The organism is Micromonospora sp. C31, assembly GCF_018070575.1.
Classification (GTDB): domain Bacteria; phylum Actinomycetota; class Actinomycetes; order Mycobacteriales; family Micromonosporaceae; genus Micromonospora.
In genome coordinates, this window is record NZ_JAGPXN010000011.1 from 171,655 (window position 1) to 227,150 (window position 55,496).

Genomic DNA, 55,496 nt, shown 5'->3' on the forward strand with positions numbered 1-55,496 from the left:
TGACCCTGCCCGGGCTCGCCAACGCCCACTCGCACGCGTTCCACCGGGCGTTGCGCGGGCGCACCCACGGCGGGGGCGGCGACTTCTGGAGCTGGCGCGACCGGATGTACGCGGTGGCCCAGCGGCTCGACCCGGACTCGTACCTGGCCCTGGCCCGGGCGGTCTACGCCGAGATGGCGCTGGCCGGCGTGACCTGCGTCGGCGAGTTCCACTACGTGCACCACAACCCGGACGGCACCCCGTACGCCGACCCGAACGCGATGGGCGAGGCGCTGGTCGAGGCCGCCGCGCACGCCGGGATCCGGATCACCCTGCTGGACACCTGCTACCTCACCGCCACCGTCGACGGGCAGCCGCTCGCCGGGCCGCAGCGGCGCTTCGGCGACGGCGACGCGCTGCGCTGGGCGGAGCGGGCCGACGCGTTCCGGCCGGCCGACGACCACGCCCGGGTGGGCGCCGCGATCCACTCGGTGCGGGCGGTGCCGGCCGGGCAGCTCGCCACCGTGGCCGGGTGGGCGGACCGGCGCGGGGCGCCCCTGCACGTGCACCTCTCCGAGCAGCCGGCCGAGAACGACGCCTGCCGGGCCGCGTACGGCTGCACCCCGGCCCGGCTGCTCGCCGACCGGGGGGCGCTCGGCCCGGCCACCACGGCCGTGCACGCCACCCACCTGACCGGCGCCGACCTCACCCTGCTCGGGGACGCCGGCACGGGCGTCTGCCTCTGCCCGACCACCGAGCGGGACCTGGCCGACGGGATCGGCCCGGCCCGGCGGATGGCCGACGTCGGCCTGCCGCTCAGCCTGGGCAGCGACAGCCACGCCGTGGTCGACCTCTTCGAGGAGGCCCGCGCCGTGGAACTGGACGAACGGCTGCGCACCCGCCGGCGCGGCCACTTCGGCCCCGCAGAGCTGCGCGACGCGGCCACCGTGGGCGGCCACGCCGCGCTCGGCTGGCGCGACGCCGGGCGGATCGCCGTCGGGGCGCGGGCCGACCTGGTGACCGTACGGCTGGACAGCCCACGCACGGCCGGCGTACCGCCGGTGGGGGTGTGGTTCGCGGCCGGCGCCGCGGACGTCTCGCAGGTCGTGGTGGACGGCCGGACGGTGGTACGCGACGGCCGGCACCTGAGTGTCGACGTGCCGGCCGAGTTGGCGTCGGCGATCGCGGAGGTGACCTCATGAGCAGTCTGCTGGTCGATGACATCGGCGAGCTGGTGACCAACGACGTCGGGGGCGAGGGCGGGCCGCTGGGCATCCGGCGCGACGCGGCCCTCCTCATCGAGGACGGGCAGGTGGCCTGGGTCGGGCCGTCCCGCGACGCGCCGGCCGCCGACCGACGCCTGGACGCCGGGGGCGCCGCCGTCCTCCCGGGCTTCGTGGACAGCCACGCCCACCTGGTCTTCGCCGGGGACCGGGCCGCCGAGTTCGCCGCCCGGATGGCCGGGCAGCCGTACACCGGCGGCGGCATCCGGACCACGGTCGGCGCCACCCGGGCCGCCGGCGACGACGAGTTGCGGACCATCGTGCGGCGGCTGCGCGGCGAGGCGCTGCGGCAGGGCACCACCACCATGGAGATCAAGAGCGGGTACGGCCTCACGATCGCCGACGAGGCCCGCTCGCTGCGGATCGCCGCCGAGGTCAGCGAGGAGACCACCTTCCTCGGCGCGCACGTGGTCCCCGCCGAGTACGCCGACCGTCCCGACGACTACGTGGGCCTGGTCTGCGGGCCGATGCTGGCCGCCGCCGCGCCGCACGCGCGCTGGATCGACGTCTTCTGCGAGCGGGGCGCGTTCGACGTCGACCACGCCCGCGCGATCCTCGCCTGCGGCCAGGCCGCCGGGCTGGGCGTGCGGGTGCACGCCAACCAGCTCGGCCCCGGGCCGGGCGTCCAGCTCGGCGTCGAGCTGGGCGCGGCGAGCGTCGACCACTGCACCCACCTGACCGACGCCGACGTCGACGCGCTGGCCTCCGCCCGCCACGACCGCAGGTGCGCCGACAGCCGGCACACCACCACCGTGGCCACCCTGCTGCCCGGCGCCGAGTTCTCCACCCGCTCGCCCTACCCGGACGCCCGCCGGCTGCTCGACGCCGGCGTCACCGTGGCGCTGGCGACCGACTGCAACCCCGGTTCGTCGTACACCTCGTCGATGCCGTTCTGCGTCGCGCTCGCCGTACGCGAGATGCGGATGACCCCGGCGGAGGCCGTCTGGGCCGCGACCGCCGGCGGCGCGCGGGCGCTGCGCCGCGACGACGTCGGGGTGCTGCGGCCCGGGGCCCGGGCCGACCTGATGCTCCTCGACGCCCCGTCCCACCTGCACCTGGCCTACCGGCCCGGTGTGCCACTGATCCGCCAGGTCCTGCGCAACGGAGTGCCCCAATGACCGTCACCATCCTGCCCACCGGGATCTCCCCCGCCGACGTGCTCGCCGTGGCGCGCGGCACCGCCAAGGTCGTCCTCGACCCGGCCACCGTGGACGTCATGACCACCAGCCGGTCCATCGTCGACGGCATCGAGGCCGCCGGCCGCCCGGTCTACGGCGTCTCCACCGGCTTCGGCGCGCTGGCGAACACCTTCGTCGCACCCGAGCGGCGGGCCGAACTCCAGCACGCGCTGATCCGCTCGCACGCCGCCGGCGTGGGGGCGCCGATGCCGCGCGAGGTGGTCCGGGCCATGATGCTGCTGCGGGTCCGCTCGCTGGCGCTCGGCCGCTCCGGGGTCCGGCCCCTGCTCGCCGAGGCGCTGGTCGACCTGCTCAACCACGACGTGACGCCGTGGGTGCCGGAGCACGGCTCGCTGGGCGCCTCCGGCGACCTGGCGCCGCTGGCGCACTGCGCGCTGGTGCTGCTCGGCGAGGGCTGGGTGCTCGGCCCGGGCGGCGAGCGGCTGCCCGCCGACGACGCGCTGCGCCGGGCCGGGCTCACGCCGGTCGAGCTGGCCGCCAAGGAGGGGCTGGCGCTGATCAACGGCACCGACGGCATGCTCGGCATGCTGCTGCTGGCGATCCACGACGCCGCGCACCTGTTCACGATGGCCGACGTCACCGCCGCCCTCGCCATCGAGGCGATGCTCGGCTCGGAGCGGCCGTTCCTGCCGGAGCTGCACGCCATCCGGCCGCATCCCGGGCAGTCGGCCTCGGCGGCGAACATCCACCGGCTGCTCCAGGACTCCCGGGTGATGGACTCGCACCGCGACGACCTGGCGCACGCGGTGCAGGACGCGTACTCGATGCGGTGCGCGCCGCAGGTCGCCGGGGCGGCCCGGGACACGCTGGACTTCGTCCGTACGGTGGCCGGCCGGGAGCTGGTCTCGGTGGTGGACAACCCGGTGGTGCTGCCCGACGGCCGCGTCGAGTCGACCGGGAACTTCCACGGCGCGCCGCTCGGTTTCGCCGCGGACTTCCTGGCCATCGCCGCCGCCGAGGTGGGCGCGATCGCCGAGCGCCGGGTGGACCGGCTGCTCGACGTCACCCGGTCCCGGGAGCTGCCGGCGTTCCTCTCCCCCGACGCCGGGGTCAACTCCGGGCTGATGATCGCCCAGTACACGGCGGCGGGAATCGTCGCGGAGAACCGCCGGCTCGCCGCGCCCGCGTCGGTGGACTCGCTGCCCACCAGCGGCATGCAGGAGGACCACGTCTCGATGGGCTGGGCGGCGGCCAAGAAGCTGCGTACGGTGCTGGACAACCTGGCCAGCCTGCTCGCCGTCGAACTGCTCGCCGGGGTACGCGGGCTCCAGCTGCGCGCCCCGCTCGACCCGTCGCCGGCCGGCCGGGCGGCCGTCGCGGCGCTCGGCGGGATCGTCGGGGAACCCGGGCCGGACGTCTTCCTGGCCCCGCTGATGGAGGCCGCCCGGTCCGTACTGGCCGGGCCCGACCTGCGCGCCGCCATCGAACGCGAGATCGGGCCCCTCGACTGACGGCCGCATCCGGGCCACCGCACGCCACGGTGGCCCGGGTGCCCACGCGGCCGACCCCGACGGGTGTCGGCACCCCTCCCACCGGGGCGGTCCGTCAGCTCGCGGGCGGCAGCACCTTGGCGACCAGCTTGGCCAGCTCGCGCAGCGCCTTGCCCCGGTGGCTGACCGCGTCCTTCTCCTGCGGCGTCAGCTCCGCGTTGGTGCGGTCCTGCCCGTCGCCGAGGAAGATCGGGTCGTAGCCGAACCCGCCGTCGCCGCGCGGCGTCCGGAGCAGCCGGCCGCTCTGCCGGCCGTCGACCAGGTGCTCCTTGCCGCCGGGCAGCACCAGCGCCACCGTGCAGACGAAGGACGCGCCCCGGTGCTCGTCGGGCAGGTCCGCGATCTGGTCCAGGACGAGCTGGAGGTTGGCCTGGTCGTTGCCGTGCCGGCCGGCCCAGCGGGCGCTGAACACCCCCGGCATGCCGTTGAGGGCCTCGACGGCGATCCCGGAGTCGTCGGCGATCGTCGGCAGGCCGGTACGCCGGCAGCCCTCCCGCGCCTTGATCAGCGCGTTCTCGCCGAAGGTCAGGCCGGTCTCGGGCAGCTCCGGGTACTCCTCGACGTCGTCCAGCCCGATCAGGGCGACGCGGTGCGCGCCGAGCGCGCCGTCGAGGATCCGCTGGAGCTCGACGAGCTTCTTGCGGTTACGGGTGGCGAGCAGCACCTTGTTCATCAGAATCCACCTTCGTTCGCGACTGCGGGGCTCGCAAGCTCACTCCTCGCGCTCACCAGAATCCACCTTCGTTCGCGACTGCGGGGCTCGCAAGCTCACTCCTCGCGCTCACGGGAGGGAGAGCGCCTTCCGCTGGGCTTCGGCCAGTTCCACGCAGCCGGCGACGGCCAGGTCGAGCAGGGCGTCGAGCTGCTCGCGGGCGAACACGCCCGCCTCGCCGGTGCCCTGCACCTCGACGAACTCACCGGTGCCGGTGCAGACCACGTTCATGTCGACCTCGGCGGCGACGTCCTCGGTGTAGTCGAGGTCCAGCCGGGGCTCGCCGTCGATGATCCCGACGCTGATCGCGGCCACCGAGCGGTGCATCACCTTCTCCGGCCTGCCGACCAGCGACTTGCGCCCGGCCAGCCAGGTCACCGCGTCGTGCAGCGCCACGTACGCGCCGGTGATCGCGGCGGTGCGGGTGCCGCCGTCGGCCTGGAGCACGTCGCAGTCGAGCACGATCGAGTTCTCGCCGAGCGCCTTCAGGTCGATGGCGGCCCGCAGGCTCCGGCCGATCAGCCGGGAGATCTCGTGCGTACGCCCGCCGACGCGGCCCTTGACGCTCTCCCGGTCGGAGCGGGTGTTGGTGGCCCGCGGCAGCATCGCGTACTCGGCGGTCACCCAGCCCAGCCCGGACCCCTTGCGCCAGCGGGGCACCCCCTCGGTGACGCTGGCGGTGCAGAGCACCCGGGTGCCGCCGAACTCCACGAGCACCGAGCCCTCCGGATGGGTGCTCCAGCCCCGGGTCAACGTCACAGGTCGGAGTTCGTCGGGTCGCCGCCCGTCAGGTCGCGCCATCCCTGCACCCTATGCGGTGCCCCGACCGGTGTGCCCCGGGGTGTCCCGCCCCGGCACCCGGGCGGGTCAGACCTCGTAGCTGGCGCCGGGCCGGACCACCTCGAGCGGCCCGTCGAAGGCCGTGCCGGCCGACTCGACGGTGTGCGCCTCGCTGCCCCAGGCGGCCACCAGATGGGTGAGCAGCAGCCGGCCCACCCCCGCCTTGGTCGCCGCCTCGCCGGCCTCCCGGCCCGTCAGGTGCAGGTCCGGCGGGTTCTCCACGCCGTCGAGGTAGCTCGCCTCGCAGAGGAACGTGTCGGCGTCCTGGGCCAGCCGGAGCAACGCGTCGCAGGGTGCCGTGTCCGAGGAGTAGCAGAGCACCCGGCCGCCGTGCTCCAGCCGGACGCCGTACGTCTCGACGGGGTGGTTGACCCGGTCGACGGTGACGGCGAAGGGGCCGATCGGGAAGGTGCCGGGTTGGAGGGCGTAGAACTGGTAGACGTCCTCGACCGTGCTGTCCTCCTGCCCGTAGACGGCCGCCAGCCGGTCCGGGGCACCCGACGGGGCGTAGACGGGCAGCGGCGGGCACGGACCGTCGGGCGCGTAGCGGCGGACCACCACGTACGAGGCGGCGTCGAGGATGTGGTCGCAGTGCAGGTGGGTGAGGACGATGGCGTCCGGGGCGTGCAGCCCGGCGTAGCGCTGGAGGTTGGACAGCGACCCCGAGCCGAAGTCGAGCAGCAGCCGGAAGCCGTCCGCCTCGACGAGGTAGGCCGAGCAGGGGGACTCGGGACCGGGGAAACTGCCCGCGCAGCCCAGTACGGTCAGCCGCATCGAGTCATCCCAATGTAACTGTGCGTAGTCTTCGCGCCGACGGTCCCACTGTGGATGATCTCTACCGACGCGTACGCCACGCAGGGCAGCCTACGCGCGCCCGCGCGGCCACAAGAGTCATCCACTGGAAGTTGTCATCAACGTGACACCCCGCCCGGGTCCCGCCGCGCCGCCCGCCCGGACGGCGTCACGACACGGCGCTCGCCGGTAGCGCTGGGTGAGTGGACGACGGGGGCCCGCCGGGTGGCCGGACCACCGACGTGGATCGGCGGCCCGACCACCCGACGTCAGGCCCAGAGCTGCCCCTCCAGGGCGTCCTCGGCGTCGGCCAGGGTGCCGACGTAGGCCCCCGTGGAGAGGTACTTCCAGCCGCCGTCGGCGACCACGAAGGCCACGTCGGCGCGTTGGCCGGCGCGGACGGCCTCGTGCGCCACCGCCAGTGCGGCGTGCAGGATCGCGCCCGTGGAGAACCCGGCGAAGATGCCCTCCACCTCGACGAGCTGCCGGGTCCGCAGCACCGCGTCGCGGGTGCCGACGGAGAAGCGCCGGGACAGCACCGACGCGTCGTAGAGCTCCGGGACGTAACCCTCGTCGATGTTGCGCAGCCCGTAGACCAGCTCGCCGTAGCGGGGCTCGGCCGCGACGACCTGGACGCCGTCGACCTTCTCCCGCAGGTAGCGCCCCGTGCCCATCAGCGTCCCGGTGGTGCCGAGACCCGCCACGAAGTGCGTGATCGTGGGCAGGTCGTGCAGCAGCTCCGGACCGGTGGTCTCGTAGTGGGCCCGCGCGTTGGCCTCGTTGCCGTACTGGAAGAGCATGACCCAGTCGGGGTGCTCGGCCGAGATCTGCTTGGCGGTGGCCACCGCCTGGTTGGAGCCACCCGCCGCCGGCGAGAAGATGATCTCCGCGCCGTACATCCGGAGCAGCTGCACCCGCTCGGTCGAGACGTTCTCCGGCATCACGCAGACCAGCCGGTAGCCGCGCAGCTTGGCCACCATGGCCAGCGAGATGCCGGTGTTGCCGCTGGTCGGTTCGAGGATGGTGTCGCCCGGCCGGAGCCGGCCCGCCTCCTCGGCCGCCCGCACCATGAACAGGGCCGCCCGGTCCTTGATGCTGCCGGTCGGGTTCCGGTCCTCCAGCTTCGCCCAGAGCCGCACCGGCGGCGCCCCGTCGGGCACCGTCGGGGAGAGCCGGGGCAGCCCGACCAGGGGCGTTCCCCCGCAGGCGTCGAGGAGGCTGTCGTACCTCGCCATGGCGACCGCCGCCGTCAGCGGGCGGCGGCGGCCGCGACGCCGTGCTGGGCGATCGCGGCGGCCGCGGCGAAGCCGAACGCGCCGCCGGCGACCGCCGGCAGGATGGTCACGCTGTCGCCGTCGTTGATCTTGGCGTCCAGCGCGCCGAGGAAGCGGACGTCCTCGTCGTTGACGTAGACGTTGACGAAGCGGTGCAGCGCACCGGCGTCGGTGACCAGCCGGGCCTTCAGGCCGGCGTGCCGGGAGTCCAGGTCGGCGAGCAGGTCGGCGAGCGTGTCGCCGGTGCCCTCGACGACCTTCGCGCCGCCGGTGTGGCTGCGCAGGATGGTGGGGATGCGAACCTCGATGGCCATGATGTCGTGCTCCTTGACGATGATCGGGCGTGCCGGAAGGTGACGGGACGTGGACGGGTGTGGCGGCGCTGGATCAGCGGCCGGAACACTCGTAGTCGACCGTCGCCGGGCTCTGCCCGAACATGTAGGACTGCACGGCGTGCGGGTCCACCCCCGCCTCCACGATCCGGACCGGCTCCTCGGTCACCACGCCGTCGACGATCCGGAAGGAGCGGATCTCCTCAGAGTCGGGGTCGCGGGTGGAGACCAGCAGGTAGTGTGCGCCGGGCTCACCGGCGAAGGAGATGTCCGTCCGGGACGGGTACGCCTCCGTGGCGGTGTGCGAGTGGTAGATGACGACGGGCTCCTCGTCCCGGTCGTCCATCTCGCGCCACACCCGCAACTGCTCCATCGAGTCGAACTCGTAGAACGTCATGGAACGGGCGGCGTTGTCCATCGGGATGTGCCGGGCGGGGGTGTCGCTGCCGGCAGGGCCGGCGACCACGCCACACGCCTCGTCGGGGTGGTCCCGACGAGCGTGGGCGACGATCGCTTCGACGATCGACCGGTCGATGCTCAGCACGTGTCCCAGCCTAACGCGTACCTGGCGCGACCTTAAGGTGGCGGCGGTCACGCCTAGTCGATCAAGGCGTTGAGCAGGGACTCCTGGAGATAGCCGAGGTACGCGTAGACCGACAGTTGGAACACCCGGCTGGAGGTCGGATCCTCGGCGACCGCGTCGTCGAGCTCCTCGCCGAGGTCGGTGCCGTCCTTGATCTCCAGCCGGACGCCCATCGCCAGCCGGGCGTCGTTGAGCGCCCGCAGCCATGCCTCGGCCGCCTCCGCGTCCAGGCGCACCTCGCCGCCGGCGGAGTCGGGCAGCGAGGCGAGGATCGCCCCGGCCTGGTCGATCTTGGCGGTCTTGAGGTCGCCCTCGGTGTAGCGGCGGAACTCGGCGGTGCCGGACGCGTCCTCCGGGTAGACCTCGGGGAAGAGCCGACCCACCACCGGGTCGGTGTGGTCGAAGCCGTCGGTGAGCAGCCCCACCACCTCGGCGGCCACCTTCCGCAGCACGCGCACCTCGTCGACGGCGAAGGTGGCGACGTAGCGGTCGCCCTGGCGACGGAACATGCTCACGACCGGTCCACCGTCGCCCACAGCCCGTACGCGTGCAGCTGCGACGCGTCGTGCTCCATCCGCTCCCGGGCGCCGCTGGAGACCACGGCGCGACCCTTGTGGTGCACGTCGAGCATGAGTTGTTCCGCCTTCTCCCGGCTGTAGCCGAAGAGCTTCTGAAAGACCCAGGTCACGTAGGGCATGAGGTTGACCGGGTCGTCCCACACGATCGTCACCCACGGCCGATCGGACGCCGGCACCTCGTCGGTGTCCGGCGTTTCGACAGGTGCAACCTGGGGAGCCGCCATGCCCCCCATCGTGCCACCGGATCCGGCGAATCGAGGAACCGGAAGGCCGGCCCGGCGCGGATCGCCGCGTCCGGCCTGGTCAGGGGCGTCGGCGACAGCGACTGGCGGCCTCGGCCCGGTGCCGATGCCGCCAGCGAGCGGGCCGCCCTCAGGCGAGCAGGATGCCGTGGTCGACAGCATCGGAGAGCACCCCGTCCAGCGAGAGGCGGACCACCTCGAACCGCCGGGACACCTCCCGGGACAGCTCCAGTTCGACCTCGCGCAGCGCGCGCTGCGTCCAGGCCCGGGCGGCATTGGGATCGTGGTTGCCGGGGCTGCGCCAGTGCTGCCAGCAGCCGCCCGAGAGGGCCACGGCCACCGGCGGGAGCACCTCCACGCGCTCCACGCCCGGGTAGCTCGCCAGGGCGTCGGTCGCCCCGGCGCCGGTCAGCCCGGCCACGCCGCCGGTGCTGGTGACCAGCAGCACCCGGTCCAGCTCGTGCTCGCCCCGGTGCTCCGCCAGGGCCCAGCGCACCGGGGTGCGCAGGCGTCGGCGTACGCCCGTAGGCAGCGGCGCGCCGAGGACCCGGCCGGCGGCCCCCTCGATGAGCCCGCGCACCGCCTCGTCGCACTGGGCGGTGGCCAGCAGCGACAGCGCCTCCATCTCCTGGTCGAGCAGCTGCGGCAGGCCGGCGCAGCCGACCCCGAAGACGATCTCCTGCACCACGCGGAGGTGGATGTTCGCCAACTCCAGGGAGAGGTGTTGGCGGATGCGCCGGGAGGAGGACCGGGCCTGCCGGTCGAGCTGCTCCGACCAGTCGCCCGGGTCGGCCACCACCGGCACCCGGCCGTGCGAGCCGGGCAGCACCGGCGGTTCGGCGCTCGCGCGCCGCAGCCCCTCGTCGGCGGCCCAGCCGACCAGGGCCCGGCGCAGGTCCGCCCCGTCACCCGACGCCCGCAACGGAAACCAGCGGGCGTCGGCGAGCCCGGGAACGGCGGCCAGCAGCGCCGCCCGGTGCGCCTCGACGGTGACCGCGACCGGATCCACCGGTGCGGGAGCCGACCCGACGGACGCCCCCGCGCCCTCCGGCACCGGCGCCCAGCCGCTCGCGCCCGGCGTCACCGCGAAGACGACCTGAACCCCGGCGCGGGCCAGGTCGGCGAGCAGGTGCAGCTCGACGGCGGTGAAGGCCTGGTCGGCGGCGATCACGAAGAGCGCCGCCCCGGACCGGACCGCCGCGTCGAACAGCAGCTGACCGCCGGCCACCCCGAGGGCGCCGGTGTCGGGCGTGTCGACGAGGCTGAAGTGCCGCAGCAGGGGCTCGGGCAGGCTCAGCTCGACCCGGCGCGGCGGGCGCGCGAGCGCCGGCCCGGCGGCCAGCCGGTCGGCGCCGTAGGAGTGCGGCTGGCGGTAGCCGGGCACGTAGGCGGCCCGCGTCGGCACCCGGGAGTGCCGCACCACGAGCCAGCTCCCGGCGGGCACCGCGAGCATGGCGGGATCGAGCCGCAGCAGACGGGCGAGCACCTCGGAGCGCCCCGCGCCGGCCGGGCCGAGGCCGATCACGGCGAGCGGCTCCTCCGGCCGGCGGCCGGCGTCCCCCAGTCCGACGGGCAGCCGCCCGCGGCGGGGCAGCTCCGCGGCCGGGGCGGCGTCGTCGTCGGGCAGGTCGACGGCGGGGAGAGGACCGGGCTTCATCGCAAGCGGCCTCCCGTGGCGGGCGACCGGCAGCAGCCGGCCGCGTGGAAACGTCCGGTGACGGCACCCGGATGCCGGAAGAGTACGGGCGAGCAGGTCCCCGAACCGAACACTTCAAATACTCAGGGGTAACTAGGAGACTACTCAACTTCGGTGCGTGACGATGTGCACGCGGACGGAATCCGATCGATATGCTGCCCCGATGAGTCGGTGGGGATTCGTCGGCCGAACGGATGAGCTCGACCGTCTGCTGTCGGCGGTGACCGGCGCGGAGGGGCGGGGCCTCTTCTTCTCCGGCGACGCGGGCATCGGCAAGAGCCGACTGCTGCGCGAAGGGGTGGCGGCCCTCCCTCGCGACGGGTACGCCGTCTGGTCGATCGCGGCCAGCGCCACCACCGCCGCACTCCCCTTCGGCGGTCTCGTCCAGGTGCTCCCGACCGAGCAGCCGCAGGGCCTCTCCCCCGCCGGCATCCTGCGCTGGGCGGTGGACGTGCTGCAACAGCAGGCCGCCGGTCGCCGGATCGTGCTCGCGGTCGACGACGCGCACCTGCTCGACCCACCGTCCGCGGCGCTGGTGCACCTGGTCGCGCGGGTCGACAACGCCACGGTCATCGGCACGTCACGCGACGGCGAGCAGCTCCCGCTGCCGATCCGGGCCCTGTGGACCGACGGCCTGGTCGACCACGTCGAGCTGAAGCCGCTGCCACCGGCCGAGACCACCCGGCTGCTCTCCGAGATCCTGCGGGGACCGGTCGACGCCACCTCCGCCGACCGGCTCGGCCGGCTCTCCGAGGGCAACCCGCTGCTGCTGCGCGAGCTGGTGTTCGCCGCCGACCGGGGGGAGCTGACCCGAACCTACGGCATCTGGAAGTGGACCGGCCGGCTGGAGCTGGCCCCCAATCTGACCGACCTGATCGACATCCGGATCGGCCAGCTCACCCCGGGCGTACGCGGGGTGGTGGAGCTGGTCGCCTTCGGCGAGCCGCTCGGCCTGCACCTGCTCAACCAGGCCGCCGACCCGGTGGACGTGGAGACCGCCGAGGAGCGCGGGCTGATCGCCGTGGAACACGACGACCGGCGGACCAACGTACGGCTCGCCCACCCGCTCTACGGCGAGGTGATGCGCCGCCGCTGCCCGGTCAGCCGGACGCGGAGGTTGCAGGCCCGCCTCGCCGAGCTGCTGGAGCTGGTCGGCAAGCGACGCCGCGACGACCTGCTCCGGGTGGCGGTCTGGCGGCTCGACTCGGGCACCGCACAGGATCCGGCCCTGCTGCTCGACGCGGCCGGGCAGGCGTTCGCCCGCTACGACGTACCGCTGGCGACCCGGCTGGCCCGCGCGGCGCTCGACGCGGGCGGCGGCTTCGACGCGGCGGAGCTGCTGGCCACCATCCTGATGTTCGCCGACCGCCCGGACGAGGCGATCGAGGTGCTCGACGCGGTCTCCGCCGACGTCGAGGACGACCGGCGGCTGAGCCGCTGGCTGACCGTGCGGGGCATGGTCAGCTACTGGGGGTTGAGCCAGGAGTCCACGGTGGAGGAGATCGCGGCCCGCCGGTCGGCCCTCGGCGACTCCGCCGACCAGGCGCGGGTGCTGGCCTTCGAGGGCATCATGCGGCTGCACCGGCTGGACACCGGCATCGCGTTGCGGCTCGGGCAGACGGTGCTGGACCGGCCGGCCGCGAGCGTCGCCGCCCGGGAACTCGCCCGCAGCACGATCGCCCACCTCCAGGCGGCGCAGGGGCAGCTGCACCGCAGCGCCACCGCGATCAACCGGGTGCAGGCCGAGGCCGGCCGGTGGCGGGCGGACATGCCCTACCTGCAACTGGCCCTGGAGCTGGCCCGGGGCACCCGGCTGGCGCTCGCCGGCGACCTCGCCGGCATCGACGCGATCGTGGCCGACGAGTTCGCCGACCTGGCCGGCGCCGGGGACTTCCGGCTCGGCACCGGCTACCTGGCCATCCTCCAGGCGTACGCGGCCCGGCTGCGCGGCCAGAGCGACGCGGCGCTGCGCACCAGCCTCGGCGCCTGCGCGGTGCTCGCCACCAGCCGGGTCTACGCGGGCCTCGCCCAGGCCGAACGGGCCCAGGCGGCGGCGCTGCGGGGTGACGCCGCGCAGGCGGCGGAGGCCATGGCGGAGGCGGACCGCACCCACGCGCCGGGCATGGTCGTGCTCTATCCGTGGCTGGAGCAGGCCCGCGGCGCCGTGCTCGCCGCCGGTGGCGACGTGTCCGGCGCCGGCAAGCACCTGAGCGGGCTGGCCGACCGGCTCCGCGCGGACGGCCTCGCCGGCCACGAGGTGCATGTGCTGCACGACCTGGTACGGCTGGGCCAGGCGGCCGCACCACTCGGGCCGACCTGCTCCGACGGCGGCCGGCGCACCGTCGCGCAGCGGCTCGCCGAGCTGTCCGAACGGGTCGACGGGGTGCTGCCGCCGCTGCTCGCCCGGCACGCCCGGGCCGCGGCGGGCGGTTCCGCCGACGAGCTGCTGGCGGTCGCCGACGGCTTCGACGCGCTGGACCTGGCCGTCTACGCGGCGGAGGCCACCGCCACCGCCCTGGACCGGCTGCGCCGGCAGCGGTCCCCGGCGGGCCCGGCCCGGGAGCGCCTCGCCGCCCTGCTCGGCCGCTGCGACCTGATCCGCACCCCGGCGTTGCAGGCCGGCTCCCCGGCGCTGAGCGAACGCGAGTGGCAGGTGGCCCGGCTCGCCGCCGACGGGGCGACCAGCCGGGCCATCGCCGAGCGGCTCTACCTCTCCGCCCGCACGGTGGAGAACCACCTCCAGCGGATCTACGGCAAGCTCGGTGTCGCCGGTCGCGCCGAGCTGCGGGCCGCCCTCCGGGCGATCCCGGGCCACGACGGCGCGGAGAGCGGGTGAACCCTAGGCTGGGGCGGTGAGCACCCTTCGTCCCGCGCTGCTGACCGACCACTACGAGCTGACCATGGTCAGTGCCGCCCTGCGCGACGGCACCGCCGACCGCCGCTGCGTCTTCGAGGTGTTCAGCCGCCGGCTGCCCGCGGGCCGCCGCTACGGCGTGGTCGCCGGCACCGGCCGGCTGATCGACCTGATCCGCGGCTTCCGCTTCGACGCCGACGAGGTGGACTTCCTGCGCCGTACCGGGGTGGTCGACGAGCAGGCCGCCGCCTGGCTGCGCGACTACCGCTTCACCGGCGACGTCGAGGGCTACGCCGAGGGCGAGCTGTTCTTTCCCAGCTCCCCGATCCTCACCGTCTCCGGCGGCTTCGCCGAGTGCGTGGTGCTGGAGACGCTCATCCTCTCCGTGCTCAACCACGACAGCGCCGTCGCCGCCGCCGCCGCGCGGATGGTCACCGCGGCCCGGGGGCGGACCCTGATCGAGATGGGCTCCCGGCGCGCGCACGAGGAGGCGGCGGTGGCCGCGGCCCGGGCCGCGTACCTGGCCGGGTTCCGGTTCACCTCGAACCTCGCCGCCGGGCAGCGCTACGGCATCCCGACCGCCGGCACGGCCGCGCACGCGTTCACGCTGCTGCACACCGACGAACGGGCCGCGTTCGCCTCGCAGGTCGCCACGCTGGGCAAGGACACCACGCTGCTGGTCGACACGTACGACATCAGCCAGGGCATCCGCAACGCGATCGCGGTGGCCGGGCCCGGCCTGCGGGCGGTACGGATCGACTCGGGCGACCTGGCGGTGATCGCCCAGCAGTCCCGCGAGCTGCTCGACTCGCTGGGCGCCACCGAAACCAAGATCATCGTCTCCGGCGACCTCGACGAGCACGCCATCGCCTCGCTCGCCGCCGAACCGGTCGACATGTACGGCGCGGGCACCGCCGTCGTCACCGGCTCCGGCGCCCCCACCGCCGGGCTGGTCTACAAGCTCGTCGAGGTCGAGGGCCGCCCGGTGGTCAAGCGCTCCGAGCACAAGGCCACCATCGGAGGCCGCAAGGTGGCCGTACGCCGGCACAAGCCGACCGGCACCGCCACCGAGGAGATCGTCGTGCCGCAGGGCGTGCCCGACCCCCGGCCCAACGACCGGCTGCTCCAGCACTCGTTCCTGGCCGGCGGCGAGCCGGTCGAGCGGCCGACGCTGGACGAGTCCCGGGAACACCTGCGCCAGTGCCTGATCTCCATCCCCTGGGAAGGGCTGAAGCTCTCCGCCGGCGACCCGGCCATCCCGGTCACGGTCGTCCCGGCCGACTGAAAGGAGCACCACGGTGAGCAACGCGCTGATCGTCGTGGACGTGCAGAACGACTTCTGCGAGGGCGGCTCGCTGGCCGTCGGCGGCGGGGCGGGCGTGGCGGCCGGGATCACCCGGCTGCTCGCCGCCGAGCCGGGCCGCTGGGACCACGTGGTCGCGACGAAGGACTACCACGTCGACCCGGGCGCCCACTTCGGCGACCCGCCGGACTTCGTGGACTCCTGGCCACGGCACTGCGTGGTCGGCACCCCCGGCTCGGAGTTCCACCCCGACCTGGCCACCGACCGGATCGAGGCGATCTTCCACAAGGGCGAGCACGCCGCCGCGTACTCCGGCTTCGAGGGGCACGCCGACGACGGCGAGTGCCTGGCCGACTGGCTGCGCCGGCACGGGGTGGACCGGGTCGACGTGGTGGGGATCGCCACGGACCACTGCGTACGGGCCACCGCGCTGGACGCCGCCCGCGAGGGCTTCGCCACCACCGTGCTGCTGGACCTGACCGCCGGGGTCGCCCCGGACACCACCGACGTGGCGCTGCGTGCCCTGGAGGGAGCCGGGGTCACCATGCGCGGTGAGCCTGTGATCAGGGCCGCATGAGGCGCTAATTCGCTGGCGGGTGTCGTGCCTCCGGCCGGAGGATGTCCGGCGGAGGTACGCACCGACATGAACATGAAGCCTTACCGGGAGGCGCTCGCCCTGCCCGGTCTCCGGTCGTTGCTGCTGGTGTCGGTGCTCGCCCGCGTCCCGCTCACCGCCACCGGGGTGACCCTGACGTTCTACGTCGTGCTCGACCTCGGACGCGGCTACGGGGCGGCCGGGCTCGTCGGCGCGGCGATCACCGTGGGCGCCGCCATCGGCGGCCCGCTGCTCGGCCGCCTGGTCGACCGGCGCGGCCTGCGGCCCGTCCTCGTGCTGACCGGGATCGCCGAGGCCGTCTTCTGGTCCACCGCGCCGGTGCTGCCGTACCCGGTGCTGCTGCCCGCCGCGTTCCTGGCCGGCTCGCTCGCCCTGCCGATCTTCTCGGTGGTCCGGCAGTCCATCGCCGCGATGGTGCCGCCGGAGCAGCGCCGCCCCGCGTACGCGCTGGACTCGATGTCGGTGGAGCTGTCGTTCATGGTCGGTCCCGCGCTGGCCGTGGCGGCGGTGACCGCGATCTCCGCGCGCACCACCCTCTACCTGGTCGGGGCCGGCATCGTCGCCGCCGGCGTCGCGTTCTGGGTGCTCGACCCGCGCACCCGCGGCGGCGGGGAGCCGACCGGGCCGCAGCCGCGGGTGCCCCGCCGGTCGTGGCTCACCCCGCGCCTGATCGCCGTGCTGGCGGTCAGCGCCGCCGGCACGCTCGTGCTCGGCGGCACCGACGTGGCCGTGGTCGCCGTGCTGCGGGAGAGCGGCGACGTCGGATGGACGGGCGCCGTCCTCGCCGTCTGGGCGGTCGCCTCGCTGGCCGGCGGCTTCGCGTACGGGGCGGTCACCCGGTCCTTCTCCCCGCTGGCCCTGATGGCCGCGCTCAGCCTCTGCACGATCCCGGTCGGGCTGGGCGGGGCGCACTGGTGGCTGCTCTGTCTGGCGCTGATCCCCGCCGGGGCGCTCTGCGCGCCCACCATCGCGGCGACCTCGGACGCGGTCAGTCGGCTGGTCCCCGCCTCCGTACGCGGTGAGGCGATGGGCCTGCACGGCTCGGCGGTCACGGTCGGCATCGCGGTCGGCGCGCCCCTCGCGGGAGCCGTCATCGACGCCTCCGCGCCGGCCTGGGGCTTCGCGGTCACCGGAGCCGTCGGTGCGCTGGTGGCGCTGGCCGTGCTCCCGACGGAGCTGCGCCGCCGCCGCACCGCCACCGCCTTCACGCCCACCCCCGAACTCGCCCCGGCCCCCGCCGCCTGAGCCCCGGCCGGTCCCTCCCCCCGTGCCGGGGCGGCCGGGAGGCTTGCAAGATCGGATGAACCTCAACCGGTGTCCACGCGCCGTTCGGCCCGGCAATCGATCAACCGATCATGAAGCCCCGCTCGGGCGCGGGGTCGGGCGCGCTGGGCAGGGGGGGCGCGCTGGGCAGGGGGGGTCGGCGGGGCCGGGCGCGCTGGGCAGGGGTCGGGCGCGGGTCGTCAGCGCCGTCGGCGCTGCTGTCGGGGCGCACCTCCCCGTGATGCCCGACGGGCGCCACCCCGGGTGGGGTGGCGCCCGTCGTACGTGGTGCGGAGCGTCAGCGCCGGTCGGCGTCGCTCGCGGTGTCCTCGCGGTAGCTGGCACCGCCGTCGGACTCGCTGGTCAGCGGCTTGGCACCGCCCTCCGGCGGGCCGGCCAGGCTCTGGCCGCCGGCCGCCAGCTCGGGGAACTTGAGGTCGAACGCCGGCCGCTCGGAGCGGATCCGCGGCATCCGGTCGAAGTTCCGCAGCGGGGGCGGGGAGCTGGTCGCCCACTCCAGCGAGTTGCCGTGGCCCCACGGGTCGTCGACCTCGACCACCGGGCCGGCCTTGTACGACTTCCAGCAGTTCCAGATGAACGGCAGGGTCGAGATGCCGGTGATGAACGCGCCGATGGTGGAGACCATGTTCAGCGTGGTGAAGCCGTCGCCGGGCAGGTAGTCGGCGTACCGGCGGGGCATGCCCTCGTTGCCCAGCCAGTGCTGCACCAGGAACGTGGTGTGGAAGCCGATCATGGTCAGCCAGAAGTGCACCTTGCCCAGCCGCTCGTCGAGCATCCGGCCGAACATCTTCGGGAACCAGAAGTAGATGCCGGCGAAGACGGCGAACACGATGGTGCCGAAGAGCACGTAGTGGAAGTGGGCCACCACGAAGTAGGAGTCGTGCAGGTGGAAGTCGAGCGGCGGGCTGGCCAGCAGCACACCGGTCAGGCCACCGAAGAGGAAGGTGACCAGGAAGCCGATCGAGAACAGCATCGGCGTCTCGAAGCTGATCTGGCCGCGCCACATCGTGCCGATCCAGTTGAAGAACTTCATCCCGGTCGGCACGGCGATCAGGTAGCTCAGGAAGCTGAAGAACGGCAGCAGCACCTGGCCGGTGGCGAACATGTGGTGCGCCCAGACGCTCATCGACAGGCCGGCGATGGCGATGGTCGCGGCGACCAGGCCCTTGTAGCCGAAGATCGGCTTGCGGGAGAAGACCGGGATGATCTCCGAGATGATGCCGAAGAACGGCAGCGCGATGATGTAGACCTCGGGGTGGCCGAAGAACCAGAAGAGGTGCTGGTAGAGCATCGGCCCGCCGGTCGCGGGGTCGTAGACGTGCGCACCCAGGAGCCGGTCGGCGGCGAGCGCCATCAGCGCGGCGGCCAGCAGCGGGAAGACCAGGATCACCAGCAGGGCGGTGACCAGCATGTTCCAGGTGAAGATCGGCATCCGGAACATCGTCATGCCGGGCGCGCGCAGGGTCAGGATCGTGGTGATCACGTTGACCGCGCCGAGGATCGAGCCCAGACCCGAGATGACCAGGCCGACGACCCACAGGTTCGCGCCCACGCCGGGCGAGTGCTCGACGGAGCTCAGCGGCGCGTAGGCGGTCCAGCCGAAGTCCGCCGCCCCGCCGGGGGTGAGGAAGCCGACCATCGTCATCGTGCCGCCGAAGAGGAACAGCCAGTACGCGAAGCTGTTCAGCCGGGGGAACGCCACGTCGGGCGCGCCGATCTGCAACGGCACCACGTAGTTCGCGAAGGCGAACACGATCGGCGTCGCGAAGAACAGCAGCATGATCGTGCCGTGCATGGTGAACAGCTGGTTGTACTGCTCGGGCGACAGGAACTGCAGCCCGGGTCGGGCCAGCTCGGCCCGCATGATCAGGGCCATCAGGCCACCGATCATGAAGAACACGAACGCGGTGACCATGTACATGATCCCGATCTGCTTCGCGTCCGTGGTACGCAGCAGCCGCGCGATGGCCGACCCCTTGACCGGCGCTCGGACCGGCCAGGGCCGGGTCACGACCGGCTTGGGTGCGACGGTGGTCACGAGTGGCCTCCGGTTCTGGGTTGTCCCGCTCGGCACGCGCTGGTTATCTGCGGGCCGTCATCCGCAAGGAGGATAGTCCCCGGCAGGTGGCTGCGCCGCGTGGGGTGGTCGGGTAGCCTGCCGCACCCCGGCGCGGAGGCCCCGGCGTCACAACGGGCCGAGCAGCAGCCGGTAGTGCTCGCCGAAGATCCGTCCGCCACGTCCGCGCAGCAACGGGTCGCGCAGGGCCGGCGGCACGTCCCGGGTCCGGTTGCGGTCCCGGGTCCGGTCCCGCACCCATCGCGTACGGGGGCGACGACGACTCTCGTACGCCGCCAGGGCCGCCTCCACGTCGTTCCCGGCCGCCCGGAGGGACTCGGCGAGCACCACGGCGTCCTCCAACGCCATCGCCGCGCCCTGGGACAGCGTCGGCGCGGTGGCGTGCGCGGCGTCCCCGACGAGCAGCACCCGCCCCCGGGACCAGCACCCCAGCTCCACCTCCTCGGTGACCCCGACGTGCACCCCGTCCAGCACCTCGAGCACGGCGGGCACCGGTCCGCCGTAGCCGCCGAAGAGCTCGCGCAGCCGGCCCGCCGGGTCGGCCGGCGCGGTGGTGCCGGCCTCGTCGGCGTAGCAGTGCAGCCGTCCGGCGCCGATCGGCACGACCAGGAAGCCGGCGCGCTGGCCCAGCAGGGCGGTCCACTCCGCGACCGGGGGTCCGTCGCGCACGACGGCGCGGTAGACGACCTGGCCGGCGGGTCGGGGCGGGCCCCCGAGCGCGGCCAGGGCCCGGATCGAGGAGCGCGGGCCGTCCGCGCCCACGACGAGGTCGTACTCGGCGGTGGTGCCGTCGACGAAGGTGACGCCGACGGAGCGTGGCAGCAGGTCGACGGTGCGTACCTCGGTGTCGTGCCGGACGGCGCCGCCCGCACCGGTGAGCAGCACCCGGTGCAGCTCCGTCCGGGGCAGCGCCCGGCACTCGCCGACGCCGGACCAGAGGGCGTCGAGGTCCACCTCGCACAGCGGCATCCCGGCCGCGTCGAGGAAACGCTGCCGGTGGACGACGTGCCCGAGCGGGCGCACGGGGCCGTCGAGGTCGAGCCGGCACAGCGCCCGGGCCGCGTTGCCGGGTAGGTAGAGGCCGGTCTCGGCGTGCTCGCCCGGGGGCAGTCTCTCGGTGACGTCGGGCCGGAAGCCCGCCATCCGCAGCGCCCGGGCCACGGCCAGGCCGGCGATGCCCGCGCCGACGACGAGGATGCGCAGGGGAGAGCCACCCATGGTGGTGTACGCCTCCGGGGGGGGGTCGGCACGCGTTGGAGGCAAGACACTACTCGGCGCAATCGGCACACACCAGAGTCAATCGTCCCAGAGGAAACGTTCCTCGGCGGTGGCCGCCGCTGCTTCGGAGGACCGCCTGCCGGCTGACCGGCCCGGGCGTGACAAACCTCACTTACCTCTCCAATACCCCGACCCCGTTGCGCTGCTGTTTCAGAGATGTAAATGTGTCGAAGACAATTGGGAGCGCTCCCGCGCCTCCGGCCGACTCCGTCCGGCCTCCCGCGCCGAAGCCGAAGGAGCATCATGAAACGTCCACTCCGGGCCCTCGCGGCAGCCGCGCTGCTCGCCACCGGCTCGATCGTCGCCGTGGCCCTCGGCGGCACCGCCAGCGCCGACACCCAGATCTGCGAGCAGTACGGCTCCACCACCATCCAGGGCCGCTACGTGGTGCAGAACAACCGCTGGGGCACCACCGCCCAGCAGTGCATCAACGTCACCGACAGCGGCTTCGAGATCACCACCCAGAACGGCAGCAGCCCGACCAACGGCGCGCCGACGGCGTACCCGTCGATCTTCCTCGGCTGCCACTACACCAACTGCTCCCCCGGCACCAACCTGCCGATCCAGGTCAGCCAGATCAGCAGCGCCACGAGCAACATCTCCTACCGGTACGTCAGCAACGCGATCTACAACGCCTCGTACGACATCTGGCTGGACCCGTCGCCGAAACGCGACGGGGTGAACCAGATGGAGATCATGATCTGGCTCAACCGGCAGGGCCCGATCCAGCCCATCGGCTCCCCGGTCGGCACCGCCACCATCGACGGTCGGAGCTGGGAGGTCTGGCGGGGCAACAACGGTGGCAACAACGTGATCTCGTACCTGGCGCCGTCGGCGATCAGCAGCGCGAACCTCAACCTGCTGGCGTTCGTCAACGACACCCGCAACCGGGGCGCGATCACCAGCTCCTGGTACCTGACCAGCATCCAGGCCGGCTTCGAGCCGTGGCAGGGCGGCGCCGGCCTCGCCGTGACGTCGTTCTCCGCCGCCGTCAACGGTGGTGGCAACCCGCCGCCCACGACCGCCCCGCCCACCACGCCCCCGCCGACCACCCCGCCGCCGGGCGGCTCGGGCTGCGCGGTGAAGTACACGCCGAACTCCTGGAACAACGGGTTCACCGCCGACGTGCAGATCACCAACACCGGGACGAGCACGATCAACGGCTGGACGCTGAACTACAACCTGCCCGCCGGGCAGCGGGTCACCAGCGCGTGGAACGCCACGGTGAGCCAGAGCGGCTCGGCGGTGACCGCGCGGAACATCAGCTGGAACGGCTCGCTCGCCCCGGGCGGCACGGCCAGCTTCGGCTACCAGGGAACGCTGAGCGGGGCGTACTCGTCCCCGACGAGCTTCTCCCTCAACGGGGTCACCTGCGCACGCGCCTGAGGACGACACGGTGCGGGGGGCGCAGCCTGCCGGCTGCGCCCCCCCCCCCACCACTTCGGGCACGGACGTACCCGGAGGGCCAGCTCACGTACGGCGGCTCCGGGGACGGAACCGCCGTACGCGACGAGCCGTCGGCCGGCTCAGACCCGGGTGAGCCGGACGGCGTCGGCGATGACCAGGCCGGCGGCGGAGCTCCACCGGCTGACCGCGACCCGGTTGGCGTCCCCGGCCGGCAACGTGAAGGTGCCGAGGCTGCGCCACTGCCCCCCGGTGACCCGCTGGTCGACGATGATCGTCCGGTTCCCGGTCGTGGTGGACACGATGTACGGCGTGGCGGAGTTGTAGCCGCTGACGGCCGGCCACCACGCGTCGACCCGGTAGTTCGCCGTCGCCGGGACGTTGAACTTGTACCAGGCGGCGTCGCTGGCGGCGACCGGGTTCGCGAAGCGGTAGTTGACCCCGTAGCGCTGGGCCGAATACGACGAGGTGCCCCAGTTGGCGCTGGCGGTGAAGCGGCCGGCCGTGGAGTTGTCCACCACGGAGCTCCAGGTGCTGCCGCCCGCCATCTTCGCGGCGACGTCCGAGCGCATCTTGTTCAGGTCGATGAAGGACGGGTCGATCTTGCCCGTGGTGCTGGTCTCCCGGTGGCCCCGGGCGTAGCTGGCGTCCTTGCCCAGCCGCTTGAGCACGGCGGCGGTGGCGGCGATCGACGCGTTGTACTGCGCCGCCGTCATCTCCTGGTTGACGCCGTTGTAGTCGATCTCCCAGCCGATCATCAGCGTGTTGCCGTCGCCGGAGGGGATCGGCCCGCTGCCCCGGCTGACGCCCGCGTGGTTGCAACGGCCGGCGGAGATGACGTGGAAGACGCCGTGGTAGTCGACGAGGGCCTGGCAGAGCGGACCGGGCAGGTCGGAGCGGCCGTTGATGCAGATGTTGAGCGCCGGGTGCGGGTTGCTGGCGCTGGACGTGGCGGCGGTGTGGTGCCAGAGCACGCCGATCGGGCTGAACGAACCGGGACGCATGCGGTTGACCCAGTCACCATGGGTGACGACCTGAACGCCCGCCCCCCGCAGGACGTCCACCAGCCAGGGAATCGTGGCCATCAGGACTCCCCGAGCAGATCGGCGAGGCACTCGGCCTTCGGCGCGGCGAGCGGCGCGGCGCTCGCCGCGGCCGGCTTGGCGGCTACGGCCACCGCGGTGGCCACCAGGGCCGACATGCCCAGCACGCCACGGCGTGGCAGACGGGCGGGTTCGGACGCGTTCATGGCGCTCCTTCAGACAAGGGCGGAGGGGTTCCGACTCATCGATGAACTGGTGACGGGCACCGTATATCGTCACGAGCATCTATGTCGATACCCTTCATCGCCCCTATTCAGGCTGAAGGAATTTGGCAACGGCGGTCCGGGTCCGGCGCCCCCGGGCCCGGTCACGATCCGGGGGGCCGGAAGGGGTTCGTCAGGGGTTGCCGAGAGCGTCGATGTCGCGCATCTCCTCGGCGGTCAGCGAGAAGTCGAAGACGTCGGCGTTGGCCCGGATCCGCTCCGGGGTCACCGACTTGGGGATGACCACGATCTCGTGGTCGATGTGCCAGCGGAGCACCACCTGGGCCGGGGAGACGTCGTGCGCGGCGGCGATACGGGTCAGCACCGGGTCGGCGAGGTCGCTGGTCTTGAACGGGCTGTACCCCTCCAGCACCACCCCACGGTCCCGGTGCTCCCGGTGCCGCTGCCGGTCGTACAACGAAGGGCTCCACCGGATCTGGTTGACGGCCGGGTTCTCCTCGGTCGCCTGGATCAGCTCGTCGATCTGCCCGGTGCCGTAGTTGCTCACCCCCACGGCGCGCGCGAGCCCCTCGTCCCGGGCGGCGAGCATCTCCCGCCAGACGGGGATGCTGTCCGCGGGGTTCGCCGGCGGCCAGTGGACCAGCCACAGGTCGACGTGGTCGATGCCGAGCGCGGCCAGGCTCGCCTCGATCGTCTCCCGCTCCCGCCCGACCCGGTCCGGCGGCAGCTTGGTGGTGACGAAGACGTCCTCGCGGCGCAGCCCGCTCTCGCGCACGGCCCGGCCGACCTCCTCCTCGTTGCCGTACATCGTGGCGGTGTCGATGTGCCGGTAGCCGGCGTCGAGCGCGGCGAGCACCGCGTCGTGGCCGGCCTCGCCGGTGGCCTGCCAGGTGCCGAAGCCCAGCAGGGGCATCCGCACCTCGCCGGGGAGCGTGACGGTGGGCTGGTCGTCGTGGTCCATGCCCCGGGTCTTACCCGTGCTGCACCACCCCATGCCCGCCGAACCGGACACGCGGGCGCCCGGCGGACCGGCGCGGATTGCCGGAGAATGCGGATGTGGCTGACCCGCTGGAGGAGTACCGGCGCAAACGGGACGCGGCACGCACCCCGGAGCCGGTGCCGCGGCGACCCCCGCGACGCGAGCGGCCCGCCGACGGCACGGCCCGGTTCGTCATCCAGCAGCACCACGCCCGGAGCCTGCACTGGGACCTGCGGCTGGAGCACGAGGGGGTGCTGGCCTCCTGGGCGGTGCCGCGCGGGTTGCCCCGCGACACCGGCCGCAACCACCTCGCGGTGCACACCGAGGACCACCCGATGGAATACCTCGACTTCCACGGCGAGATCCCGGCCGGCGAGTACGGCGGCGGACGGATGACCGTCCACGACCGGGGCACCTACCGCTGCGAGAAGTGGCGCGACGACGAGGTGGTCGTGGTGCTCGACGGCGAGCGCACCTCGGGGCGGTACGTCCTCTTCGCCACCGGCGGCAAGGGCGGCCGGGACTGGATGGTCCGCCGTACGGACCCGCCGCCGGAGGGCTGGACGGGCATGCCGGAGCTGCTCCGCCCGATGCACCCCACCCCGGCGGCGAAGCTGCCGGCGGACGAGGCGGAGTGGGGCTACGAGCTGCGCTGGGACGGGGTGCGCGCCGTCGCGTACGTCTCGGGCGGGCGGCTGCGGCTGCTCGCCGAGGACGACGAGGACGTCTCCGGGGCGTACCCCTGGCTGCGGGAGCTGGCCGAGGAGCTGGCGCCCACGGAGGTCGTGCTGGACGGCGTCCTGGTGCGCATCGACACCGCCCGGCGGGTACGGCCGGCGCGCGGCGGACGCCGCACCCCCGACGCCCAGTACCTGATCTTCGACCTGCTCTGGATGGAGGGTCTGACCAGCGTCGACCTGCCGTACGCGCAACGCCGCGAGCTGCTCGACGCGCTGGCGCTCGCCGGCGGTCACTGGCAGACTCCGCCCTGGTTCCCCGGCGCCGGCCGGGAGGCGCTGCGGACCGGGCGGGAGCAGGGGCTGCCCGGCGTGGTGGCGAAGCGCCTGGACTCGGCCTACGAGCCGGGCCGGCGCAGCCGGCGCTGGCTGAGCATCGACGCGAGCCGAGACCCGAGCTGAGACGGCGAGGAGCATCGTGTACCTGACGCACCTTGAGTGCCCGCGCTGCGGGCGGGAGCATGACGCCGGCCAGCCGACCAACCTCTGCGGCTGCGGGTCCCCGCTGCTGGCCCGCTACGACCTGGCGGCGGTGGCGGAGGTGCTCACCCCGGAACGGTTCCCGCTGCGCCCGGCCGACCTGTGGCGCTACCGCGAGCTGCTGCCGGTGGCCGACCCCCGGCACGAGACCACGCTGGGCGAGGGCTGGACGCCCCTGCTGCGCGCCCCGGCCTACGGCGCGGAGATCGGCATCGCGGACCTCATGGTCAAGGACGAGGGGTTGACCCCGACCGGCTCCTTCAAGGCGCGCGGCGCGGCGGTCGGCGTCAGTCGGGCCCGCGAGCTGGGCGTACGGCACATCGCGATGCCCACCAACGGCAACGCGGGCGCGGCCTGGGCCACCTACGCCGCGCGGGCCGGGCTGGGCGCGACCATCGTCATGCCGCTGGACGCCCCCGCCATCTGCCGCCGCGAGTGCGTGGCCGCCGGGGCCGACCTGCGCCTGGTCGACGGGCTGATCAGCGACGCGGGCCGGCTGGTCGCGGGGCTGGTCGCCGACTCCGGCGGCGCGATCTTCGACGCCGGCACGCTGCGGGAGCCGTACCGGCTCGAGGGCAAGAAGACGATGGGGTACGAGATCGTCGAGCAGCTCGGCTGGCAGGTGCCGGACGTGATCATCTATCCCACCGGCGGTGGGGTCGGCCTGATCGGCATCCAGAAGGCGCTGCACGAGCTGCGGGAGCTGGGCTGGATCGAGGACAGGCTGCCCCGCCTGGTCGCGGTGCAGTCGACGGGGTGCGCGCCGATCGTGCGTGCCTTCGCCGCCGGTGAGCAGCGGGCGCGGCCCTGGGCCGACGCGCACACCGTGGCGTTCGGCATCACCGTGCCGGCCCCGCTCGGCGACGAGCTGATCCTCGACGCGCTGCGCGACAGCGCCGGCACCGCGATCGCCGTGGACGACGCCGAGATCCTCGCCGACCTGCGGGACTTCGCCGCCCGCGAAGGGCTGCTGCTCTGCCCGGAGGGGGCCGCCTGCCTGACCGCCGCCCGGCACCTGCGCGCCGGCGGGTGGATCCGGGCCGGCGAACGCGTGGTGGTGCTCAACACCGGGGCGGGCGTGAAGTACCCCGAGACGGTGGACGTCGCCGACGTGCCGGTGCTGCCCGCCTGAGGTGTAAGGAAGGGCCCCTTCCTATACACATCGCGATAGTAGGGGGCCCTTCCTTACACCCGCCGTCACTCGGTGTCGGGGTCGGTCAGCCGCCAGGCGGCGCTCACCAGGCCGATGTGCGACAGCGCCTGCGGGGTGTTGCCGAGCTGCGCGCCGGTGCGCGGGTCGATCTGTTCGCTGAACAGGCCGACGTCGTTCGCGTGCCCGAGCAGCCGCTCGAAGAGCGCCTCGGCCCGTTGCCGCTCACCGGCCATCGCGAGGCACTCCACCAGCCAGAACGAGCAGGGCAGGAAGCCCGCCGGGTCGGTGTCCCAGCGGCGGAGGAGACCGTTGCCGGCGCCCAGTTCGCGCTCGACCGCCGCGATGGTGGCGCGGATCCGCGGATCGGTCGCCGGCAGGAACCCCACCAGCGGCAGCAGCAGCACGGAGGCGTCCAGGTCCGGCGAGCCGAACGCGCCGCCGAACGTGCCGGTCCGCTCGTGCCAGCCGTCGCGCAGCACCACGGCCCGCACCTCGTCGCGGATCGCCGCCCAACGCCGGGGGTCGGCCCGCTCGCCGAGCCGGGGCGCGAGCGTCACCGCCCGGTCCAGCGCCACCCAGCAGAGCACCTTCGACGTCAGGTAGTGCCGGTCGGCGTCCCGGGTCTCCCAGATGCCCCGGTCGGGCTGGTGCCAGGTGGCGGCCACCTGCTCGGTCAGGCCGAGCACCATCTCGCGCAGCTCCTCGTCGAACGCCTCCCCCAGGTGGTCGCGCAGTTGCCAGACCGCCGAGATCACCTCCCCCGGCACGTCGAGCTGGCGTTGCCGCCAGGCGTCGTTGCCGACCCGCACCGGCAGGCTGCCGGCGTAGCCGCGCAGGTGGGCCAACTCGTACTCGGAGACGTCGCGCTCCCCCTCCAGGCCGAAGAGCACCGGCACGGGCTCGGGGCCGACCCGGCCCATCGAGCGGGCCGCCCAGGCGAAGAGCCGGGACGCCTCGGCGGGGCAGGCCGCCACCCAGAGGGCACGCAGGGTCATCGCGAAGTCGCGCAACCAGGAGTAGCGGTAGTCGTAGTTGCGGTCGCCGCCGACGCGTTCCGGCAGCGACGTGGTCAGGGCCGCGGCCACCGCGCCGCTGCGGGCGTACGTGAGGCCGGTGAGCACGGTCGCGCTGCGCCGGACCTGCTCCGCGTAGCGGCCGTCGTAGTGGTGCGACTCCCGGTACGCCTGCCAGGCCTGCACCGTCTCGGCGAGCGCGACCGCCGGCTCCAGCCGGACCGGCGCCGGCCCGTACGCCTGCCCGTACGCGACGTCGAAGCCGATCACCTGCCCGGCGGCGACCTCGAACTCCTGCCGTACCCGGTCAAAGTCGACGTGCGGCGGGATCCCGCCGGTGCGCAGGGTCAGCACCACCGGGCCGGCCGCGGCCAGCACCCCGCCGTCGGGCTGCTCGTGCAGGTACGGGGTGAGCAGGCCGTACTCCGGGCGGGGGCGGAAGTCGAGCGACATCCGCACCCGCCCGGTCAGTCCCTCGACGACCCGCAGCAGCACGGCCGGGGAATTCATCCCCAGTTCGTGGCCGCGGGCGCCGAACTCGGCGGCGAGCGCGTCGGTGACCACGACGCTCCCCTCCGGCGTGTGGTGCACCGTGCGCAGCACCAGCGTGTCGGCCACGTACGCCCGCTCCACCCGGTGCCCGGGAAGCCCGGCGGCGGTCGGCGCCAGCCGCCAGTGGCCGGCGTCCGGGTCGAGGAGACGGCCGAAGACCGACGGGGAGTCGAACCGGTCCGGGCACCACCAGTCGATCGAGCCGTCCCGACCGACCAGGGCGCCCGACCGGCAGTCGGAGAGGAACCCGTAGTCGGAGATCGTCAGCTGCTCCACCCGCTGCGGGTACCCCGATCCGGCCACGTCAGGCGACACCGGCGCGGTCAGGAGGTGGGCGGCTCGTCCTCGCCGGCGGCCTCCGCCGCGTCGGCCTCCTCCCTGGTGCGGTGCACCGCCTGGTCGGCGTGCTCGGGCGGGCCGTAGACGGTGTAGAGCACCAGCGGGTTGGGGCCGGTGTTGACGAAGTTGTGCTTCGTGCCGGCCGGCACCACCACCAGGTCGCCCTGCACGACCTCGCGCTTCTCCCCCGCCACCCGGGCCTCTCCGGTGCCGCTGACGAAGGTCAGGATCTGGTCGATGCCCTCGTGGACCTCCTCGCCGATCTCACCACCCGGTGGAATCGTCATGATCACCAACTGGGTGTGCTCACCGGTCCACAGCACCCGCCGGAAGTCCGGGCTCTTCTCGGCGACGGTCGCGATCGTGAAATGCTCCATGCCGACGCACATACCCGCTGCGGCCCGATGCCACGCCGTGACTCGCAAATGGTGGAATCCGCCACCTGTCCGAGGTTTCGATCCCGGGTGGACGGGGATCGAGAGAGTAGCCGGCGCACGGTGGCCGGCCGAGCCAGGTCCCCGCTGGCGTACCGCCGTACGGCTGCGGTGGTGGGAGACGGCCAGAGCGCGGCGACGTTCCGATCCACGGGATCCGAACGGCGCCGCGCGCTCGTGTCCGGCCCGGACACGTCAGCCGGCACCGCCGGGTGGCGACGCCCGAGCGCCGGGCGGGCGTGGGAACGGTCAGTCGTCGTCCTCGGCCGACACCGGCTCCACACCCACGCAGCGCAGCTTCAGCTCGAACTCTCCGGAGGGGCCCACGAACGTCACCTCCACGTCGTCGTCCGGCCCCGGCTCCGCCTCCGTGACCCGGTAGCCCGGGACGGGCGTCCAGGAGACCAGCCGCACCCCGCCCGGCCCGCACTCGGCCACCGCGCTGCCACCCGTCGTGGTGAAGGCCCGCCGTGCTCCCGCCGGGGACGAGCCGCTCGCCGCCGGCGAAGACGGCCCGCCGGTCCCCGTCACCGCTGGCGAAGACGGCCCGCCAGGCGCCGGGGCGGTGGGCCCGGGGGAGGCCAGGGCGCGCTCGACCTGTTCCTGGCTGAGCACACCGCCCGGGGTGCCCGCGATGCTCTCTCCCACCCACCTGATCGCGGCCATCCCGATCAGCGTGGCGACGGCGGCGGTGGCCAGCCACCCGGCGACGGCGAGTAACGAACGGCGGCGCATCCCCCGAGTCTCCCCGATCAGGAGTTGGGACGAGCCCTGGACAGGGCCGAGGCAGGGTCAAGGTCCACCGCCGACGCGTCCGGTGGCGGTTAGCCTGCCACTGTGGCCCGCCTGCTGCTCATCGAGGACGACCTGACGATCCGTACGCCGCTGCTGCGGGCCCTGCGCGAGCGGGGGCACGCGGTGGCCGCCGCCTCGACGGCGATGACCGGCCTGCGTGACGCGCTCGACGACCGGCCCGACCTGGTGGTGCTGGACCTGGGACTGCCCGACCTGGACGGCCGGGAACTGCTGCGGATGCTCCGCGCGGTCAGCGCCGTGCCGGTCATCGTCGCCACCGCCCGCGACGAGGAGACCGAGATCGTCCGGGTGCTCGACGCCGGGGCGGACGACTACGTGGTGAAGCCCTTCACTGCCGCCCAGCTCGACGCGCGGATCCGGGCGGTCCTGCGGCGCGGAACGGCGGGCACCCCGGGCGAGGACCCCGCGCTGGTGGTGGGCGGGTTGCGGGTCGACCCACGGTCGCGGCAGGTCACCCTGGACGACGCGCCCGTCGAGCTGACCCCGCGCGAGTTCGACCTGCTCCACCACCTCGCGGCCCGGCCCGGCCAGGTGGTCACGAAGCGGGAGCTGCTGGCCGAGGTGTGGCGGGTGCCGTACGGCGGCGCCGACAAGACCGTGGACGTGCACCTGTCCTGGCTGCGCCGCAAGCTCGGCGAGAGCGCGCAGGCGCCCCGCTACCTGCACACCGTGCGGGGCGTCGGGGTGCGGCTCGAGGCGCCGGGGAGCACCCGGTGAGGGCCCGGCTCGCGCTGCTCGTCGCCGCGGTCAGCGTGCTCACCCTGGTCGCCTTCCTGGTGCCGCTGGCGCTGCTGGTGCGTACGGTCGCGGCGGACCGGGCCACCGTACGGGCCACGGCCGACGCACAGAGCCTGGTCACCGTCGTCGGCACCGCCGACACCGCGACGATCCGGCTGACCGTCGAGCAGTTGGCCACCGAGTCCGAGCGGTCGGTCACGGTGTTCCTGCCCGACGGCACCGTGCTGGGCGCCCCGGCCCCGCGTACGCCCGCGGTGGCGCTGGCGGCCCGGGGGCAGAGCCTCACCGCCGAGTCCGGGCGGGGGCGGGAGGTGGTGATCGCCGTGCAGGGCCGCCCGGACGGCACCGGCGTGATCCGCACGGTGGTGCCGCCCGCCGAGCTGACCGCCGGGGTGACCCGGTCCTGGCTGGCCCTGGCCCTGCTCGGCGTGTTGCTGGTGCTGATCGGGCTGGGCGTCGCCGACCGGCTGGCCCGCACCCTGGTCCGGCCGATCGGTGAGCTCTCCGCGGTGTCGCACCGGCTGGCGAACGCGGAGTTGGACGCGCGGGTCACGCCCGCCGGGCCGCCCGAGCTGCGCGAGGTGGCGGGTGCCCTCAACCACCTCGCCGGCCGGATCCAGGTGCTGCTGGTGCAGGAGCGCGAGGAGGTCGCCGACCTCTCGCACCGCCTGCGTACCCCACTGACGGCGCTGCGCCTGGAGGCCGAGTCGCTGCGCGACCCGCAGGACGCGGCCCGGGTCACGGCGGCCGTGGACGGGCTGGAGCGGGCGGTCACCGGCCTGATCCGGCAGGCCCGCTGGCGGGTGCCGACGGCCGGGGCGGCCAGCGCCGACGCGGCGGCCGTGGTGGCCGAGCGGGTGGCGTTCTGGTCGGTGCTGGCCGAGGACACCGGGCGGGCCGTGACGCTCGACCTGGCGCCGGGACCACTGCCGGTGGGCGTGCCCGCCGACGAGCTGACCGCGGCGGTGGACGCCCTGCTCGGCAACGTCTTCGCGCACACCCCGGACGGGACCGCCTTCGTCGTCCGGCTGGCGGCGGAGACGGGCCGGACGGCGCTGACCGTGGCGGACGAGGGGCCGGGGATGCCGGCCGGCACGATCGACCGGGGTGCCAGCACCGCCGGCTCGACCGGCCTGGGCCTGGACATCGCCCGCCGCGCCGCCCAGGCCAGCGGGGGCCGCCTCGTCCTGGGTGCCGCGCCCTCCGGAGGCGCGGAGGTACGCCTCGAACTCGGCCCGCCCCGACCCTGACCCCTCCTTCCCCGTGCCGCCCCGGCGGTCCGTCCCCGGCGGTCCGTCTTCGGCGGGCCGCCCTCGGCGCGCCCCTGACGAGGCTTAACCCGGCCTTAGCGTTCGGGCAGCGTGGCGCTATCCGGGCGGGCGTGATCCTGGGACACGTTGACCGAGGAAGGGTGAGACGAGATGAAGCGCAAGTCCCTGATGCTGGCGTCGCTCGGCGGCGCGGCCGTGCTGGTCGTGACCGGCGCGTCCTTCGGCGTCGCGGCGGCCGACGACGGCGCGGCCCGGGCGACCACCCTGGCCGCCGCCACCACCGCCCCGATCGCTCCGGGCACGCCGAGCGGCACCGGGAGCGGCACCCCGGCGACGAGCGGTGCACCGACCGCCGGCACCCCGGCGGCGCCCGCCAGCCCGTCGGGCAGCGGCACCCCGTCCGGCAGCAGCGCGCCGGCCAGCGGCGGCGACAGGGTGAGCGAGCAGCGGGCCCGCGAGATCGCGCTGGCCCGGGCGGGTGGCGGTGAGGTCGTCGAGATCGAGCGTGAGGACGAGGACGGCCGGGCCGTGTGGAGCGTCGAGATCGTGGCCGGGCAGACCGAGCACGAGATCGACGTGGACCGGGGCGACGGCAGCGTGGTCGAGGCCGAGCAGGAGCCGGTCGACGACGACGATGACGACGACGCGTCGGACGACGACGATGACGACGACGCGTCGGACGACGACTCCGACGACGATGACGACGACTCCGACGACCGCGACGACGACTGACCCGGCGCCCTGCCCGCCGCCGTCCCGATCCTGGGACGGCGGCGTCGTCGTCTCCGCAGACACAGCAGCCCGGGCACCGCCGACCGGGCCCGGTACGCGGATCCGTTGTCCTTCCACGGATTCCGCACGACACCCCCGGGCGGACGGTACGGGCCGATCGACCCTGTGACGGACGCCGATGTCTGGCTACATTGGGGTATGGTGCCCGCCCAACGGGGCCGGGCGGCGGAACCGGTCTACCGCCCCATCCTCGCCAACCGGCGGGGTGAGCTGGAGGCGCTCGGTCATCTCGACGACGTCGTCGTGCCCCTGCTCGCCCCGGTCCTCCAGGTGTCCGTCCTGGACCGGCTCACTCCGGACGTGCTCCGTCGGCTGCCCGACGGGCTGCTCACGGCCGTCGACGTCAGCGCCCTGCCCGACGCCCCCGAGACCGAACTGCTCCGCTGGGACGTACCGCTGGTGCCGGTGATCGGGCTCGCGGACAGCGACCGGCGCCTCGTGGCACACGGTGCCGCGGCCCGGGCCCACGCCCGGCGGGCGGTCGTCCGGCTGCGGGTCGGCCACGACCGGACCGGCCCGGACGCGGCCACGGCGGCGGCCGAGCGGGTCTGGCGGTTGACCCGGCTGGTCCCCGAACAGTGCGACCTGCTCCTCGACGCGGGCGACGTGTGCTGCCGCGCCGACGTGCGGGTGGCCGAGCCCCGCGTGCGCCGGCTGCTGGAGTGGGCCCGCCGGCACGCCTGGCGCTCGGTGAGCGTGGCGGCGGGCGGCATGCCCCCGGCGGTGTCCGCCCTGCCCACCGACGAACCGGTACGCCTCGACCGGTGGGACTGGCAGCTCTGGCAGCGGCTGGCCGACCTCGGCGTCGGGTACGGCGACTACGGCGTCGGCTCCGCGGTGCCCGGCGGCGACCAGCCGGGCGACCGGCTGCCCACCGTCCGCTACACCGCCGAGGGCGCCTGGTGGGTGTACCGCTGGTCGCGGCGGGGCGGACGCGGCGACGACCGGTTCGCGGACCTGTGCCGCACGGTCGTCTCGGCGCCGCACTGGCCGGCCGCAGGAGCGGCCTTCTCCTGGGGCGACCACGAGATCCTGCGGCGTGCCCGCAGGGGTGCCGGCACCGGATCCGCCAGCAACTGGGCGGCGTGGAGCACCTCGCACCACCTGGCGCACGTGCTGGCCACGCTGCCGCAGCCGGGACGGGAGTCCCGACCGGGGCCGTGGCTATCCGGTCAGCCCCCGCCGGAGCGGGGTCGACCCGCCCGGCCGCACCGCAACGGGGAGACCCGGCGGGCCGGCTGAGCGCCGGCCCGCCGGGCACCCGTGCGGCGGCGGTGCGCCGCCGTCACTGCTGCTCGGTGAACCCGAACTGCACGATGCCCTCGTCGTCGACGCTGGCGTCCACCGACGCGTCACCGAGCAGTTCGGCGGCGTCGGAGTCCAGGAAGATGCGCGCGCCCTGGTTGTCGACCACGTGGTCGCCCTCGACGGGCTCGGCGACCATTTCGACGGTGAGCGAGCCCGCGTCGGTGTCGGCGGCGATCCGCACTCCGCCGTCCTCGGCGACGTCCTGCTGGTTGGCGAGGTCTCGGATGACCAGTACGGCATTGTCGGTCATGGTGAGCATGGCGGAACTCCTCGTGGATTCTCGGATTCGCGGTGCGGAACCGGGCATCGGCCCGCGGACGAGCACACGTGGGAGGCGGTGGACGGGCGACATGCACGTCGCCGTCGCGCTTCGGGGCGACTGAGAGCCCCTCCACGACCTACGTTGCCCCCTGCCGGGGCATCCGTCAAATAGAGCGGGCTCAGTGCGCGGCGCCGGCCGGGGCGGGCCGGGGGCGGCTGCCGCGTGCCGCCGCGCGGCCACCGCCGCGCGTGCCGCCGCGGAAGAATTCTTTCCATCGACGGTCTTTTCTGGCAGATATCTGCATGGCAGCATCACCCCATGCATCGTCGTCTCTTCCCCCGGACGCTCGCGTTGGCGGCGCTGGTCGCCGCCGCAGCCACGGCGGGGGCGCCCACGGCCACCGCCGAGTCCCCGACCCCCGCGGCGACCCGCCTGAACGCCACCATCGACGCGATCCTCGCCGACAGCCGGCTGGCCGGGGCGCAGGCCTCGGTGGTGGTCAAGGACGTGGCCACCGGGGAGACGGTCTACCACCGCAACGGCGACCGCCGCCTGGTGCCCGCCTCCAACACCAAGCTGCTGACCTCGGCGGCGGCGCTGGAACTGCTCGGGCCGGGCCACCGCTTCAGCACCGAGGTGCGGACCAGCGGCTCCCGGCACGCGGGCCTGGTCTCGGGCAACCTCTACCTGCGCGGCGGCGGCGACCCGACCATGCTGGCCACCGACTACGACGCGCTGGCCGCACAGGTCGCCGCCGCGGGCGTCCGGGTGGTCACCGGCAACCTGGTGGCCGACGACACCCGCTACGACAGCACCCGCCTCGGGCCGGACTGGACCTGGGACGACGAGCCGTACTACTACGCCGCGCAGGTCTCCGCCCTGACCGTGGCACCGGACACCGACTACGACGCGGGCACCGTCATCGTGCACGCCGCCCCCGGCGCGACCGCCGGCGCGCGTCCGGTCGTCACCACCACCCCGGCCACCAGGTACCTGAAGATCGACAACCGGGCCGAGACGGTCGCCGGCGGGCAGACGTCGGTCTCCATCGAACGCGCGCACGGCAGCAACACGGTCGTGGTCACCGGGCAGATCGCGCTCGGCGCCGCGGCGGAGAGCGACTGGGTCAGCGTCTGGGAACCCACCGGCTACGCCGCCGACGTCTTCCGGTCGGCGCTGCGCCGGCACGGCGTACGGGTGCTCGGCCGCACTGTGCTCGGGCAGCCCACCCCGGAGGGCGCGGCCGAGGTGGGCCGGCACCGCTCGATGCCCCTGGCGGAGCTGATGGTGCCGTTCCTCAAGCTGTCCAACAACGGGCACGCCGAGGTGCTGACCAAGGAGATCGGCCGGATGCTCTCCGGCGCCGGCACCTGGTCGGCCGGCCTGACCGCGATCAGCGAGTACGTCGCCGACGCCGGGATGGACACCGGCACGCTGCGCCAACGGGACGGCTCCGGGCTCTCGCGACGCAACCTGATCCCCGCCGACGAGTTCGTGGACCTGCTCGCCGCCGTCCGCGCGGAGCCGTGGTTCGACACCTGGTACGCGGCCCTACCGATCGCCGGCGAGGCGGACCGCTTCGTCGGCGGCACGCTGCGCAGCCGGATGCGGGGCACCCCCGCGGCGGGCAACGTGCACGCCAAGACCGGCAGCCTGACCGGCGTCTCCGGCCTCTCCGGCTACGTCACCGACGCCGACGGGCGGGTGCTGGCGTTCTCGATCCTGCTCAACAACTACCTCGCCTCCTCGGTGAAGACGCTGGAGGACCAGATCGCGATCGCCCTGGCCTCGTACACCGGGAAGGGCGTGACCGGCGCGCGGGTCGCGCCACCGACGGCGCCGGACGCCCCCCGGGTCCCGGAGGGTCTGGAATGCGCGTGGATCAAGCCGAACGCCTGCTGACGGGCCGGCGGGGCCCGGTGCGAGGGCCCCGCCGGCGCTAGGCGCCGGGGCGGTGCGGCAGCTCGGCCGCCGGGTCGCCGCGCTCGATCAGCGCGGCGATGTCGGCGGGACGCAGGCCGCGCTGCGCCAGCACCCGCGTCCCCCAGCGGTGCAGCCGGCACGGGTGCGGGCTGGCGTCGTTGCGGCAGACCGTCCCGCCGGACCAGAGCCTGGGCGCGTGCACCACGACCGCGCGCACGGCGAACTGCGCGTCCTCGACGGTCACGTACGGCGGCAGCGGGATCTCCCGGAGCACCTCCCCGGAGGAATCCCCGACGCTCCGGGTGGCCCTCGGACGGACGGTGTGGGTGGTGGTGCTGCTGCTCATCGGTGAGCCTCCATAGAGGATGGTCGGACGTGGACAGCAGAAAGTTACGACAGGCTCGACGCGGAGCGACGGACAAACTGTCCCGAGGCGTGGACACGGTCCGGCCCGGCGTCGTGCCTCCCGGCAGCGCAGCGGACATCGATCAGGAACGTGGTCGCGGGTCCCGCCGCGGTGCCGTCCCGCCGTCGGCCCGGGTCAGCGGATCTCGAAGCCGAGCGCCTGCGCGATCACCAGGGCCTGCGTGGCGTCGACGATCGCGCCGGCCCGCTCCACCGCCGTCGGGTCGAGCGCGGTGAGGTCGCTGCCACGCAGGTCGGCCCCGGACAGCCGGCAGTGGTGCAACTGCGCGGCGGAGAGGTCGACGCCGGTGATCGTGGCCCCGGTCAGGTTGGCTCCGGTGAGATCCGCCTCGCGCATCCGCACGTCGGTGACGCGGACCCCGCGCAGGTCGGCCCCGGGCAGCCCGACGAACGACCAGTCACCGCCGGCGACCGTCAGCGGCCGCAGGTCGCACTGGGCGAAGGCGCTGCCCACGAGCTTGCAGCCGGTGAACTCCGCCTCGAAGAGGTTGCACCGCTGGAAGGCGCAGCGGGTGAAGGCCGAGTCGGTGTGCCGGGAGGAGTTGAACCGTACGTTGCCGAAGGTGCAGCCGTCGAAGACCGCGCCCCGGCTCACCGACTCGGTCAGGTCGACGTCGAAGAAGGTGCAGCGGACGAAGTGCCGGTCCACCAGTTCCTCGCCGTACCAGTCCTCGTCGCGGAAGGTCGCGTCCTCGGTCACCTCGGGCATCGGACCAGGCTACCGAGGGGGTGGGACAACCGCGGGCGGCCCTTCCGGCGAGGCGTACCGGCTAGTAGTTTCGGCGGCGTGAGTGTGGCACGCAGCATCGACCCGGACCAGATCGGCTTCGACCCGGCGCGGTTGGCGCGCATCGACGAGCACTTCGGCAGGTACGTCGACGACGGCCGCCTCGCCGGCTGGCAGGTGCTGGTCACCCGCCGCGGCGAGATCGCCCACTCGTCGACGTACGGGCTGCGCGACGTCGAGGCGGGACGACCCGTCGAGGCGGACACGCTCTGGCGCATCTACTCGATGACCAAGCCCGTCACCTCGGTCGCCGCGATGATGCTCTGGGAGGAGGGCCGCTTCGAGCTGACCGACGAGATCAGCCGGTGGCTGCCCGAGTTCGCCGACCTGCGGGTCTACTCCAAGGGCTCGGCCCTCAAGCCGTACACGGTGCCCGCGATCGAACCGATCCGGATCTGGCACCTGCTCACCCACACCGCCGGCCTGACGTACGGCTTCATGCAGACCTCCGTGGTCGACTCCATCTACCGGGCCGCCGGCTACGACCTGCACCCACCGGCGGACGTCGACCTGGCGACGGCCTGCCAGGCGTTCGGCGAGCTGCCGCTGCTGTTCCAGCCCGGCACCGCGTGGGGCTACTCGGTCGCCACGGACGTGCTCGGCCGGCTGGTCGAGGTGGTCTCCGGGCAGAGCCTGGACGCCTTCCTCGCCGACCGGATCTTCGGCCCGCTGGGCATGACCGACACGCACTGGTGGGTCGAGGGCGACGCCGCCGACCGGCTCGCCGCCCTCTACGCGCCCGACCCGCGCACCGGCCGCGCCCTGCGCTTCGACAAGCTGGGCGCCCTGGCGTACGAGAAGCCGCTGCTGCTCTCCGGCGGCGGCGGCCTGATCTCCAGCGCCGCCGACTACCACCGGTTCACCCAGCTGCTGCTGCGCTGCGGCGAGCTGGACGGGGTACGCCTGCTGGGGCCACGCACGGTGCGCTTCATGACCCGCAACCACCTGCCCGGCGGCCGGGATCTGGGGACCCTCTCCGTCGGCGGCTTCGCCGAGACCACCCTCGACGGGATCGGCTTCGGGCTCGGCTTCGCCGTGGTCGACGACCCCGTGCCGAGCCGGGTGCCGAGCAGCCCCGGCGAGTACTACTGGGGCGGCGTGGCCAGCACGGCGTTCTGGGTCGACCCGGCCGAGGAGGTCACGGCGCTGTTCTTCACCCAGCTCATCCCGTCGAGCACCTATCCGGTCCGGCCGCAGCTGCGCCAGCTCGTCTACTCCGCCCTGCTCGACTGACCCGGGGCCGGTGATCCCGCCGTCGCTCGCGACGGTCGGGATCCCGGTAACGGCACCGGCCGGCCGACGAGGTCAATAGCCTGGAGGCGGACCAGGTCGGGCCGGCTGGGAGGCGGTATGAGCAACGTCGTCGTGTTCGGCGCGGGTGGCACCGCGGGGTCGCGGATCACCGCCGAGGCGGTCGGCCGGGGGCACCGGGTCACCGCGGCGGTGCGCCGCCCGGAGGCCACCTCGTACCTGCCACCGGCCGTCACGGTCGTGACCGGGGACGCCACCAGCGAGCGGAGCGTACGGGAACTGGCGCCCGACACGGACGTGATGGTGGTGGCGATCGGCGGCGGCGAACACGACCTATGGGTCGACGCGGCGCAGAACCTGGTCGGTGCGCTGCGGGGCATGCCGGCCGCGCCCCGGATCATCCACGTGGGCGGCGGTTCGACCCTGCTCACCCCGAAGGGCACCCGGTACCTCGACGAGCCGGACTTCCCCGAGGAGTACCGCGACGCGGCGCGGGGGCAGGCCGACGCCCTCGACTTCTACCGCTCCTCGGCCGACGGGGTGACCTGGACGTACGTCTCCCCGCCGCCGCTGGAGTTCCACCCGGGCGAGCGCACCGGGCACTATCGCACCGGCGGTGACCAGCCGGTGACCGACCACGAGGGCCGCTCGGTGCTCAGCTACGAGGACCTGGCGGTGGCGATCGTGGACGAGATCGAACAGCCGCGCCACGAGAACGCCCGCTTCACCGCCGCATACTGAGCGGCGCGGGGCGGCCGGCGGTGCAGGGGGCGCCGGATCAGTCGGCGAGGCGGGCGGGGAAACCGCCGGTGGCGATCGGGCCCCAGGCGTCGATGGTGACCCGGATCAGCGACTTGCCCTGACGTACCATCGCCGCCCGGTACTCGTCCCAGTCCGGGTGCTCGCCGGAGATGCGGCGGAAGTACTCCACGAGCGGTTCCAGCGCCGCCGGCAGGTCCAGCACCTCGGCGGTGCCGTCGAGGTGCACCCACGGGCCGTTCCAGTCGTCGGAGAGCACGCACGCCGACACCCGTGGGTCGCGACGGACGTTGGCGACCTTGGCCCGCTCGGGATAGGTGGAGATCACCAACCGCCCCTCGCCGTCCATCCCGGCGGTGACGGGGGACGACTGCGGCCGACCGTCGGCGCGCGTGGTCATCAGCACCACCCGGTGCCGTGGCCGGAGGAACTCGATCAGCTCGGCCCGGTCGACCCGGGTGTTCGTCGCGATGCTGCGTGCCATCGTTCGTTCCTACCAGGGCGCCCGTCGCACGGCGACCGCACCGGGCCGGACGAGCGCGGCGACCGCACCGGGCCGGCCAGGCGCGGCGGCCTCACCGGGGTCGCGGGGCTGCGCGGCCGGCGGCGGGCTGGGCCGGCACCCGGGGGCGGGCCGAGGGTCGCCAGGCGCGACCGTTGGCGTAGATCACCCGGAAGCCGAGGTACGAGGCGAGCGGAGCCCAGTGCGCGGAGCCCATCCGCAGCTCGGCGGCGTTGTGGCGTTGGCCGTTGGCCAGCACGTCGAGCAGGACGGTCTCGAAGGCGGCCGACTCGACCCAGTCCACCTCGCGGGTGTACCCGCAGATCAGGGCCGCCCCGGTGGCGTCGAGGAAGTCCCGCAGCACGGCGTCGGAGGCGCGCAGCACGGAACAGCTGCCGAAATAGAGCCGCCGACCGTCGCAGCGACCCGCCATCAGCTCGGCGACATCGGCGAGCGCCACCGATTCCCAGTCGGTGAGGCAGAGCCGGCTCGGCTCGCCGTGCATCGCGAAGAAGCCGACCCGGTGGTCGGCGTACTGCTTGAGCAGCCAGCGGTCGACGAAGTAGAAGAGTTCGTCGCGGGTGGCCGCGTCCTTGTGGATGAAGCGGATCTTTCCGAGCCGTTCGAGCAATTCGAGGGTGGGCAGGACGGAGCCGCGCTCGTTGAGGTCCCGGTGCCACTGACCCTCGATGCAGAAGACGCCACCACGCGCCACGCCGCCCCCTCCCCCGGTCCCGCCGGCGCTGACGTTACCGGGTCGGGCCGACGGGTGAACATCACCCTTCGTATGCCGTACTGCCGCTTTGCGTGTCGTTCGCGCTCTGCTGTCGTCGATTGCCGGCCCTTGGGCGTTTCCCAATTCGCGTATTACCCAGGCAACCCCCAGGAACGGCGAATCGCGAGGACAATTCTCGTTAATTGCCACGAGCTGCCGGTCGGCCTGCCAGGGTGGAAATCACGGGACGGGCGGGTCGATGTCCCGGACGCCACCCCAATCGCACTCCTATCGGGAGGACTTCTGTGCGCGTCAACACCCTGAAACGGGCCGCTGTCGCATTCGCCCTGGCATTGCCGGCAGCCGCTGTCGCCACGGTGGTCGCCGCGCCAGCGGCCCAGGCCGACGGCTGCTACACGTGGAAGCGCAACCTCTACCAGGGACGCTCCGGCGACGACGTCCGCGAGTTGCAGATCCGGGTGGCCGGTTGGGCCGGCAACCGGGACATCGTGGAGAACGACGGTCGTTACGGACCGAAGACCGCCGCCGCGGTCAGGCGGTTCCAGTCGGCGTACGGGCTGCGCGTCGACGGCGTCGCCGGGCCGCAGACGTACGGCAGGCTCTACGCCCTCCAGGACAACGACTGCACGCCGCGGCACTTCAGCTTCGCCGAGATGGACGACGGCTGCGGTCGTGCGGGCTGGAACGGCGGTCCGCTCTCCGCCGCACAGACCCGGCAGAACGCGCTGCGCACCATGTGGAAGCTGGAGGCGACGCGGCACAGCCTCGGCGACGAGCCACTCTACGTCAGCAGCGGGTTCCGCAGCCGCGCCTGCAACGACCAGGTCGGCGGGGCGTCGGACAGCCAGCACCTCTACGGCAACGCGGCCGACGTGGTGTCGCGCACCAGCTCGCTGTGCCAGATCGCGCGCGACGCCCGCTTCCGGGGCTTCAGCGGGATCTACGGGCCCGGCTACCCGGACCACGACGACCACGTGCACGTCGACTCGCGCCGGGAGAACGACCGGGACGACACCTCCAACACCACCAGTTGGTCCGCGCCGGACTGCGGGATCCGCGCCGGCAACGACTGAGCCGCCCGAACGGCCACGCCGGTCCGGGACGCGGGTGGGAACCCGGGCCCGGGCCGGCCTCGTGTCCCGGACGTGGCGGCGGGCGTACCCCCGCTCAGCTCGCCCGGGGCCAGCGCGGCCCGGTGGCGGGGGGGGAGCCACCGGCCGGCGGGGCCTCACGGCGTCGGCACCGGCACCTCACCCAGGGTCTGGTCGATGGGATCCGTCGACTGCCCACCAAATCGCACGGCATGTCTCCCGCGGCTCCGGCAGCGGTGCGGCCGACCCGCCGCACCGCATCCTCGGCGACTGGTACGGCCCTGCGCGCCGAAAGGTTCGATCCCGCCTCAGGCGAGGCCGGCGTCGTGGACCAGCAGGGCGACCTGGACCCGGTTGTTCAGGTCGAGCTTCACCAGCAGCCGCGACACGTACGCCTTCACGGTCGCGACGCTCATGAACAGCTCGGCGGCGATCTCCGCGTTCGTCCGGCCCTGTCCCACCGCGATCGCGACCTCGTGCTCCCGCTCGCTGAGCCCGGCGAGCTGCCGCCGCGCCCGCTCCCGGCGCGGCTCAGGACCGCCCGGCGCGCCCGGTGCCGTCACGTGGTCGATCAGCCGGCGGGTGACCACCGGGGAGAGCGTCGCCTCCCCCGCCGCCACCCGGTGCACCGCCCGTACGATCTCGGCCGGCGGGGTGTCCTTGAGCAGGAAGCCACCGGCCCCGGCCCGCAGCGCCCGGAGCACCTGCTCGTCGGCGTCGAAGGTGGTCAGCACCAACACCTCCGGCGGGTCGGGCGACGCGCGCAGCGCCTCGGTGGCCGCGAGCCCGTCGACCCGGGGCATCCGGATGTCCATCAGCACCACGTCCGGCGCGCAGGCGGCCACGGCCGCGGGCACCTCGCCGCCGTCGGCGGCCTCCCCGACCACCAGCAGGTCCGGCACGCCACCGAGGATCATCGACAGCCCGGCGCGGACCAGCGCGTCGTCGTCGACGATCAGCACCCGCACCGGCCGCTCGGGGGTGGGACCCGACCCGCCAGGCCCCGGCGGCCCGCCGGTGGCCGGCCCGGTCACGCCGGCCACGGCAGCCAGGCGGCCAGCCGGAAGTCGCCCGAGTCGTCCCGCCCGTACTCCAGCCGGCCGCCGGCCAGGGTGACCCGTTCGGCGATGCCGACCAGGCCCGTGCCGGCGCCGGGGATCTCCGGGCCGGCGACGCCGCCGACCGGCCACCGGTTGCGCACCTGCACGGTCAGCCCGTCGCCGGGGGCGCCGGCCACGTCGACGGTGACCGCCGCGCCGGCGGCGTGCTTGCGGGCGTTGGTCAGGCCCTCCTGCACGATCCGGTAGATGCTGCGTCCCACCGCCGCGGGCACCCGCTCCCCCGCCGTGACCACGTCGCGGACGCCGACCCGCACCCCGGCCGCCCGCGACTCCTCCACGAGCGCGGGCAGGTCGGCCAGGGTGGGCTGCGGGCGTTCCGGGTCCTCCTCGGCGACGCTCTCCGCGCGGAGCACCCCGATCACCTCGCGCAGGTCCTGCAATGCGGCGTGGGCGCTGCCCCGGATCACCCCGGCCGCCCTCGCCACCTCCTCCGGCGGCGCGTCCGGCCGGAACTCCAGCGCTCCGGCGTGCAGGCTGAGCAGCGAGATCCGGTGCGCCAGCACGTCGTGCATCTCCCGGGCGATCCGGGTGCGCTCCAGGTGCCGGGCCTGCGCCACCCGCAACTGCTGTTCCGCCTCGGCCCGCTCGGCGCGTTCCCGCAGCGACACGACGAGCTGCCGCCGTGCCCGGACGAACATCCCCCACGCCAGCACGAGGAGGCTGAGCACCACCCCCCAGACGGTCGCCACCCAGTACGGCAGGTGGGGGTCCGGACGCAGGTAGCTGAAGACGAAGTTGGTGACGAGACCACTGGCGGTCACCGCCAGCGCGACGGACGTGCGGCGGTGCACCACGACGGTGAAGTAGAGGATCAGCAGCGGGACCGCCGACGCCATCGAGAACAGGGTCAGCGGTAGGGTCGCCACCGCCAGCAGCGGCCACCGGCGACGCACCCAGAGCAGCGCGCAGCAGACGAGCCCGAACAGCGCGTCGACCGGGATCATCCAGCGCTGCGGCAGCGGCGCGGCGAACTCGGGGTCGGACGCGGCCGCGTCGGCCGTGGCGAGCAGGACCCAGCCGAGGGAGAGCACGAAGCAGAGGACGTCCACCACCCAGTCGCGGGTGGTGCGACGAGGCCACCGCGCCGACCGGGCCGTCGGGTCGACGCTCAGCGCCCCCGGCAGCAGCCATGGGTGCTCCGGTACGGCGGCACTGGTCACGCCCGCAATGCTAGGCAGCCGCGCGGCGGCTGGACCAGCTACCAAAGTCGAGACCCCGGCGTCGACCAAGGTAGCCGCCGGACGAGACCGTCGGCCGCAGCGGACGGCCGGGTGGCTCCGGCAGCGTGACCGGCATGATCACCGTGGCACACCTCACCAAACGGTACGGGCGGCACACGGCCGTCGACGACGTGTCGTTCCGCTGCGAGCCGGGCACCGTCACCGGCTTCCTGGGGCCGAACGGCGCCGGCAAGTCCACCACCATGCGGATGGTCTGCGGGCTCACGCCGCCCAGCGGCGGCGGCGCCACGATCGCCGGCCGGCCGTACCGGGAGCTGCCCAACCCCGGGCGGGAGGTGGGGGTGCTGCTGGACGCCTCGGCCCAGCACGCCGGGCGCACCGGGCGGGAGGCGCTGACCATGGCCGCAGCCACCATGGGGGTGGACCGCCGGCAGGTCGCCACCAAGCTCGACCTGGTCGGGCTGAACGAGGTCGCGGCCAAGCGCCGCCTGCGGGCGTACTCCCTGGGGATGCGGCAGCGCCTCGGCCTGGCGCACGCCCTGTTGGGCGACCCCCGGGTGCTGATCCTCGACGAGCCGGCCAACGGCCTGGACCCGGAGGGGATCTTCTGGATGCGCGGCCTGCTGCGCGACTTCGCCGACCGGGGCGGCACCGTGCTGCTCTCCTCCCACCTGCTGCGCGAGGTGGAGGCGGTCGCGGACCGGCTGGTGGTCATCGGGGGCGGCCGGATCGTGGCCCAGGGCGACAAGGCCGAGTTGCTGGCGGGCGGCGGGACGCTGGTCCGGGCCCGCGACGGCGTGACGCTGCGGGGCGCGCTGGAGCGGGCCGGGCTGCCGGCCACCGAGGGCACCGAGGGGCTGCTGGTCCACGCCGACGCGGAGGCCGTCGGGCAGGCCGCCGCCGACGCCGGCGTCGCCCTCACCGAGCTGCGGGCGGCCGGCGGCGGCGGCCTGGAACAGCTCTTCCTCACCCTGACCGCCGGCGCGTCGACCAGGGAGGCCGTCCGATGAGCACCGCCACCACCGCCAGCCCGCCCACCGCCACCGCCACCCCTCGCCATCCCGGCGTACGCCGGCCGTCGCTGCTCCGGCTCACCGGGGTGGAGCTGCGCAAGCTCGTCGACACCCGGGCCGGGCTCTGGCTGCTGATCACGATCGGGCTGTTCGCCGCCGCCCTCGTGGTGGTCCAGTTGATCTGGACGGACGACGCCGCGCAGACCTTCCCCAACTTCTTCCTCCCCTCGATGCTGCCGATCGGTCTGCTGCTGCCCGTGCTGGGCATCCTGTCGATCACCGGGGAGTGGTCGCAGCGCACGGCACTGACCACGTTCGCCCTGGTGCCCCGGCGGGGCCGGGTGGTCGCCGCGAAGCTGGCCGCGATGGTGCTGGCGGCCCTGGCGTCGGTGCTGGTGAGCCTCGGTGTGGCCGCCGTCGGCACGCTGGTCGCCGCGGCCACCGGCGGCGCCGGCACCTGGCGCATGGAGTGGGCCCTGGTGCTGCACGCCGTGGTGCTCCAGGTCACCAACGTGCTGATGGGGGCCGGCTTCGGCCTGCTGCTGCTCAACACCCCGCTGGCGATCGTCGGCTACCTGCTGCTGCCGACCCTCTGGTCGGTCCTGGGTGAGATGATCCGGCCGCTGCACGGCCCGGCGGGCTGGCTGGACACGGCCCGCACGACGGAGCCGCTGCTCACGCCGGAGGTGACCGCCGGCCAGTGGGGACGCTTCGCCGTGTCGTTGCTGGTCTGGCTGGCCGTGCCGCTGGTCGCGGGGCTGCTCCGCACGCTGCGGCGCGAGGTGTCCTGACGGTGGACGGCTACGGCGCCCCCACCGTCGTCGACGGCGGCGCGGCGGAACTGGCGCTGCTCTGGGGCGGCCTCCCGGCGCTCGGCGCGGGTGGCGGGTGGCTGCTCGCCACGGGCGCGGAGTGGGTGGCCGGGCTGTCCTGGGCACCCGCGCAGGACCTGTTCGAGCTGATCGCCGGGCTGCCCGACCCGCAGGCCAGCATCGGCGGGCTGGCGGTCGGCACGCTGGGCGGCCTGCTCGTCGCCGCCGTGGGCACCGCCGAACGGCTCGCCGTCACCGTCGACGCCGAACGGGTACGGCTGCGCCGCGACCGCGCGGACCGGCAGGTCGGGCGGCGGCCGGTGCGCGCCGTCTTCGTCGACGGCAAGGACCTGGTGCTGCTCGGCGCGGACGACGAGGAACTGGTCCGGGAGCGGTCGGACCTGGCCGTCGACCGGCTGCGCGACGCGTTCCGCGCGCACGGCTGGCCGTGGACCGAGGGCGACCCGCACCGCGACGCGTACCGACGGTGGGTGCCGGGCCTGCCCGGGCTGCCGCCCGGGGCGGACGCGCTGCTGCGGGCCCGGCAGCGGGCGCTCGACGCCGACCGGGGCGGCGAGGCCCGGGAGTTGCGCGGCGAACTCGCCCGCTCCGGGGTGGTGCTCCGCGACGACCGCCGGCGGCAGTACTGGCGGCTGACCCGGGCCGCCCCGCGCCCCCGGCCGGAGGACGTGGCTTCGGCTGAGCCGGAGGTCGACGGCCGGTAGCGTTGCTCCCGACGGGGCCCGGGGCACGGTTCGATCCGCCGTGGAAGCCGTGGTTCCTGCGCTACAACAGGTCGTGCTGCCGATCGCCGAGTGAGCTGAACAGGTACGGGTCGAAGCAGCCGGGGCAGCGTCGGCGTCCGCCCGGTGGGGCGGGCGGCGCGGTGGCGTGGGTCAGAGACGGGTGATGATCACGACGGCCAGGATCGCCAGGAGTGCCGAGAAGGCCACCGAGGTCAACCGCCGCCACGGCGGCGCGCCGGCCAGCGGCGGCAGTCCCCGCCAGCGGTACGCGGCCAGGACGATCCCGGTCGCCGAGAGGCCGGCGCCGATCGACCAGAGCCAGCCGGGCACCACCGACCAGTTGCCCAGCCGGTGGCCGAGGCCGAGGTAGAGCACCGCCCAGGCGACGGCGGTTGCCAGAGTCAGCCGGTCGGGAGCCCGGCGGGTGGCGCCGAGCAGGCTCAGCCCGCCGAGGAAGGTGAACACCACCGCGAGCCCCGCCGTGATCCAGACCGGCAGCGGCGGGCCGTCGCCGTCGGCGTCCTGCACCGGCACGCCGAGCAGCCGCAGCCCGATCGGCTCGACGCCCTGGTCGGTGTTGCCGAGCACCACGACGCCCCGCCCGGTGGCCCGCTCGAAGCCGAGGTAGGTGCGGAAGCCCCCGGTGCCGCCGTTGTGCCAGACGATCTCGCTGTCGCCGTACCGGGTGGTGAACCAGCCGTAGCCGATCCGGTTGCGGTCGTCCTCGGTGAAGCGCGGGGTCGCGGCGTCGGCGCCGGGCGCGGTGCCGGCGAGCGTCGCGCCGAGCAGCCGGGCCAGATCCTCGGCGGTCGACCACGGACCGACTCCGGCCGGCGCCCAGCCGCCGCCCACCCAGGCCTCGACCGGGCGGCCGCCGGCCGTGGTGCCCTCGGCGCGCGCCGGCGGCAGGGCGTCGGCGTCGGTCGCCACCACGGTCGCCGTCATGCCGAGCGGCCGCAGCAACTCCCGGTCGAGCAGTTCCGGGTACGACGTGCCGGCCCGGGTGGCGAGCGCCTGCCCGAGCAGCGCCACCCCGAGGTTGGAGTAGTGGACCTGGCCCCGCCCGTCGCCGGGTCTCTCCCCGCCGACGGCGTCGACGAGCCACCGGGCGTCCTGACCGGCGTAGGGGTTGCCGCCGGTGACGTTCGCCCACCAGGTCCCGACCACGTCCCCGGGCGAGTCGACGGCGAGCCGGGGCAGGCCGGAGCGGTGACTGGCCAGCTCGGCGAGGGTGACCTCGCGGGCAGGCCCGGTCAGCGCGGGCAGCAGGGTGCCGACGGGCTCGTCGGGGCGTACCGCGCCGGTCGTGGCCTGCCGGGCGAGGAGCATCCCGGTCATCACCTTGGTGATCGAGCCGATCTCGAACCGGGTTCCCGGTTCCACCGGCCGACCGGCCGGGTCGCGGTCGCCCAGGCCGGCGGTGCGGACGAGGCCGTTCTCCAGCACGGCGACGGCGAGGCCACGGTGGCCCGCGGCGTCGGGCACCGCCGCGCGGACGTCGGCGGCCAGCGCGGTGTCGCCGGTGCTCTGCCCGGCCAGCCGGGGCGCACGCGGCATGATCCCGACGGCCGCGACGGCGGCGACGATTCCGATGACCAGGGCGAGGACGGTTGGCTTGCGCATGGTGCTCCTTCCCGTGGGGGCTCCGGCGGTGCGGCGGGTCAGCGGCGGGCTGCGGTGAGGATGGCCAGCAGCGGCACGACCCGCTCGGCCGGAACGGCGTAGTGGCCCCGGCCGGCGCTGCTCAGCCAGCCGGCGGCGGTCAGCTGGCGCAGGTGGTGGTGCAGCTGCCCGGTGGTGCCCAGGCCCTCGATCTCGGCCAGCTCGCCGGTGCCGTGCCGGCCGCCGAGGATCTCCCGTAGCAGGCGCAGCCGCACCGGATGTGCCAGGGCGGTCAGCACGCCCGCCAGCTCCGTCCAGTCACCCGCGAGCACGTCGTCGACCGTGCGGCCGTACTGCCAGTCGTAGTGCTGGTCGTCGAGGCGGACGGTGCCGGTGTAGAGCACCGCGCCGCCGCCGTCGGCCGGGATCCGTCGCTTCAACCCGTCGAGCGCCCAGAAGACGTCACCCGCCACCGTCGAGGCCTCGGTCGGGGGCGCCGCCGGCCCGAGGCGCTCCATGAGCGCGGCGACCTGCGCCTCCAGCGCGCTCACCCGTTCTTCGATCTCCGCCACGCGTCGATAATACGAACATACGTAGTTACGTGCAAACGGCCGGCGGGAGCGGGTGCCGCGCCGGTCCGTCGACCCGCTACCGTTCCCGGTCTGGGGAGGTGCCGGTGTACGTCGTATCGGTGATCAACTACAAGGGCGGGGTCGGCAAGACCACCGTGACCGCCAACCTCGGTGCCGAGCTGGCCAACCGCGGGATGAAGGTGCTGCTCATCGACCTCGATCCGCAGGCCAGCCTCACGTTCGGCTTCTACGACCCCGACGACTGGCGGGACCGGCTGCGCGACGGCCGGACGGTGAAGCGCTGGTACGACGGCCTGCGCGGGGACACCCCCGCGACGAGCCTGGGCGAGCTGGTCGTCTCCCCCGGCCCCGCGAACGCGCGACTCGCCGGCGCGGGCCGACTCGACCTGATCGCGTCGCACCTCCAGCTCGTCGACATCGACCTGGCGCTGGCCCGGGCCGTGGCCGACGGCGACGAGTACGACCGCGAGCTGTTCCGGGTGCGCGGCTCCCTGACCGAGGGGCTGCACGACGACGCGCTCGGCGGCTACGACATGGTGCTCATCGACTGCCCGCCGAACTTCAACGTGGTCACCCAGTCGGCCATCATCGCCAGCGACCACCTGCTGATCCCGGCGAAGGCCGACTACCTGTCCACACTGGGCATCGACTACCTGCACGGCAACGTCCGGGAGCTGGTGGACCAGTACAACGCCGACGCCCGCCGGTTCGCCACGACCCGCCGGCACCACAAGGTCGCCCCCGCCGTCGCCGGCGTGGTGTTCACGATGATCCAGCTCATGGCGCAGCGGCCGATCGCCGCCCACCAGGGCTACATGGACCAGGTCCGGGCGCTCGGCCTGCCGGTCTTCCCCACTCCCCTGCGGGAGAACGTCACCGCGTTCGCCACGAACGCCCCGCGCGGCGTGCCGGTGGTGCTCCGCGACCGGATCGCCACCCCGGCGGTCCGCGACGAACTGCGCCAGCTCGCCACCGAGTTCCTCGAGCACCTCCAGCCCGAGCGGGTCGGGGCGTGACCGAACCGACCCGTGACGTCGCCGACCTGGTGACCGCGCTGCTCCGGGAGCTGCCCGCCGCCGACCTCGCCGCTCTGGCCGAGGGGCGGGCCCGGCTCGCGGTGGTGCCCGTCGACGCGACCCCACCCGCCCCACCGACCGACCGCCCCGCCACCGGGCGCCCGAGAAAGACTCCCGCCGCCACAGCACGCCCGACCGGCGCACCCGCCGACCTCACCGCCGCCACAGCACGCCCGACCGGCGCACCCGGCGGCCGGGGCGTCGGCGCATCACGCCCTGCCGCCCAGGCCGGCCGGCGGGCGGCACCCGCGCCGGACCCGGCCGTTGCCCGGGCCGCGCTGGCGACCATGTCCCGCCGCGACGACGGTACGGCGTACCTCTCCGGCTGGACCTCCCGCGACCTGCGGGTGCTCGCTGCGAGCCTGGAGCTGCGCGGCGTCGCCGGGCTACGGAAGGCGGACCTGGTCGACCGGATCGTCGACCGCACCATCGGCTTCCGACTCGCCTCCGCCGCCGTCCGCCGGCTCTGACCCGGCCGGTGTGTCGGCGCGCGCATCTAGGCTGAGCCGCAGGCGGATCGAGGAGGCCGGGTGGACAGGTGGGTCGCGCTGTTGCGGGGAGTCAACGTCGGCGGTGCGAAGGTCGCGATGGCCGACCTGCGCCGGCTGGTCACCGGCCTCGGCCACGGCGACGTGAAGACCTACCTGCGGAGCGGGAACGTGGCCTTCGGCAGCACGGTGCGCGACGCCGACGCGCTGGCGCGGGGCATCGAGCGGGCCATCGCCGACGAGTTGGGGCTGACGGTGCCGGTGCTGGTGCGCAGCGGCCGGGAGCTGGCGGCGGTGGCCGGCGGCAACCCGTACGCCGACCGGGAGGACGACCCGACGCGACTGCTCGTGGTCTTCCTCGCGACCGCGCCCGCAAAGTCCGCCGTGGAGGCCCTGGCCGCGCCCGACGGCGAGAACCTCGCGTTCACGGTCACCGGTCGCGAGGTCTACCTGCACTGTCCCGACGGCGGCTACGGCCGGTCGAAGTTCACCAGCAACCACCTGGAGAAGAAGCTCGGCGTGGTGGCGACCACCCGCAACTGGCGGTCGGTGCGGGCCCTCGCGGAGCTGGCGGCGAGCTGAGGGGCGGCTGGACGTGGCCGGAAGCCCCTGTTCCGCCGGCCTGCCGCCCCGCCAGTTCCGATCTCGCGGACGCTGGCCGCCGTCTAGGGCCTGTATCGAAGTCAGCGAGGGCTTGATCAAGGCATTCCGGCCTCGCGGACCAAACTCCGGCAAGACCAACCCCTAGTCTGTCGCCATGACGGCGAGCCATGGAGTCATCGATCTGGATATTCCTGGCCCTGAGCTTGGTGACTCGGACGGGGACCGCTCCGCCGGGTTTAGGCCCGGGCGGAGGGGCGCTGCCTACCTGGCTGTTGCCTTGGTAGTCGGCTTGGCGCTCGGTGGCGTCGGCGGCGCCGAAGTGCGGAGCTATCGCGAGGAGCAGACCGAGGCCCGTGCCGTCACACTGGTGGCCTTGCCAGGCTCGTCCAACAGCTGGGAGGGCTTGAACGGCGTTGGGACGGTGCGACTCGACGCGCAACTGGTGTTGGTTAACGCCGGCCCGGCGCCCGTCATAGTGCAGGTAGAGGGGGCACGGAGACCAGGCGTCCTGGTACGCGGCACAGGCCAGTCCTGGCTGGTCCGGCCGGGCGGAACGGCCTGGATCGACGTCGACGTCACGCTCGAGTGCGCAACTGCGTTCACGACAGAGCCGCTGTTCGTCAACTTCTCGGTGCAGACAGCCGACCAGCGGATCCGACGGACAAGTTATCCCCTCGCTCTTCAGGGCAGCCCCTGGCAGCGAGCGTGCGAGCCTCCGCCCCGTATGGTGCGGGGCCCAATCACAGCCACTCGTTGATAGCGGCGAGATGAATGGTGGCTTCGTAGCGGACAGCAAGTTTGTCGAAACGGGTAGCTACGGCCCGGTTGCGTTTCAGTCGGTTGATCCCGCACTCCACAGCGTGTCGCTGCTGGTACAGGTGAGGGTCAAAGGCTGGCGGCCGGCCACCTTTGAACCCCTTGGCCCGGCGGTGGGCGTCCTGGTCGGCCTTGCTCGGAATCGTCGCGGCGATCCCGCGCCGACGCAGGTAGGCCCGATTCGCTTTCGATGTGTACGCCTTGTCGGCCAGGACCCGGTCCGGTCGGGTCCTCGGCCGGCCGGCGCCCAGGCGGGGAACACGGATGGCGGTCAGGACCGGGATGAACTGCGGGCTGTCACCTCGTTGCCCGGCGGTCAGCACGATCGCCAGGGGTTTCTCTCCTTGCTCGCAGCCCAGATGCAGCTTGGTGGTCAACCCACCGCGGGACCGGCCGAGCGCGTGGTCGTCCGGCTCGACACTGACCCCGCCAGGTGGTTCGGCCTGTAGATCCCCCTTTTCCTCGCTCCGGCCGCATGCTGATGGGCCCGGGCGCTGGTGGAGTCGACACTGACGTCCCAGGTAATCCGCCCGGCCGCGTCGGCGAGTGCCTGCAGTGCGGTGAGCACCTGCTGCCAGGTCCCGTCGCGCTGCCACCGCCGGAACAGGGCATACACCGCCGACCAGGACCCGTACTGCGATGGGACGTCTCGCCACGGGGCGCCCACCCGGATCCGCCACCGCATCCCATCGATCAACTGCCGCCTGGTCCATGACGACGGTCGACCCGGCCGCTTCGGCGCCGGCAGCAACGGCTCCAGCACCGCCCACTGCACGTCGGTCAGATCGAACCGCCTCGTCACCGCTAGGGTGTCCACGAGGTCTCCGGTTTCAGGTTCTGCTTGGTCGCTGAACCATCTACCGGAGACCTCACCCATTTTCGATCTTCGACACGCCGAGCGTTCGCACCAGCTCAGGCACCACCGCCGACTTCGACACAGGCCCTAGCGCCTGTCGGGTGGGACCGGAGCCGGAAGGTTCCGGGCTCGTTGAAACAGGCGATCGACCACGCGTACGACGAGTGGCAGGCCGAGCCGGTCGGCTTCGTGTCGTACGGGTGCGGTTCGATCGGCCTGCACGCGGTCGACCAGCTCCGGACGGTCTTCGTCGCGCTGCACGCCGTCACGATGCCCGACGTCGTCGGTGTCGACCTGCTCGACGGCGGTCCGCCACCTCCGGCGGCGGACCGGTGCGAGCGGGCCGCCGACGTCCTGCTCGGCCAGCTCCGCTGGTGGGGCCTGGCCCTGCGCGACGGTCGTGCCGCGCGCCCGTACGTCTCCTGAACGTGTCACGCATGAGGAAGGTAGGACGCATGAAACGCACCACCGGCCCGGCCATCGAGGCCGAGGGCCTGACCCGGTCGTTCGGGGACACCCGGGCGCTCGCCGGCATCGACCTCCGGGTCCCCGCCGGCACCGTCTACGGACTGCTCGGACCCAACGGCGCCGGCAAGACCACGGCGGTACGGGTGCTGGCGACGCTGCTGCGTCCCGACGGCGGGCGGGCCCGCGTCTTCGGGCACGACGTCGTCACCGAGGCCGACGCCGTACGCGCCCGGATGAGCCTGACCGGCCAGTACGCCTCCGTGGACGAGGACCTGACCGGGCTGGAGAACCTGATGCTCCTCGCCCGTCTGCTCGGGCACCGCAAGCCGGCCGCCCGGGAGCGGGCCGAGGGCATGCTCGCCGCGTTCGGCCTGACCGACGCGGCCGACCGGCAGGTCAAGAAGTACTCGGGCGGCATGCGGCGGCGCATCGACATCGCGGCGAGCATCCTCAACACCCCCGACCTGCTCTTCCTCGACGAGCCGACGACGGGCCTCGACCCGCGCAGCCGCAACCAGGTGTGGGAGATCGTCCGGGCCGTGGTGGCGCACGGCACGACCGTGCTGCTGACCACGCAGTACCTGGACGAGGCCGACCAGCTCGCCGGCCGCATCGCGGTGGTGGACCACGGCCGGGTGATCGCGGAGGGCACCCCGGGCGAGCTGAAGTCGTCGGTCGGTTCCGGCAGCATCCACCTGCGACTGCGCGACCCCGGTCAGCGGCCGGAAGCGGAGCGGCTGCTCCAGGCGGCGCTCGGCGTGCCGGTGCAGCTCGAACCCGATCCGGTCGCGCTGACCGCACGGGTCGGCGGTGCGGGCAGCGACCTCGACGCCAGCGCGCAGGCCGCCCGCGCGCTCGGGGACCTGGCCCACGCCGGCATCGTCGTCGACGACTTCTCCCTCGGCCAGCCGAGCCTGGACGAGGTCTTCCTGGCCCTGACCGACCACCCCGCCGTCACGTCCGACGAGCGGGACGACGAGCTGGAGGCAGCCCGATGAGCAACGCCACCACGACCGGGCGCGCCCCGTCCGTCTACGTACCGTCGGCGGAGGCGCTCTCCACCGTCCTCGCGCCCGGCGCGCGACCGCCCCGGCCGAACGCGCTGTCGGCCTCGCTCACGTTCGGCTGGCGCGCGCTGCTGAAGATCAAGCACGTGCCGGAGCAGCTGTTCGACGTGACGGCGTTCCCGATCATCATGGTGCTGATGTTCACGTACCTGTTCGGCGGCGCCCTCGCCGACAGCCCGCGCGACTACCTCCAGTTCTTCCTGCCCGGCATCATGGTCACGAGCGTCGTCATGATCACCATGTACACCGGGATCGGGCTGAACACCGACATCGAGAAGGGCGTCTTCGACCGGTTCCGGACGCTGTCGATCTGGCGGCCGGCCCCGCTGGTCGGCATGATCTTCGGCGACGTGCTGCGGTACGTGCTGGCGGCCGTGGTCATCCTCTGCGTCGGGCTGGTGCTGGGGTTCCGGCCCGACGGCGGGCTGCCCGGCGTGCTGGCCGGGATCGGCCTGCTGGTGGTCTTCTCGTTCGCCTTCTCCTGGGTCTGGACGTTCTTCGGCCTCGTCCTGCGCAGCGAGAAGTCCGTGATGGGGGTGAGCATGATGGTGCTGTTCCCGCTGACCTTCCTCAGCAACGTGTTCGTCGATCCCGCGACGATGCCCGGCTGGCTCCAGGCGTTCGTCAAGGTCAACCCGATCACGCAGCTGGTGGCCTCGGTGCGCGCGGTGATGTCGGGGACGTCGGACCCGTCGGCCACGATGTGGACGCTGTTGTGGAGCGCCGGCTTCGTGGTGGTCTTCGGCACGCTGACCATGTACCGCTACAACCGCCGCTGACCCTGCCGGCGACGGGCACCGCCACGGAGGTGGTGGTGCCCGTCGCCCGTGTCCGCCCCGCAGGTCACCCAGGTGCGGGGGTGCTCCGTCGCGGTTCCGCTACAGGCGCCACGGCAGTGGCTCGGGCGGGACGTAGCGGCAGGTGCTGCCCGTGGAGACGGTGTCGCGCAGGTGGGCGGCGAAGCCCGGGGTGGCGCTGGTCGAGCTTGCACAGCACGTCCCGGATGCGGGCCGTCACCGTCTTGCGGGCCCGCTCGGCCTCGTCGCCGAGGCGTCGGCTGCGGCCGGCCAGCCCGGCGGCGGCGCGCAACTCGGCGAGCAGGGCACCCCGCTCGGCGTCGAGGTCGGCCACCCGCCGCCGGTCGCCGCGTCCGGCAGCCCGGTCGATCTCGTCGTCGAGCCGCTCCAGGTGACGCCGGTAACGGGCCTTGGCCCGGCGTGGCGGCGCTACCGGGTGAAGTAGGTGGCGCTCTCCGGGTCTGCCGGGTAGTACGACTCGATCGCGATCTCGTCGATCGTGATGTCCATCGGGGTGCCGAACGTGGTGATGGTCGAGAACAGCCGCAGTTCCCGTCCGCCGATCCGGAGGATCATCGGGATCACCACGTCGGCGTCGACCCGTTGGCCCGTCGGGTCCTCGGGCAGCGGGTCCAGCAGTTCTTCGTACAGTGCGGTGAGCTCCGCGTCGGGAGCGGTGGCGAGCTGGCGCGAGATCCGGCTGCGGAACACCGCACGCACGTCTGCCAGGTTGACGACCATGGAGGCGAGCCCGCGCGGGTCCAGGCCCAGCCGGACCAGGTTCACCGGTGGTCGCAACAGGTCGGGGGCGACCTGCGCGAAGAA

Annotated in this window: 55 protein-coding genes and 1 pseudogene (2 of these 56 only partly in view); 27 read left to right on the forward strand and 29 right to left on the reverse strand. The window is 73.9% G+C overall.

Annotated features, from left to right (window positions below):
• The 3 genes in view from KBX06_RS16885 to hutH are tightly spaced (each overlapping or abutting the next) and all read left to right on the forward strand, a layout consistent with a single transcriptional unit that may run on beyond the window.
• On the forward strand, positions 1-1,181 hold the 3' portion of the coding sequence (locus KBX06_RS16885; protein ID WP_210835854.1) for a formimidoylglutamate deiminase. The gene continues 178 nt to the left of window position 1, outside the view; 1,181 of the gene's 1,359 nt are visible here — the last part of the coding sequence; its start codon lies off the left edge, out of view; its stop codon occupies positions 1,179-1,181.
• Positions 1,178-2,380, forward strand: a complete 1,203-nt coding sequence (gene hutI / locus KBX06_RS16890) for an imidazolonepropionase (protein WP_210835856.1) — start codon at positions 1,178-1,180, stop codon at positions 2,378-2,380. Before KBX06_RS16885 ends, hutI begins: the two co-directional genes overlap by 4 nt.
• Positions 2,377-3,912 carry a histidine ammonia-lyase gene (hutH, locus tag KBX06_RS16895; RefSeq protein WP_210835858.1) on the forward strand — a complete coding sequence of 512 codons (1,536 nt, stop codon included), beginning with the start codon at positions 2,377-2,379 and terminating at the stop codon, positions 3,910-3,912. Before hutI ends, hutH begins: the two co-directional genes overlap by 4 nt.
• A gap of 94 nt (positions 3,913-4,006) precedes the next feature.
• Here hutH and rdgB read toward each other — a convergent pair whose 3' ends face one another.
• The 9 genes from rdgB to KBX06_RS16940 all read right to left on the reverse strand — a co-directional run bounded on the left by rdgB (position 4,007) and on the right by KBX06_RS16940 (position 10,961).
• Entirely contained in the window at positions 4,007-4,624 is a 618-nt protein-coding gene (gene rdgB / locus KBX06_RS16900) for an RdgB/HAM1 family non-canonical purine NTP pyrophosphatase (protein ID WP_210835866.1), read from the reverse strand.
• Between the two features lie 108 nt (positions 4,625-4,732).
• Positions 4,733-5,464, reverse strand: coding sequence for a ribonuclease PH (gene rph / locus KBX06_RS16905; protein WP_210835868.1), 732 nt, complete (start codon positions 5,462-5,464; stop codon positions 4,733-4,735).
• Positions 5,465-5,530: 66 nt separating this feature from the next.
• On the reverse strand, positions 5,531-6,277 hold the full coding sequence (locus KBX06_RS16910; RefSeq protein WP_210835873.1) for an MBL fold metallo-hydrolase: 747 nt from the start codon (positions 6,275-6,277) through the stop codon (positions 5,531-5,533).
• 287 nt (positions 6,278-6,564) lie between these two features.
• Positions 6,565-7,530, reverse strand: coding sequence for a PLP-dependent cysteine synthase family protein (locus KBX06_RS16915; RefSeq protein WP_210835875.1), 966 nt, complete (start codon positions 7,528-7,530; stop codon positions 6,565-6,567).
• A 14-nt stretch (positions 7,531-7,544) separates the two neighbouring features.
• Positions 7,545-7,883 carry a MoaD/ThiS family protein gene (locus tag KBX06_RS16920; RefSeq protein ID WP_210835878.1) on the reverse strand — a complete coding sequence of 113 codons (339 nt, stop codon included), beginning with the start codon at positions 7,881-7,883 and terminating at the stop codon, positions 7,545-7,547.
• A gap of 73 nt (positions 7,884-7,956) precedes the next feature.
• On the reverse strand, positions 7,957-8,445 hold the full coding sequence (locus tag KBX06_RS16925) for a Mov34/MPN/PAD-1 family protein (RefSeq protein WP_089001779.1): 489 nt from the start codon (positions 8,443-8,445) through the stop codon (positions 7,957-7,959).
• Positions 8,446-8,498: 53 nt separating this feature from the next.
• On the reverse strand, positions 8,499-8,993 hold the full coding sequence (locus tag KBX06_RS16930) for a DUF2017 domain-containing protein (protein WP_210836024.1): 495 nt from the start codon (positions 8,991-8,993) through the stop codon (positions 8,499-8,501).
• A 2-nt stretch (positions 8,994-8,995) separates the two neighbouring features.
• On the reverse strand, positions 8,996-9,286 hold the full coding sequence (gene clpS / locus KBX06_RS16935) for an ATP-dependent Clp protease adapter ClpS (protein ID WP_210835880.1): 291 nt from the start codon (positions 9,284-9,286) through the stop codon (positions 8,996-8,998).
• A 148-nt stretch (positions 9,287-9,434) separates the two neighbouring features.
• Positions 9,435-10,961 carry a hypothetical protein gene (locus KBX06_RS16940; protein WP_210835882.1) on the reverse strand — a complete coding sequence of 509 codons (1,527 nt, stop codon included), beginning with the start codon at positions 10,959-10,961 and terminating at the stop codon, positions 9,435-9,437.
• A 202-nt stretch (positions 10,962-11,163) separates the two neighbouring features.
• Here KBX06_RS16940 and KBX06_RS16945 point away from each other — a divergent pair, with 202 nt between their 5' ends.
• From KBX06_RS16945 to KBX06_RS16960, 4 genes are all read left to right on the forward strand, one after another.
• On the forward strand, positions 11,164-13,836 hold the full coding sequence (locus KBX06_RS16945; RefSeq protein ID WP_210835884.1) for a LuxR C-terminal-related transcriptional regulator: 2,673 nt from the start codon (positions 11,164-11,166) through the stop codon (positions 13,834-13,836).
• Positions 13,837-13,852: 16 nt separating this feature from the next.
• A complete protein-coding gene (locus KBX06_RS16950; protein WP_210835886.1) occupies positions 13,853-15,139 on the forward strand; it encodes a nicotinate phosphoribosyltransferase in 1,287 nt (428 codons plus the stop codon).
• Between the two features lie 13 nt (positions 15,140-15,152).
• Positions 15,153-15,734, forward strand: coding sequence for an isochorismatase family protein (locus KBX06_RS16955; RefSeq protein WP_210835888.1), 582 nt, complete (start codon positions 15,153-15,155; stop codon positions 15,732-15,734).
• 66 nt (positions 15,735-15,800) lie between these two features.
• Positions 15,801-17,018, forward strand: coding sequence for an MFS transporter (locus KBX06_RS16960; protein WP_210835890.1), 1,218 nt, complete (start codon positions 15,801-15,803; stop codon positions 17,016-17,018).
• Positions 17,019-17,334: 316 nt separating this feature from the next.
• Here the strand turns inward: KBX06_RS16960 and ctaD are convergent, their stop codons facing one another.
• A complete protein-coding gene (gene ctaD / locus KBX06_RS16965; RefSeq protein WP_210835892.1) occupies positions 17,335-19,095 on the reverse strand; it encodes a cytochrome c oxidase subunit I in 1,761 nt (586 codons plus the stop codon).
• A 147-nt stretch (positions 19,096-19,242) separates the two neighbouring features.
• The gene (locus KBX06_RS16970; protein WP_210835893.1) at positions 19,243-20,352 is read right to left on the reverse strand and encodes an FAD-dependent monooxygenase; all 1,110 of its coding nucleotides are present in this window, start codon (positions 20,350-20,352) and stop codon (positions 19,243-19,245) included.
• A 303-nt stretch (positions 20,353-20,655) separates the two neighbouring features.
• On the opposite strand from KBX06_RS16970, the gene KBX06_RS16975 reads away from it, so the two are divergent.
• Positions 20,656-21,798 carry a cellulose binding domain-containing protein gene (locus tag KBX06_RS16975; protein ID WP_210835896.1) on the forward strand — a complete coding sequence of 381 codons (1,143 nt, stop codon included), beginning with the start codon at positions 20,656-20,658 and terminating at the stop codon, positions 21,796-21,798.
• A gap of 140 nt (positions 21,799-21,938) precedes the next feature.
• Here KBX06_RS16975 and KBX06_RS16980 read toward each other — a convergent pair whose 3' ends face one another.
• From KBX06_RS16980 to KBX06_RS16990, 3 genes are all read right to left on the reverse strand, one after another.
• Positions 21,939-22,901, reverse strand: coding sequence for an N-acetylmuramoyl-L-alanine amidase (locus tag KBX06_RS16980; RefSeq protein WP_210835899.1), 963 nt, complete (start codon positions 22,899-22,901; stop codon positions 21,939-21,941).
• Positions 22,901-23,065, reverse strand: a complete 165-nt coding sequence (locus KBX06_RS16985) for a hypothetical protein (RefSeq protein ID WP_210835902.1) — start codon at positions 23,063-23,065, stop codon at positions 22,901-22,903. Before KBX06_RS16985 ends, KBX06_RS16980 begins: the two co-directional genes overlap by 1 nt.
• A 190-nt stretch (positions 23,066-23,255) precedes the next feature.
• Complete coding sequence (locus tag KBX06_RS16990; RefSeq protein WP_210835904.1) at positions 23,256-24,044, reverse strand: aldo/keto reductase; 789 nt, start codon at positions 24,042-24,044, stop codon at positions 23,256-23,258.
• Between the two features lie 95 nt (positions 24,045-24,139).
• Between KBX06_RS16990 and KBX06_RS16995 the strand changes: the two genes are divergently transcribed.
• Positions 24,140-25,201, forward strand: coding sequence for a DNA polymerase ligase N-terminal domain-containing protein (locus tag KBX06_RS16995; RefSeq protein ID WP_210835906.1), 1,062 nt, complete (start codon positions 24,140-24,142; stop codon positions 25,199-25,201).
• A 16-nt stretch (positions 25,202-25,217) separates the two neighbouring features.
• Complete coding sequence (locus KBX06_RS17000; protein WP_210835908.1) at positions 25,218-26,411, forward strand: threonine synthase; 1,194 nt, start codon at positions 25,218-25,220, stop codon at positions 26,409-26,411.
• Between the two features lie 65 nt (positions 26,412-26,476).
• Here KBX06_RS17000 and KBX06_RS17005 read toward each other — a convergent pair whose 3' ends face one another.
• From KBX06_RS17005 to KBX06_RS17015, 3 genes are all read right to left on the reverse strand, one after another.
• Positions 26,477-28,273 carry a glycoside hydrolase family 15 protein gene (locus KBX06_RS17005; RefSeq protein WP_210835910.1) on the reverse strand — a complete coding sequence of 599 codons (1,797 nt, stop codon included), beginning with the start codon at positions 28,271-28,273 and terminating at the stop codon, positions 26,477-26,479.
• 47 nt (positions 28,274-28,320) lie between these two features.
• Positions 28,321-28,713, reverse strand: a complete 393-nt coding sequence (locus KBX06_RS17010; protein ID WP_247686074.1) for a cupin domain-containing protein — start codon at positions 28,711-28,713, stop codon at positions 28,321-28,323.
• Positions 28,714-29,019: 306 nt separating this feature from the next.
• Positions 29,020-29,505, reverse strand: coding sequence for a septum formation initiator (locus KBX06_RS17015; protein WP_210835914.1), 486 nt, complete (start codon positions 29,503-29,505; stop codon positions 29,020-29,022).
• 102 nt (positions 29,506-29,607) lie between these two features.
• On the opposite strand from KBX06_RS17015, the gene KBX06_RS17020 reads away from it, so the two are divergent.
• The 4 genes from KBX06_RS17020 (at position 29,608) to KBX06_RS17035 (ending at position 33,629) form a co-directional block, all read left to right on the forward strand.
• A complete protein-coding gene (locus KBX06_RS17020; RefSeq protein WP_210835916.1) occupies positions 29,608-30,303 on the forward strand; it encodes a response regulator transcription factor in 696 nt (231 codons plus the stop codon).
• Positions 30,300-31,574 (forward strand): HAMP domain-containing sensor histidine kinase, encoded by a 1,275-nt coding sequence (locus KBX06_RS17025; RefSeq protein ID WP_210835918.1) that lies wholly within the window; start codon positions 30,300-30,302, stop codon positions 31,572-31,574. The genes KBX06_RS17020 and KBX06_RS17025 overlap by 4 nt, the downstream gene beginning before the upstream one ends.
• 171 nt (positions 31,575-31,745) lie before the next feature.
• The gene (locus KBX06_RS17030) at positions 31,746-32,327 is read left to right on the forward strand and encodes a PepSY domain-containing protein (protein ID WP_210835921.1); all 582 of its coding nucleotides are present in this window, start codon (positions 31,746-31,748) and stop codon (positions 32,325-32,327) included.
• 198 nt (positions 32,328-32,525) lie between these two features.
• Positions 32,526-33,629 carry a beta family protein gene (locus KBX06_RS17035; RefSeq protein WP_210835923.1) on the forward strand — a complete coding sequence of 368 codons (1,104 nt, stop codon included), beginning with the start codon at positions 32,526-32,528 and terminating at the stop codon, positions 33,627-33,629.
• A 43-nt stretch (positions 33,630-33,672) separates the two neighbouring features.
• Here the strand turns inward: KBX06_RS17035 and KBX06_RS17040 are convergent, their stop codons facing one another.
• Positions 33,673-33,954, reverse strand: a complete 282-nt coding sequence (locus KBX06_RS17040) for an adhesin (protein ID WP_210835925.1) — start codon at positions 33,952-33,954, stop codon at positions 33,673-33,675.
• Between the two features lie 321 nt (positions 33,955-34,275).
• On the opposite strand from KBX06_RS17040, the gene dacB reads away from it, so the two are divergent.
• The gene (gene dacB / locus KBX06_RS17045; RefSeq protein ID WP_210835933.1) at positions 34,276-35,859 is read left to right on the forward strand and encodes a D-alanyl-D-alanine carboxypeptidase/D-alanyl-D-alanine-endopeptidase; all 1,584 of its coding nucleotides are present in this window, start codon (positions 34,276-34,278) and stop codon (positions 35,857-35,859) included.
• 37 nt (positions 35,860-35,896) lie between these two features.
• Here dacB and KBX06_RS17050 read toward each other — a convergent pair whose 3' ends face one another.
• Both KBX06_RS17050 and KBX06_RS17055 read right to left on the reverse strand, forming a co-directional pair.
• On the reverse strand, positions 35,897-36,226 hold the full coding sequence (locus KBX06_RS17050; RefSeq protein WP_247686075.1) for a hypothetical protein: 330 nt from the start codon (positions 36,224-36,226) through the stop codon (positions 35,897-35,899).
• A 195-nt stretch (positions 36,227-36,421) separates the two neighbouring features.
• Complete coding sequence (locus KBX06_RS17055) at positions 36,422-37,015, reverse strand: pentapeptide repeat-containing protein (RefSeq protein ID WP_210835935.1); 594 nt, start codon at positions 37,013-37,015, stop codon at positions 36,422-36,424.
• A 78-nt stretch (positions 37,016-37,093) separates the two neighbouring features.
• Here KBX06_RS17055 and KBX06_RS17060 point away from each other — a divergent pair, with 78 nt between their 5' ends.
• Together KBX06_RS17060 and KBX06_RS17065 are read left to right on the forward strand one after the other, a co-directional pair.
• Entirely contained in the window at positions 37,094-38,326 is a 1,233-nt protein-coding gene (locus KBX06_RS17060; RefSeq protein ID WP_210835937.1) for a serine hydrolase, read from the forward strand.
• 117 nt (positions 38,327-38,443) lie between these two features.
• A complete protein-coding gene (locus KBX06_RS17065; RefSeq protein ID WP_210835942.1) occupies positions 38,444-39,085 on the forward strand; it encodes an NAD(P)-dependent oxidoreductase in 642 nt (213 codons plus the stop codon).
• A 37-nt stretch (positions 39,086-39,122) separates the two neighbouring features.
• On the opposite strand, the gene KBX06_RS17070 is transcribed toward KBX06_RS17065, so the two are convergent.
• Together KBX06_RS17070 and KBX06_RS17075 are read right to left on the reverse strand one after the other, a co-directional pair.
• Positions 39,123-39,587: a PPOX class F420-dependent oxidoreductase gene (locus KBX06_RS17070; RefSeq protein ID WP_210835943.1), complete on the reverse strand. Its 465-nt coding sequence runs from the start codon at positions 39,585-39,587 to the stop codon at positions 39,123-39,125.
• 91 nt (positions 39,588-39,678) lie between these two features.
• Positions 39,679-40,320 carry a DUF6642 family protein gene (locus KBX06_RS17075; protein WP_210835944.1) on the reverse strand — a complete coding sequence of 214 codons (642 nt, stop codon included), beginning with the start codon at positions 40,318-40,320 and terminating at the stop codon, positions 39,679-39,681.
• Between the two features lie 305 nt (positions 40,321-40,625).
• Here KBX06_RS17075 and KBX06_RS17080 point away from each other — a divergent pair, with 305 nt between their 5' ends.
• Positions 40,626-41,414, forward strand: coding sequence for a D-Ala-D-Ala carboxypeptidase family metallohydrolase (locus KBX06_RS17080; protein WP_210835945.1), 789 nt, complete (start codon positions 40,626-40,628; stop codon positions 41,412-41,414).
• A gap of 326 nt (positions 41,415-41,740) precedes the next feature.
• Here the strand turns inward: KBX06_RS17080 and KBX06_RS17085 are convergent, their stop codons facing one another.
• The gene (locus tag KBX06_RS17085; RefSeq protein ID WP_210836028.1) at positions 41,741-42,484 is read right to left on the reverse strand and encodes a response regulator transcription factor; all 744 of its coding nucleotides are present in this window, start codon (positions 42,482-42,484) and stop codon (positions 41,741-41,743) included.
• Positions 42,463-43,713, reverse strand: a complete 1,251-nt coding sequence (locus KBX06_RS17090; RefSeq protein WP_210835946.1) for a sensor histidine kinase — start codon at positions 43,711-43,713, stop codon at positions 42,463-42,465. The genes KBX06_RS17085 and KBX06_RS17090 overlap by 22 nt, the downstream gene beginning before the upstream one ends.
• A gap of 134 nt (positions 43,714-43,847) precedes the next feature.
• On the opposite strand from KBX06_RS17090, the gene KBX06_RS17095 reads away from it, so the two are divergent.
• From KBX06_RS17095 to KBX06_RS17105, 3 genes are read left to right on the forward strand one after another with little or no spacing between them, the layout of a single operon-like run.
• On the forward strand, positions 43,848-44,744 hold the full coding sequence (locus KBX06_RS17095; protein ID WP_210835960.1) for an ABC transporter ATP-binding protein: 897 nt from the start codon (positions 43,848-43,850) through the stop codon (positions 44,742-44,744).
• Entirely contained in the window at positions 44,741-45,538 is a 798-nt protein-coding gene (locus tag KBX06_RS17100) for an ABC transporter permease subunit (RefSeq protein ID WP_210835962.1), read from the forward strand. The genes KBX06_RS17095 and KBX06_RS17100 overlap by 4 nt, the downstream gene beginning before the upstream one ends.
• Before the next feature lie 2 nt (positions 45,539-45,540).
• Positions 45,541-46,284 carry a hypothetical protein gene (locus tag KBX06_RS17105; RefSeq protein ID WP_210835964.1) on the forward strand — a complete coding sequence of 248 codons (744 nt, stop codon included), beginning with the start codon at positions 45,541-45,543 and terminating at the stop codon, positions 46,282-46,284.
• 171 nt (positions 46,285-46,455) lie between these two features.
• Here the strand turns inward: KBX06_RS17105 and KBX06_RS17110 are convergent, their stop codons facing one another.
• Together KBX06_RS17110 and KBX06_RS17115 are read right to left on the reverse strand one after the other, a co-directional pair.
• A complete protein-coding gene (locus KBX06_RS17110; RefSeq protein WP_210835965.1) occupies positions 46,456-47,928 on the reverse strand; it encodes a serine hydrolase in 1,473 nt (490 codons plus the stop codon).
• A 38-nt stretch (positions 47,929-47,966) separates the two neighbouring features.
• On the reverse strand, positions 47,967-48,479 hold the full coding sequence (locus tag KBX06_RS17115) for a helix-turn-helix domain-containing protein (protein WP_307854660.1): 513 nt from the start codon (positions 48,477-48,479) through the stop codon (positions 47,967-47,969).
• Between the two features lie 104 nt (positions 48,480-48,583).
• On the opposite strand from KBX06_RS17115, the gene KBX06_RS17120 reads away from it, so the two are divergent.
• The 3 genes from KBX06_RS17120 to KBX06_RS17130 are packed head-to-tail and all read left to right on the forward strand — an operon-like array spanning position 48,584 to position 50,646.
• Positions 48,584-49,516 (forward strand): AAA family ATPase, encoded by a 933-nt coding sequence (locus KBX06_RS17120; RefSeq protein WP_307854661.1) that lies wholly within the window; start codon positions 48,584-48,586, stop codon positions 49,514-49,516.
• Positions 49,513-50,046 (forward strand): Rho termination factor N-terminal domain-containing protein, encoded by a 534-nt coding sequence (locus tag KBX06_RS17125; protein WP_210835969.1) that lies wholly within the window; start codon positions 49,513-49,515, stop codon positions 50,044-50,046. Before KBX06_RS17120 ends, KBX06_RS17125 begins: the two co-directional genes overlap by 4 nt.
• Before the next feature lie 60 nt (positions 50,047-50,106).
• A complete protein-coding gene (locus KBX06_RS17130; RefSeq protein ID WP_210835971.1) occupies positions 50,107-50,646 on the forward strand; it encodes a DUF1697 domain-containing protein in 540 nt (179 codons plus the stop codon).
• Positions 50,647-51,407: 761 nt separating this feature from the next.
• On the opposite strand, the gene KBX06_RS17135 is transcribed toward KBX06_RS17130, so the two are convergent.
• Positions 51,408-52,285, reverse strand: a protein-coding gene (locus KBX06_RS17135; protein WP_374225650.1) for an IS5 family transposase whose coding sequence is annotated in 2 segments (ribosomal slippage) — positions 51,408-51,934 and positions 51,934-52,285 — 879 coding nt in all. Because the reading frame shifts where the segments join, the coding sequence is not laid out codon by codon here.
• Between the two features lie 39 nt (positions 52,286-52,324).
• On the opposite strand from KBX06_RS17135, the gene KBX06_RS17140 reads away from it, so the two are divergent.
• The 3 genes from KBX06_RS17140 to KBX06_RS17150 are packed head-to-tail and all read left to right on the forward strand — an operon-like array spanning position 52,325 to position 54,653.
• Complete coding sequence (locus KBX06_RS17140; RefSeq protein ID WP_210835973.1) at positions 52,325-52,765, forward strand: NADPH-dependent FMN reductase; 441 nt, start codon at positions 52,325-52,327, stop codon at positions 52,763-52,765.
• 29 nt (positions 52,766-52,794) lie between these two features.
• A complete protein-coding gene (locus tag KBX06_RS17145; protein ID WP_210835975.1) occupies positions 52,795-53,805 on the forward strand; it encodes an ATP-binding cassette domain-containing protein in 1,011 nt (336 codons plus the stop codon).
• Entirely contained in the window at positions 53,802-54,653 is an 852-nt protein-coding gene (locus tag KBX06_RS17150; RefSeq protein WP_210835977.1) for an ABC transporter permease, read from the forward strand. Before KBX06_RS17145 ends, KBX06_RS17150 begins: the two co-directional genes overlap by 4 nt.
• A gap of 99 nt (positions 54,654-54,752) precedes the next feature.
• On the opposite strand, the pseudogene KBX06_RS27880 reads toward KBX06_RS17150, so the two are convergent.
• Positions 54,753-55,086 (reverse strand): annotated as a pseudogene (locus KBX06_RS27880) (ATPase); the annotation flags it as partial.
• 14 nt (positions 55,087-55,100) lie between these two features.
• Positions 55,101-55,496 carry the 3' end of a helix-turn-helix domain-containing protein gene (locus tag KBX06_RS17160; protein WP_247686077.1) on the reverse strand. 417 nt of this gene lie beyond the right edge of the window, so only the last 396 of its 813 coding nucleotides appear in the window; its start codon lies beyond the right edge, outside the window; it ends in the stop codon at positions 55,101-55,103.

Bases quoted from the DNA above. Each gene is read 5' to 3' on its own strand.
- hutI (WP_210835856.1), top strand. From the start codon at position 1,178: ATGAGCAGTCTGCTGGTCGATGACATCGGCGAGCTGGTGACCAACGAC.
- hutH (WP_210835858.1), top strand. From the start codon at position 2,377: ATGACCGTCACCATCCTGCCCACCGGGATCTCCCCCGCCGACGTGCTC.
- rdgB (WP_210835866.1), bottom strand. From the start codon at position 4,624: ATGAACAAGGTGCTGCTCGCCACCCGTAACCGCAAGAAGCTCGTCGAG.
- rph (WP_210835868.1), bottom strand. From the start codon at position 5,464: ATGGCGCGACCTGACGGGCGGCGACCCGACGAACTCCGACCTGTGACG.
- KBX06_RS16910 (WP_210835873.1), bottom strand. From the start codon at position 6,277: ATGCGGCTGACCGTACTGGGCTGCGCGGGCAGTTTCCCCGGTCCCGAG.
- KBX06_RS16915 (WP_210835875.1), bottom strand. From the start codon at position 7,530: ATGGCGAGGTACGACAGCCTCCTCGACGCCTGCGGGGGAACGCCCCTG.
- KBX06_RS16920 (WP_210835878.1), bottom strand. From the start codon at position 7,883: ATGGCCATCGAGGTTCGCATCCCCACCATCCTGCGCAGCCACACCGGC.
- KBX06_RS16930 (WP_210836024.1), bottom strand. From the start codon at position 8,993: ATGTTCCGTCGCCAGGGCGACCGCTACGTCGCCACCTTCGCCGTCGAC.
- clpS (WP_210835880.1), bottom strand. From the start codon at position 9,286: ATGGCGGCTCCCCAGGTTGCACCTGTCGAAACGCCGGACACCGACGAG.
- KBX06_RS16940 (WP_210835882.1), bottom strand. From the start codon at position 10,961: ATGAAGCCCGGTCCTCTCCCCGCCGTCGACCTGCCCGACGACGACGCC.
- KBX06_RS16945 (WP_210835884.1), top strand. From the start codon at position 11,164: ATGAGTCGGTGGGGATTCGTCGGCCGAACGGATGAGCTCGACCGTCTG.
- KBX06_RS16960 (WP_210835890.1), top strand. From the start codon at position 15,801: ATGAACATGAAGCCTTACCGGGAGGCGCTCGCCCTGCCCGGTCTCCGG.
- KBX06_RS16970 (WP_210835893.1), bottom strand. From the start codon at position 20,352: ATGGGTGGCTCTCCCCTGCGCATCCTCGTCGTCGGCGCGGGCATCGCC.
- KBX06_RS16975 (WP_210835896.1), top strand. From the start codon at position 20,656: ATGAAACGTCCACTCCGGGCCCTCGCGGCAGCCGCGCTGCTCGCCACC.
- KBX06_RS16980 (WP_210835899.1), bottom strand. From the start codon at position 22,901: ATGGCCACGATTCCCTGGCTGGTGGACGTCCTGCGGGGGGCGGGCGTT.
- KBX06_RS16985 (WP_210835902.1), bottom strand. From the start codon at position 23,065: ATGAACGCGTCCGAACCCGCCCGTCTGCCACGCCGTGGCGTGCTGGGC.
- KBX06_RS16990 (WP_210835904.1), bottom strand. From the start codon at position 24,044: ATGGACCACGACGACCAGCCCACCGTCACGCTCCCCGGCGAGGTGCGG.
- KBX06_RS17010 (WP_247686074.1), bottom strand. From the start codon at position 28,713: ATGGAGCATTTCACGATCGCGACCGTCGCCGAGAAGAGCCCGGACTTC.
- KBX06_RS17015 (WP_210835914.1), bottom strand. From the start codon at position 29,505: ATGCGCCGCCGTTCGTTACTCGCCGTCGCCGGGTGGCTGGCCACCGCC.
- KBX06_RS17030 (WP_210835921.1), top strand. From the start codon at position 31,746: ATGAAGCGCAAGTCCCTGATGCTGGCGTCGCTCGGCGGCGCGGCCGTG.
- KBX06_RS17035 (WP_210835923.1), top strand. From the start codon at position 32,526: ATGGTGCCCGCCCAACGGGGCCGGGCGGCGGAACCGGTCTACCGCCCC.
- KBX06_RS17040 (WP_210835925.1), bottom strand. From the start codon at position 33,954: ATGCTCACCATGACCGACAATGCCGTACTGGTCATCCGAGACCTCGCC.
- dacB (WP_210835933.1), top strand. From the start codon at position 34,276: ATGCATCGTCGTCTCTTCCCCCGGACGCTCGCGTTGGCGGCGCTGGTC.
- KBX06_RS17050 (WP_247686075.1), bottom strand. From the start codon at position 36,226: ATGAGCAGCAGCACCACCACCCACACCGTCCGTCCGAGGGCCACCCGG.
- KBX06_RS17055 (WP_210835935.1), bottom strand. From the start codon at position 37,015: ATGCCCGAGGTGACCGAGGACGCGACCTTCCGCGACGAGGACTGGTAC.
- KBX06_RS17065 (WP_210835942.1), top strand. From the start codon at position 38,444: ATGAGCAACGTCGTCGTGTTCGGCGCGGGTGGCACCGCGGGGTCGCGG.
- KBX06_RS17070 (WP_210835943.1), bottom strand. From the start codon at position 39,587: ATGGCACGCAGCATCGCGACGAACACCCGGGTCGACCGGGCCGAGCTG.
- KBX06_RS17095 (WP_210835960.1), top strand. From the start codon at position 43,848: ATGATCACCGTGGCACACCTCACCAAACGGTACGGGCGGCACACGGCC.
- KBX06_RS17100 (WP_210835962.1), top strand. From the start codon at position 44,741: ATGAGCACCGCCACCACCGCCAGCCCGCCCACCGCCACCGCCACCCCT.
- KBX06_RS17110 (WP_210835965.1), bottom strand. From the start codon at position 47,928: ATGCGCAAGCCAACCGTCCTCGCCCTGGTCATCGGAATCGTCGCCGCC.
- KBX06_RS17145 (WP_210835975.1), top strand. From the start codon at position 52,795: ATGAAACGCACCACCGGCCCGGCCATCGAGGCCGAGGGCCTGACCCGG.
- KBX06_RS17150 (WP_210835977.1), top strand. From the start codon at position 53,802: ATGAGCAACGCCACCACGACCGGGCGCGCCCCGTCCGTCTACGTACCG.